At 72.4% G+C, this 57,671-nt stretch carries 40 protein-coding genes and 3 pseudogenes (2 of these 43 cut by a window edge); 17 read left to right on the forward strand and 26 right to left on the reverse strand.

What is annotated here, in order from left to right; genetic code table 11:
- Together ABZ840_RS23225 and ABZ840_RS23230 are read right to left on the reverse strand one after the other, a co-directional pair.
- Window positions 1–339, reverse strand: partial view of a kelch motif-containing protein gene (locus ABZ840_RS23225; RefSeq protein WP_361562015.1) — the 5' portion only. Its footprint begins 1,590 nt before the window's first position; 339 of the gene's 1,929 nt are visible here — the first part of the coding sequence; the start codon lies at window positions 337–339; its stop codon lies beyond the left edge, outside the window.
- Between the two features lie 760 nt (window positions 340–1,099).
- Window positions 1,100–2,863: pseudogene (locus tag ABZ840_RS23230) on the reverse strand (glycosyltransferase family 2 protein); the annotation flags it as partial.
- Window positions 2,864–3,161: 298 nt separating this feature from the next.
- On the opposite strand from ABZ840_RS23230, the gene ABZ840_RS23235 reads away from it, so the two are divergent.
- Window positions 3,162–3,455, forward strand: coding sequence for a chaplin (locus ABZ840_RS23235; protein WP_361562016.1), 294 nt, complete (start codon window positions 3,162–3,164; stop codon window positions 3,453–3,455).
- A 137-nt stretch (window positions 3,456–3,592) separates the two neighbouring features.
- Here the strand turns inward: ABZ840_RS23235 and ABZ840_RS23240 are convergent, their stop codons facing one another.
- Genes ABZ840_RS23240 through ABZ840_RS23260 form a run of 5 tightly spaced genes read right to left on the reverse strand, consistent with a single transcriptional unit; the run spans window position 3,593 to window position 9,649 of the window.
- Window positions 3,593–4,633: a 2-hydroxyacid dehydrogenase gene (locus tag ABZ840_RS23240; RefSeq protein ID WP_361562017.1), complete on the reverse strand. Its 1,041-nt coding sequence runs from the start codon at window positions 4,631–4,633 to the stop codon at window positions 3,593–3,595.
- A gap of 29 nt (window positions 4,634–4,662) precedes the next feature.
- On the reverse strand, window positions 4,663–5,289 hold the full coding sequence (locus ABZ840_RS23245; protein WP_361562018.1) for a histidine phosphatase family protein: 627 nt from the start codon (window positions 5,287–5,289) through the stop codon (window positions 4,663–4,665).
- Window positions 5,286–6,788 carry an FGGY family carbohydrate kinase gene (locus tag ABZ840_RS23250; protein ID WP_361562019.1) on the reverse strand — a complete coding sequence of 501 codons (1,503 nt, stop codon included), beginning with the start codon at window positions 6,786–6,788 and terminating at the stop codon, window positions 5,286–5,288. The genes ABZ840_RS23245 and ABZ840_RS23250 overlap by 4 nt, the downstream gene beginning before the upstream one ends.
- A complete protein-coding gene (locus ABZ840_RS23255) occupies window positions 6,788–8,314 on the reverse strand; it encodes an FGGY-family carbohydrate kinase (protein WP_361562020.1) in 1,527 nt (508 codons plus the stop codon). Before ABZ840_RS23255 ends, ABZ840_RS23250 begins: the two co-directional genes overlap by 1 nt.
- Window positions 8,315–8,317: 3 nt before the next feature.
- Window positions 8,318–9,649, reverse strand: a complete 1,332-nt coding sequence (locus ABZ840_RS23260; protein ID WP_361562021.1) for an MFS transporter — start codon at window positions 9,647–9,649, stop codon at window positions 8,318–8,320.
- A 303-nt stretch (window positions 9,650–9,952) separates the two neighbouring features.
- Here ABZ840_RS23260 and ABZ840_RS23265 point away from each other — a divergent pair.
- Window positions 9,953–10,633, forward strand: a pseudogene (locus ABZ840_RS23265) (DeoR/GlpR family DNA-binding transcription regulator); the annotation flags it as partial.
- Between the two features lie 14 nt (window positions 10,634–10,647).
- Here ABZ840_RS23265 and ABZ840_RS23270 read toward each other — a convergent pair.
- Window positions 10,648–11,679, reverse strand: a complete 1,032-nt coding sequence (locus tag ABZ840_RS23270) for a DMT family transporter (RefSeq protein ID WP_361562022.1) — start codon at window positions 11,677–11,679, stop codon at window positions 10,648–10,650.
- A 130-nt stretch (window positions 11,680–11,809) separates the two neighbouring features.
- Between ABZ840_RS23270 and ABZ840_RS23275 the strand changes: the two genes are divergently transcribed.
- On the forward strand, window positions 11,810–12,424 hold the full coding sequence (locus ABZ840_RS23275) for a TetR/AcrR family transcriptional regulator (protein ID WP_361562181.1): 615 nt from the start codon (window positions 11,810–11,812) through the stop codon (window positions 12,422–12,424).
- A 23-nt stretch (window positions 12,425–12,447) separates the two neighbouring features.
- Here ABZ840_RS23275 and ABZ840_RS23280 read toward each other — a convergent pair whose 3' ends face one another.
- Window positions 12,448–13,326 (reverse strand): GvpL/GvpF family gas vesicle protein, encoded by an 879-nt coding sequence (locus tag ABZ840_RS23280; protein WP_361562023.1) that lies wholly within the window; start codon window positions 13,324–13,326, stop codon window positions 12,448–12,450.
- Between the two features lie 300 nt (window positions 13,327–13,626).
- Here ABZ840_RS23280 and ABZ840_RS23285 point away from each other — a divergent pair, with 300 nt between their 5' ends.
- On the forward strand, window positions 13,627–14,214 hold the full coding sequence (locus ABZ840_RS23285) for a hypothetical protein (RefSeq protein WP_361562024.1): 588 nt from the start codon (window positions 13,627–13,629) through the stop codon (window positions 14,212–14,214).
- A gap of 36 nt (window positions 14,215–14,250) precedes the next feature.
- Here ABZ840_RS23285 and ABZ840_RS23290 read toward each other — a convergent pair whose 3' ends face one another.
- Complete coding sequence (locus ABZ840_RS23290; RefSeq protein ID WP_361562025.1) at window positions 14,251–14,688, reverse strand: GNAT family N-acetyltransferase; 438 nt, start codon at window positions 14,686–14,688, stop codon at window positions 14,251–14,253.
- Window positions 14,689–15,111: 423 nt separating this feature from the next.
- On the opposite strand from ABZ840_RS23290, the gene ABZ840_RS23295 reads away from it, so the two are divergent.
- Window positions 15,112–17,052 (forward strand): maleylacetate reductase and hydroxyquinol 1,2-dioxygenase domain-containing protein, encoded by a 1,941-nt coding sequence (locus ABZ840_RS23295; RefSeq protein WP_361562026.1) that lies wholly within the window; start codon window positions 15,112–15,114, stop codon window positions 17,050–17,052.
- Between the two features lie 4 nt (window positions 17,053–17,056).
- The gene (locus tag ABZ840_RS23300) at window positions 17,057–18,832 is read left to right on the forward strand and encodes an FAD-dependent monooxygenase (RefSeq protein ID WP_361562027.1); all 1,776 of its coding nucleotides are present in this window, start codon (window positions 17,057–17,059) and stop codon (window positions 18,830–18,832) included.
- Window positions 18,833–18,881: 49 nt separating this feature from the next.
- On the opposite strand, the gene ABZ840_RS23305 is transcribed toward ABZ840_RS23300, so the two are convergent.
- The 5 genes from ABZ840_RS23305 to ABZ840_RS23325 form a co-directional block, all read right to left on the reverse strand.
- On the reverse strand, window positions 18,882–19,331 hold the full coding sequence (locus tag ABZ840_RS23305) for a hypothetical protein (RefSeq protein WP_361562028.1): 450 nt from the start codon (window positions 19,329–19,331) through the stop codon (window positions 18,882–18,884).
- A 146-nt stretch (window positions 19,332–19,477) separates the two neighbouring features.
- Window positions 19,478–20,698, reverse strand: a complete 1,221-nt coding sequence (locus ABZ840_RS23310) for a type III PLP-dependent enzyme (RefSeq protein WP_361562029.1) — start codon at window positions 20,696–20,698, stop codon at window positions 19,478–19,480.
- Window positions 20,695–22,470, reverse strand: coding sequence for an IucA/IucC family protein (locus ABZ840_RS23315; protein WP_361562030.1), 1,776 nt, complete (start codon window positions 22,468–22,470; stop codon window positions 20,695–20,697). The genes ABZ840_RS23310 and ABZ840_RS23315 overlap by 4 nt, the downstream gene beginning before the upstream one ends.
- 107 nt (window positions 22,471–22,577) lie before the next feature.
- Complete coding sequence (locus ABZ840_RS23320; RefSeq protein ID WP_361562031.1) at window positions 22,578–24,356, reverse strand: IucA/IucC family protein; 1,779 nt, start codon at window positions 24,354–24,356, stop codon at window positions 22,578–22,580.
- On the reverse strand, window positions 24,353–25,540 hold the full coding sequence (locus tag ABZ840_RS23325) for an ATP-grasp domain-containing protein (RefSeq protein WP_361562032.1): 1,188 nt from the start codon (window positions 25,538–25,540) through the stop codon (window positions 24,353–24,355). Before ABZ840_RS23325 ends, ABZ840_RS23320 begins: the two co-directional genes overlap by 4 nt.
- 278 nt (window positions 25,541–25,818) lie before the next feature.
- Here ABZ840_RS23325 and ABZ840_RS23330 point away from each other — a divergent pair, with 278 nt between their 5' ends.
- Window positions 25,819–26,595 carry a GNAT family N-acetyltransferase gene (locus ABZ840_RS23330; protein ID WP_361562033.1) on the forward strand — a complete coding sequence of 259 codons (777 nt, stop codon included), beginning with the start codon at window positions 25,819–25,821 and terminating at the stop codon, window positions 26,593–26,595.
- 1 nt (window position 26,596) lies between these two features.
- Here the strand turns inward: ABZ840_RS23330 and ABZ840_RS23335 are convergent, their stop codons facing one another.
- From ABZ840_RS23335 to ABZ840_RS23355, 5 genes are read right to left on the reverse strand one after another with little or no spacing between them, the layout of a single operon-like run.
- Window positions 26,597–29,632: a glycoside hydrolase family 38 C-terminal domain-containing protein gene (locus ABZ840_RS23335; protein ID WP_361562034.1), complete on the reverse strand. Its 3,036-nt coding sequence runs from the start codon at window positions 29,630–29,632 to the stop codon at window positions 26,597–26,599.
- Window positions 29,633–29,672: 40 nt separating this feature from the next.
- Window positions 29,673–30,893, reverse strand: a complete 1,221-nt coding sequence (locus ABZ840_RS23340) for a glycosyl hydrolase (protein ID WP_361562035.1) — start codon at window positions 30,891–30,893, stop codon at window positions 29,673–29,675.
- Window positions 30,894–30,923: 30 nt separating this feature from the next.
- Window positions 30,924–31,709, reverse strand: a complete 786-nt coding sequence (locus tag ABZ840_RS23345) for a carbohydrate ABC transporter permease (RefSeq protein WP_361562182.1) — start codon at window positions 31,707–31,709, stop codon at window positions 30,924–30,926.
- 41 nt (window positions 31,710–31,750) lie between these two features.
- Window positions 31,751–32,629, reverse strand: coding sequence for a sugar ABC transporter permease (locus ABZ840_RS23350; RefSeq protein WP_361562036.1), 879 nt, complete (start codon window positions 32,627–32,629; stop codon window positions 31,751–31,753).
- Window positions 32,630–32,632: 3 nt separating this feature from the next.
- Window positions 32,633–33,943 carry a sugar ABC transporter substrate-binding protein gene (locus ABZ840_RS23355; RefSeq protein ID WP_361562037.1) on the reverse strand — a complete coding sequence of 437 codons (1,311 nt, stop codon included), beginning with the start codon at window positions 33,941–33,943 and terminating at the stop codon, window positions 32,633–32,635.
- A gap of 209 nt (window positions 33,944–34,152) precedes the next feature.
- Here ABZ840_RS23355 and ABZ840_RS23360 point away from each other — a divergent pair, with 209 nt between their 5' ends.
- Window positions 34,153–35,244: a LacI family DNA-binding transcriptional regulator gene (locus ABZ840_RS23360; RefSeq protein WP_361562038.1), complete on the forward strand. Its 1,092-nt coding sequence runs from the start codon at window positions 34,153–34,155 to the stop codon at window positions 35,242–35,244.
- Between the two features lie 141 nt (window positions 35,245–35,385).
- Window positions 35,386–36,717 carry a formimidoylglutamate deiminase gene (locus ABZ840_RS23365; RefSeq protein ID WP_361562039.1) on the forward strand — a complete coding sequence of 444 codons (1,332 nt, stop codon included), beginning with the start codon at window positions 35,386–35,388 and terminating at the stop codon, window positions 36,715–36,717.
- Window positions 36,718–36,744: 27 nt separating this feature from the next.
- Here the strand turns inward: ABZ840_RS23365 and ABZ840_RS23370 are convergent.
- The 5 genes and pseudogenes from ABZ840_RS23370 to ABZ840_RS23390 form a co-directional block, all read right to left on the reverse strand.
- Window positions 36,745–38,193 (reverse strand): annotated as a pseudogene (locus tag ABZ840_RS23370) (glycoside hydrolase family 30 beta sandwich domain-containing protein); the annotation flags it as partial.
- Between the two features lie 123 nt (window positions 38,194–38,316).
- A complete protein-coding gene (locus ABZ840_RS23375; RefSeq protein ID WP_361562040.1) occupies window positions 38,317–39,678 on the reverse strand; it encodes a GH1 family beta-glucosidase in 1,362 nt (453 codons plus the stop codon).
- A 20-nt stretch (window positions 39,679–39,698) separates the two neighbouring features.
- Window positions 39,699–40,562: a carbohydrate ABC transporter permease gene (locus ABZ840_RS23380; protein ID WP_361562041.1), complete on the reverse strand. Its 864-nt coding sequence runs from the start codon at window positions 40,560–40,562 to the stop codon at window positions 39,699–39,701.
- Entirely contained in the window at window positions 40,555–41,571 is a 1,017-nt protein-coding gene (locus ABZ840_RS23385) for a sugar ABC transporter permease (protein WP_361562042.1), read from the reverse strand. The genes ABZ840_RS23380 and ABZ840_RS23385 overlap by 8 nt, the downstream gene beginning before the upstream one ends.
- Before the next feature lie 11 nt (window positions 41,572–41,582).
- Entirely contained in the window at window positions 41,583–42,899 is a 1,317-nt protein-coding gene (locus ABZ840_RS23390) for a sugar ABC transporter substrate-binding protein (protein ID WP_361562043.1), read from the reverse strand.
- A 141-nt stretch (window positions 42,900–43,040) separates the two neighbouring features.
- Between ABZ840_RS23390 and ABZ840_RS23395 the strand changes: the two genes are divergently transcribed.
- The 4 genes from ABZ840_RS23395 to folP all read left to right on the forward strand — a co-directional run bounded on the left by ABZ840_RS23395 (window position 43,041) and on the right by folP (window position 48,794).
- Window positions 43,041–44,327 carry an ROK family protein gene (locus ABZ840_RS23395; RefSeq protein WP_361562044.1) on the forward strand — a complete coding sequence of 429 codons (1,287 nt, stop codon included), beginning with the start codon at window positions 43,041–43,043 and terminating at the stop codon, window positions 44,325–44,327.
- 132 nt (window positions 44,328–44,459) lie between these two features.
- A complete protein-coding gene (locus tag ABZ840_RS23400) occupies window positions 44,460–46,445 on the forward strand; it encodes a hypothetical protein (RefSeq protein ID WP_361562045.1) in 1,986 nt (661 codons plus the stop codon).
- 226 nt (window positions 46,446–46,671) lie between these two features.
- Window positions 46,672–47,916, forward strand: coding sequence for an FAD-dependent oxidoreductase (locus tag ABZ840_RS23405; protein ID WP_361562046.1), 1,245 nt, complete (start codon window positions 46,672–46,674; stop codon window positions 47,914–47,916).
- On the forward strand, window positions 47,913–48,794 hold the full coding sequence (gene folP, locus ABZ840_RS23410) for a dihydropteroate synthase (protein WP_361562047.1): 882 nt from the start codon (window positions 47,913–47,915) through the stop codon (window positions 48,792–48,794). Before ABZ840_RS23405 ends, folP begins: the two co-directional genes overlap by 4 nt.
- Before the next feature lie 109 nt (window positions 48,795–48,903).
- On the opposite strand, the gene purU is transcribed toward folP, so the two are convergent.
- The gene (gene purU, locus ABZ840_RS23415) at window positions 48,904–49,776 is read right to left on the reverse strand and encodes a formyltetrahydrofolate deformylase (RefSeq protein ID WP_361562048.1); all 873 of its coding nucleotides are present in this window, start codon (window positions 49,774–49,776) and stop codon (window positions 48,904–48,906) included.
- Window positions 49,777–50,040: 264 nt separating this feature from the next.
- Here purU and ABZ840_RS23420 point away from each other — a divergent pair, with 264 nt between their 5' ends.
- From ABZ840_RS23420 to ABZ840_RS23435, 4 genes are all read left to right on the forward strand, one after another.
- Entirely contained in the window at window positions 50,041–52,542 is a 2,502-nt protein-coding gene (locus tag ABZ840_RS23420) for an FAD-dependent oxidoreductase (RefSeq protein ID WP_361562049.1), read from the forward strand.
- Complete coding sequence (locus ABZ840_RS23425) at window positions 52,523–53,377, forward strand: bifunctional methylenetetrahydrofolate dehydrogenase/methenyltetrahydrofolate cyclohydrolase (protein WP_361562050.1); 855 nt, start codon at window positions 52,523–52,525, stop codon at window positions 53,375–53,377. The genes ABZ840_RS23420 and ABZ840_RS23425 overlap by 20 nt, the downstream gene beginning before the upstream one ends.
- 82 nt (window positions 53,378–53,459) lie before the next feature.
- Complete coding sequence (locus tag ABZ840_RS23430) at window positions 53,460–54,584, forward strand: aromatic ring-hydroxylating dioxygenase subunit alpha (RefSeq protein WP_361562051.1); 1,125 nt, start codon at window positions 53,460–53,462, stop codon at window positions 54,582–54,584.
- A gap of 729 nt (window positions 54,585–55,313) precedes the next feature.
- Window positions 55,314–57,671: the beginning of an amino acid adenylation domain-containing protein gene (locus tag ABZ840_RS23435; protein ID WP_361562052.1), read on the forward strand. The gene runs 4,305 nt beyond the window's last position; 2,358 of the gene's 6,663 nt are visible here — the first part of the coding sequence; it begins with the start codon at window positions 55,314–55,316; its stop codon lies off the right edge, out of view.

Here is a 57,671-nt window from a genome sequence, read left to right on the forward strand (position 1 = left end):
GTGGATCTCCTTGAAGGTGTTCTTCACGGGGTCCCACAGGACGCTCTGGAACGTGCCGGCGTCGAAGTTCTGCTCGTCGTTGCCGGAACCGGCGATCATCAGCACCTTGCCGGTGTGCAGCAGCGCGGCGTGGATGGAGTTGATCCGGAAGCGCTCCGGGACGTCCGCCAGGTCCCAGTGGCCGTACCGCGCCTTGTAGGAGGGCTGGTTGATCTTGTAGTCGTGGTACTTGTGCGAGGCGAAGCCGATGACCGCGGGCGCGTTCATCGCGCCGACCGCACTCAGCGCGACGGCGCCGACCGCCACCTTGCGGGTGCGGGGGCTGGGCCTGAATCTCACGTGGGGGCCTCCTGAGGGTGAGGCGGTCCCGGAGGACCAGAGAGAAGGGACGGGAGCCGCCCGGGTGTCAGGACGGCGCGGGCGCGTCGGCCCCGTCGAGGACGGGCGGACCGCCTCCGGTGTCCGGACTGCGCAGGAACTCCTCCACCGCCCACCGGCTCGACGCGACCTTCACCAGGTCCGTCAGCCGCGCGGCCGACGGCCCGTAGCAGACGTAGTAGGCGATCCCCTGCGGGTCGCCACCGTTCCGCCGGGCCAGCACCCAGCGTCCGAACCCGTCCTGCGGTGCCGGGCGGATCGTGACCCGCGCCCAGGCGTACTCGCGCGCCTCCCGCGGGTCGATCCGGCCCCGTACGTACTTCCACGCCTGCACGGGGAGCGTCGTGACCAGTGCGTCCACGCGCGCGTCGGCGCCGTCCGCGGTGTGCACCGTGTCGTCGGCCCCGAGCGCCAGGACGTACGGGACGCGGGACTCCTCCAGCCAGTCGCGCAGCGGCCGGTCCCGCCCGTACGCCACGTCGGCGGTGACCCAGGAGAACGGCGCTTCGGAGTCGAGGGCGTGCCGCACCAGCTCCCGGAACCGCTCCGCTTCGTCGTCAGGGGCCTCGCTGGTCTCGCCGGCCTCGGTTTCGGGCCCCTCGGCGGCATCGGCGGCTTCGGCGGCTTCGGCGGGGCCGGGCGTGAGCTCCCCGGCGGCGGCCGGGATCGGGGCCGGGGCGGGGGTCGGGGACTGCTCGGCGCGGCGACGTTCGAGGACCGGGGAGAGGCGCCAGACCGCCAGCGGGGCGACGGCGATCACCAGCGCGATCGCGGCCCAGGTCCGCATGGCCACGTGGGTGTGGCCGAGGAAGACCGAGGCGATCAGCGTCATGGAGAAGACTCCGGCCCACGCCAGGTGGGTGGTGAACGTGCGCAGCCGGTCCGGGTTGGCGGTGTCACCCTTCGAGGTGACGACGAAGCCGGCCTTACGCCGCAGCACCGCCCCCGTCAGCGAGCGCGCGTACAGCGGTGCCGACATCGCGGACATCGCCATCCCCGCGATGCCCGAGGACCCCTGCGGCTCGTGCGGGCTGACGTTGTGTCGCCGGTTCCACATGTACAGCCCGATCTGCAGGGCCGCGGCGTCGCTGTACAGCATCATCCACATCTGCGACTCGACATGGACGCCGGAGGCGCCCAGACAGAGGAACAGTGCGCAGGACAGGCCGCCGATGGCCCAGTTGATGCCGGCGATCGGGTAGTAGGTCACCATCAGCCCGTAGTTGAGCGCCTGGCCGGGGGAGAGGCGGACGACCGCCCGCCAGAACTGCCGGATGATCGACTCGTAGGTGCCGCGGCTCCACCGCAGCTGCTGGTTGAAGAAGTCGGTCCAGGTGGCAGGGCCCTCGCCCACCGCCAGCACGTCGGGGGTGTAGACCGAGCGCCAGGGGCGGCCGGTCGTGGGATTCTCCCGGCGGTGGATCTCCAGCCCGGTGGCCATGTCCTCGGTGATGGAGTCGTAGAAACCGCCGGCCTGTTTCAGGGCGCTGATCCGTACGCAGTTGTTGGTGCCGACGAACATCGGTGAGCCGTACGCGTTACCGGCGCGCTGGATCAGCGCGTGGAAGAGGAATTGCTGGCTCTCGGAGGCCTTCGCGACCGTGCTGTCGTAGTTCCCGTAGACCTGCGGGCCGACGACGAACGCCACGTCCGGATCCCGGAAAAAGCCCAGCATGCGTTCCAGGTAAGCGGGCAACGGCACATGGTCCGTGTCCACCCCGGCCATGAATTCATAACCGTCGCCGTGCGCTGCCAGCCAGGCATTGTAATTGCCGTGCTTGGTCTTCGCGCGGTACGGGCCGGTCGGCTGGTTCCATTTCTCCACGCCTTTGCGGGAGAAGTGCCGGACGCCCAGCTCCTCGCACAGCTCCCGCACTTCGGGAACATTTCCCTCGTCCAGCAGCCACACGTCCAGCGGTCCGTCGTGCCGCAGCGCGGCGGCCCCCGTCAGCGTCGCCCGGACCATCTCCAGGGGCTCCTTGCCGGGGACGAAGGTGGTCAGGAACGCCACCCGGGTGCCGGGTGCCGCTCGGACCGGTACCGGGTCCCGGGCGACGAGCGTGGCGTGGGCGATGGAGACGACGTTCAGGACGCGGAAGGCCTCCAGCAGCCCGATGGAGACGAGCATGACGGTGTCGGCGAAGATCTCCCAGCCCGCCGCGTACTCCCGGTGCACCCAGTGCTGCGGCTGCATCAGCCAGATGAGCAGCGCCAGTGAGGCCAGCGGCGCGCACGCCAGCAGCAGGGCCGTCAGCAGCCGGTGCGAACTGCTGCTCGACAGCGAGCGGTACTGCACCCGGTAGGGCCCGGCGTCGGTGTCCGGCACGGTCAGTGGCCCGGCCAGCCGGCTGAATTTCTCGTAGTCGTAACGAGGAACGGACGGTGTTTCGGCGGCCGGGCAGCGCACTTCGGTTTCCGCGCCGTCCTCCGTTTGCGCTGAACGGCTGCTGACCGCGACCGACGAGTGGCCACCGCGCTGATCCATGGCAGTTTTCCGGGAGAACGGCACGCTACCCCTCGTTACGTATGTCGCTCATAGGTCGAACGGGTCACTAAAACGCTAAGCTAACAAACCTTCTGTATGGCGGTCGGCTGCCAGCGCCGCGGGCACGCCCGAATGGCGGGGAAGCGGCCGGAAGGAAAGCGGCGCGGGGCAATCCGTGCGGCCGAACAGGTGAAAAACGGTTGGCCCCGCAACTTTGGACGCGGCTGACCCGATCAAGAGGGAGAAGGTAAGCGGCAGTACGGCCGCCTCTCACTCTTTTGCAGAAAGGCCAGTTGTCATGTCACGAATGGCGAAGTTCACCGCTCTTACGGCTCTTGCGACCACCGCGCTCTTCGGCGGGGCGACGGTCGCCTCCGCGCACGGCACCGGCAGCGGGGGCGCGTCGGCCTCCGCCGCTGCCGCGGGCTCCCCGGGCGTGCTGTCGGGCAATGTGGTCCAGGTTCCGGTCAGCGTCCCGATCAACGCCTGCGGCAACACCGTGGACGTCATCGGCATCCTGAACCCGGCCTTCGGCAACAGCTGCGCGACCAACGCCCCGCACCAGAAGAACCACCACCACAAGAAGCACTGAATCAGCGGTGGTGTGAAGCCCCTCCCCTCCGGTGCTCCCAGCCCGGCAACGGACGGGAAAAGCCGCCCCCGGCCGGATACCGGCCGGGGGCGGCGCTGCCTTCCGCTCCCGGCGTTCGGAAGCGGCGGGCCAGGTGGTCAGCGGTGCTCCAGCACCTCCGGGTTGGCGCAGTGGGCCAGGGCCTCGCCGCGGACGAAGCGGCCCACCTCGGCCCCCACGATCCGGGCGGCCTTGTGGGCGACGCCCTGGCTGCCGCCCGCGATGTGCGGGGTGAGCACGACACCCGGCGCGGTGAGCAGCGGCGACCCGGCGGGGACCGGCTCCTCGGGGAAGACGTCGAAGCCGGCGGCGGACAGCCGGCCGGTGGCGAGCGCGTCGCACGCCGCGTCGTAGTCGAGCAGCGCGCCGCGGGCGCAGTTGACCAGTACCGCCCCCTCGGGCATCAGGTCCAGCTGCTTGCGGCCGATCATCCCGGTGGTCTCCTCCGTGACCCGGGCGTGCAGGGAGACGATGCGCGAGCGGCTCAGCAGCTCCTCCAGCGACACCTGCTCGGCGACGCCCGCCAGCCGCTCCGGATCGGCGTACGGGTCGTGCACCAGGACCGTCGCGCCGAGCGCGAGCAGCACCGTGGCGACCCGGCTGCCCACCGCGCCGAAGCCGACCAGGCCGACGGTGGCGCCCTCGATCTCGATCCCGCAGTTGCCGTAGTCGAAGTAGTCGCCGCGCCAGACGCCGCGCCGCAGATCGGTGTGGACGTCACCGAGGCCGCGGGCCGCGGCGAGGATCAGCGCGAGGGTGTGCTCCGCGGTGGCCACGGCGTTGCGGCCGGGGGCGTAGCAGACGGCGACGCCGTGCCGGGTGGCCGCTTCGAGGTTGGCGTTGACCGGGCCGCCCCGGCTGGCACAGAACAGCTCCAGGTCCGGGCAGTTGTCGAGGATGCGCTCGGTGAGCGGGGCCAGTTGGGTGACGCAGGCGCGGACGCCCTGGAGCGCCTCGATCATCTCGTCCTCGGTCCCGGAGGCCTCCTGGACCTCGGCGACCGGGCCGAAGGGGGTGTGCGGCCAGGGCAGCAGCAGCTCGCGGACCTCGGCGGCGCCGCCGGTCGCGGCGGTGACCTGCTCGGTGAACAGGCGGGGCAGGACGAAGTGGTCGCCGGCGGCGAGGACGGTGGTGGACATGCGTGGTCTCTCCGTGGGTGCGGTGCGGGTCAGTGGGTGCCGGCGGGGGACACGGCACAGGGGGCGTTCAGACGCAGCAACGACGCCTGACCGCGGCGGAGGCGCAGCTCGGTGAGCGCGCCGTTCTCCAGGGCCGGGAAGACCCTGCGGTAAGTGCCGAGGGGAATGCCCAGCTCGCGGCAGAGCAGCAGGCGGACGAGGGTGGAGTGGGCGACGACGAGGACGCGGCCGTCCGGCAGCTCCTCGGCGAGACCGGTGAGGCAGGCCGCGGCCCGCGCCGCGGCCGCCGCCGGGTCCTCGCCGCCGGGCAGATGGTGGGCGACGGGGTCGGCGAGGAACGCCTCCAGCCGTTCCGGGAACACCTCCCGCATCTCGGTCCGGGTCAGCCCGTCACCGCGCCCGAAGTCGACCTCCACCAGGCGCTCGTCGGTCCGCAGCGGCAGGCCGAGGGCGCGCGCGGCCGGGTCGGCGGTGAGCCGCGCCCGGGACAGCGGGGACGAGATCACCGCGTCGATCCGCGCCCCGGCCGCCCACGCGGCCAGCTCGGCGGCCTGCGCGTGGCCCCGCTCGGTGAGGGCGACGTCGGTGCGCCCGGCGTAGCGGTTCTCCGCGTGCCAGACGGTCTCGCCGTGGCGTACGAGAAGGAAGTCGGTCACTGCTGGGCCTTTCTGACGGCGTAATCGGCCAGGTCGGGGCCGATTCGGCCGCGGTCGTTCAGGGCCGCCACGAACGCCAGGTAGGCGGGGCGGAAGCGGGCGGTGCGCTCGGGGTCGGGACGGTGTTCGGCGCGTACGCGGACCATCGCGGCGGCGGCGTCGGTCAGCGGGGTGCCGTCGGCGGTGGCGGCGAGCACGGCCATGCCGAGGGCGCCCTCGGCGTGCTCCGGCAGGGTGACGGTCCGGCCGAGCACGTCGGCGCGCAGCTGGTTCCAGTACGCGTTGCGGGTGCCGCCGCCGGTCAGGGTCAGCGGGCCGTCGACCGGGGCGCCGAGGCGGTCGAGGTAGTCGAAGCAGAGCCGTTCGAGGCAGGCGACGCCGAGCAGCCGGGCGTGGAAGCGCTCCGCCTCGTCCGCGGGGTCGCCCAGGACGAACGGCTCCGCGTCGGGCGCCCGGAAGGGGAACCGCTCGCCGCCGGTACCGGCCAGCGGATACGCGACCGGGTCGTGACCCGCCGGGGCCGGCCTGCCGCGTACGGCCCGCTCGGTGAGGTCCGCCAGGTCCGCGCCCGGGAACTCGCGGGTCAGCGCGCCCGCGCCACTGCTGGACGCGGCGCCGGGCAGCCAGGTGTCACCGGGACCGCGGTGGCAGTACACGAGCCCGCCGGGGTCGCGGACCAGGCGCGGGCTGACCCCCTTGAGGACGAGCGTCGTGCCGAGGACGGAGTTCCATGCGCCGGGGGCCAGCGCACCGGCCCCGATCTGCGCGGCGCAGCCGTCCGTCATGCCCGCGACGATCTCCACGCCCTCGGGGACGCCGGTGGCGCGCGCCGCCGCGGCGCACACCGTACCGAGCACGGTCCCGGGCCGTACCACCTCCGGCAGCAGGGAGTCCGGTACGCCGAGCGCGGCCAACTCCTTCTGCGGCCAGCGCTCCGCGAGGAGGTGGTAGCCGGTCTTCAGCGCGTGGCTGGCGTCGCTCGCCACCTGATGCCCCGCCAGCCGCCAGGTGACCAGATCCACCTGGTGCAGCAGCCGGGTGCCCGGCGCCGTGGCGGCCGCCGAGTGCTCCAGCAGCCACACCAGCTTCGGCAGCGCCCACGAGGGCTGCATGGTGCGGTACCCCAGCTCCTCCCAGACCGCCGCGCCCGCCTCGTTGACCCGTACGGCCTGCGCTGCGGCGCGCCCGTCGTCGTACATCAGGCCCGGGGTGAGCGGCGTGCCGCCCGCGTCCGCCAGCAGGATCGTGCCGGACGTGCCGTCCAGGGCGAGGGCCGTCACACGCGCCGGGTCGATGTCGGCGAGGGCTTCGCGGCAGGCCGCGGCGAGCGCGTGCCACCACTCCTCGGGGTCCTGCTCGTGGCGCTCGCCGGCCCGGCTGCTGTGCAATGGGCGGGAGGCCGCGGCCAGCACCCGGCCGTCGGCGTCCACCGCGACGGCGCGGGCGCTCTGGGTGCCCAGGTCGAGGCCGAGCCGGACGGGATCGGCGGGGCGGGGCATCAGATCTCCTCCTTCGGTGCGTGCGGTCGCGCGGCCTTCGGCGCGTGCGGCTGCCACCCGGCCTCGCGGGCCAGCGCGCGCCAGGACAGAAACGCCGCGTACCGCTCGGTGTAGAGCGCGGCGCGCTCGGGGTCGGGCTCCCAGGCGGGGCCCATGTGGACGTACTTGTCGGCGGCCCGGTGCATGCTGGACTCGGCGCCGGTGAGGACGAGACCGGTGAGGAAGGCGCCCTTCGCGCCCAGCTCGGTGTCGGTGGAGCGGGTGGTCGGCACGCCCGTGACGTCCGCGATCAGGCCGCACCACGCGTCGCTCCGCGCGCCGCCGCCGCACAGCCGCAGCTCGCTGACCTCCGTACGGGAGGCGGTGAGCGCGTCGCGCAGGGTGAGCGAGAGCCCTTCGAGGACACCGCGGGCGATGTCGGCCCGGGAGTGCTCCAGGCTCAGCCCCCAGAAGGTGCCGCGGGCCCGCGGATCCAGGAAGGGCGCGCGTTCCCCGGCGGGGGAGAGGTACGGCAGGAAGGCCAGGCCGTGGGCGCCGGGCGCGGAACGGAACGCCTCGGCGCACAGCTCCTCCGCTCCGGACAGGCCGAGCACCCCGGCGGTCCAGTTCAGGACCTCGGTGCCGGAGAGGGTGGGGAAGGCACGCAGGACGCGTTCCCGGCCGCGGTAGGCGATGTTGATGCCGCTCGGCTCGCCCGTGGTGTCCACGGCCGTACGCACCACCTCGGCGCAGAGCGTGGTGCCGAGGATGGCGCACGCCTGGCCTGGATTGACCACGCCGATGCCGCGCGCCGTGGCGGCGATGTCGTACGGGGCCATGACGACCGGCAGCCCGGCGGGCACGCCGAGTTCGGCGGCGGCCGCCGTGGTGATCTCGGCGATGCGCCGCTCGTCGCCGACCACCTCGGGCAGCAGCCCCGCGTGCCGGCGGAGCCCGAACAGGTCGATGACCTCCTGGTCGTACGCGCCGGTGGCGTGGTCGAGGAAGGGCGCCGAGGCGTCCGACTCGTCCATCACCCGTTCGCCGGTGAGCCGCAGGAAGAGCCAGCCGGCGGCGGTCAGGGCGGTCGCGGAACGGGCCAGGCGCGCGGGGTCGTGCGCGGCGAACCAGGTGAGGATCGCGTTCGGCAGGCCCGCGAAGGTGAGCGACCCGTTGCGGCGGAAGGCGTCCGCCAGCACCCCGGCACGCTGCCATGCGGTGACCGTGTCAGCGGCCCGGCCGTCGGACCACAGGACGGCGGGGCCGGTGGGCCGCCCGGCCTCGTCCACCAGCCAGCAGCCGTCGCCCTGAGCGGTGAAGGTCACCAGCCACACCGGCTCCGCGCCCCGGTCCCGCACCGCGGCCAGCGCCTCGCGCACGGTGTGCACCACCGCGCCCCACACGGCGTCCATGTCCTGCTCGGCCCACCCCGGGTGCGGGCGGTCGACCTCGGTGGCCCGCCGGGCGACGGCCACCTCGTGGCCCCCGGCGTCATAGACCACGGACTTGATCAGCGAGGTGCCGACGTCGATGGAGAGTACGGACACGGGTCACACTCCTTCGGAGGCGCCGACGGCGGCCGGAGCGGCCGGGACGGGAGGCGGTACGTCGCGTTCGGCGGGCGTCCGCAGCCACAGGGCCAGCACCCCGCTCAGCGCGTACAGACCGGCGAAGATCCAGATCACGCCCTGCACGCCGAACGGCCCGAGGAACACCGCGACCAGGGCCGGGCCGACGAAGGTGCTGGCACCGGCGCCGAGGTTGAGCGCCGCCATCGCCTGGCCCTTGTGCGCCGGGGCCAGCGACGGCATCAGCGCGGAGAGCGGCACGTACCCGGCCAGCGTCGCGCCGAACAGCCCGGCCACCAGCAGGCACAGCGCGTACTGCCCGCCGAGCGCGGTCGGCACGTAGTACAGCAGCAGCGAGGTGACCGTACAGCCGAAACCGCCGCACCAGGCGACCGTGCGCCGCCAGCCGAACCGGTCCCCGAGCGCACCGAACAGCAGGTTGAAGACGATGTTGACCGCGAACATCACGGACAGCAGGCGCAGCCACTGCGCCAGGCTCAGCCCGATGGTCTGCGTGAAGAAGGCCGGAAGGCAGACCAGGAAGCCGAACTCCGGCACCGTATTGATCATGCGGACCACGGCCCCGGCACCGATACGCGGATTGCGCCCGAGCAGCGCCAGGCTGCCGAACAGCGTCGCCATCGGGCGCTCACCGGCCGGCGCCAGCCGCGCGAAGCCGGTCCGCTCGCGCACGAGGAACAGGGCGATCAGGCCACCGAGGACGACCAGTCCGAGCGAGAACCACAGGGTGCGGTAGGCGCCGATCTGCGGGACGAGGAAGCTCGCGGTCAGTGAACCGAGCGTCGGCAGCCCGCCGGTGAACGCGAACCAGAACCAGCCGACCGCCGTGCCCAGCCGCCGCTCCGGCGCCGTCGCCGCGATCCACACCAGGAAACCGAACGCGAAGAGGGGATAGCCGATGCCGCGCAGGCCGTAGCTGAGGAGCAGCAGCGGATAGTTCATCGAGGGCACCGCGATCGCCAGCATGAGCACCTGGAAGCCGATCCAGGCTCCGAACCCCGCCATCATCACCCGGCGCGGCCCCCACAGGTCCGACAGCGCGCCGGAGAGCCACGCGGCGACGGAGGCGGTGATGCCGTACACGGTGAACAGCATCGCCACCCGCTGCGCCGACAGGCCCTCCTGCGCAAGATACGGCGAGAGGTACCCGGACTCGACGCCGTCACCGATCATGAAGACGAGCACGCCGAGGAAGCCCCAGGCGAGCCCGCGCGGCATCCCGAGCCGTTCGGTCCAGGCGGGCCGCCGCTCCGCGTCCGGCGGCCCGGCAGATGTGGGAGCGTCACTGGCCACCACGGCACCTCTTCCCTCATACGGATCTTCCAGCGGCACGGACCGTTCCGCGCTCCTGACCGGCGTGGCCGGGCCCGTGCGGCACTGATGCAACGCGGGCCCCGCCGAGCCGGTCAACGCCCGCCGGCCGACCTCTCGTGAGGCGGCCCGGCCGCCGGGTGAAATCCGCCGGCGGCGGGCCTGAGTACCGCGGGCTTAACATGGCGGCAATGCGGCGTGAGCTCGGCATTTCCATGCTGACCTGGGACGCGGGCACAGCTCCGCCGTGTGACATCCGCGTGAAGTTAACGAGAGGTTCCCGCAGTGACCGAGGAGCACGGCAGCACGCCCGGCGGCGCCGCGCGGCGGGAGGACATCCAGCACGACCGGCAGCGGCGGATCCGCGAACGGGTCGCCGCCGAGGGCTTCGTACGCACCGCCGACCTCGCGCGCGAGTACGCGGTCAGCATCATGACCATCCACCGCGACCTGGACGTCCTCCAGGCACAGGGCTGGCTGCGCAAGGTCAGGGGCGGCGCCTCCTCCCTGCCCTCGCTGCTCTTCCACGGCGACCTCAGCGAGCGCATGGCCGCCATGAACACCACCAAGCACCGGCTCGCGCGCGCCGCGCTGCGGCTGCTCGCCCCCGGCCAGACCGTCATGATCGACGAGTCGACGACCTGCCTCGCGCTGGCCCAGCACCTCACCGAACGCCGCCCGCTCACCGTCATCAGCAACTTCCTGCCGGTCATCAAGCTGCTCGCGGGCGAGCCCGGCATCAGCCTGCTCGCGCTGGGCGGCGCCTACTACCCGGCGTACGACGCGTTCCTCGGCCCGCACACGGCGGAGGCGGTCCGCTCCTTCCGCGCGGACGTGCTGTTCATGTCCACCACGGCCGTCACCGGCGACACCTGCTACCACCAGTCGCAGGAGACGGTGCAGGTCAAGCGGGCGCTGATGGACCGGGCCTCGCGCCGGGTGCTGCTGGTGGACCACACCAAGTTCACCCGCCAGGGCATCTACGCGCTGGCCCCGCTCACCGACTTCGACACCGTCCTCGTCGACGACGCCCTGCCGGTCGCCGAAATCCGCCGCATGCGGGACCTCGGCGTGCCGGTGACGACGGTCCGCGGCGGATCCTGACGCGGCCCACCGCCCCGGCCCGCCCCACCGGAGCCGCGGTGGACCACGGCGACCGCGACGAGCCCGAGGGCGAGGCCGGCCGCCGTCCGGAGCGAGAAGGGCTCGCCGAACATCAGGGCGCCCCACACCGCGGTGACCGGGGCCATCAAGAACATCAGCGTGTTGACGGCGGTGACGCCGCGGCGGCGCAGCACCAGCCAGTACAGGCCGTAGCCGCCGAACGTCGCGAACACCACCAGCCAGCCCACCGCGAGCCAGAACGACGCCTCGGGCGGCGGGGCCGCCGCCCCCGTGCACAGGGCCAGGACGCTGAACACGACCGCGCTGGCGGTGCAGTGGACGGTCAGCGGGACGGCCGGTTCGAAGCGTGTGCGCGAGCGGCTCTCCAGGAAAGTGGCGGCGACCAGCGCCAGCATGCCGAGGAACGGCACGGCGTACGCCCACCACGGCACGCCCCCGGCCGGGCCGCCCGGCGACCCGCCGGATGCCGCGTCGGCCAGGGTGACCACGGCGACGCCCGCCGCGCCGAGCCCCAGCCCGAGCCACTGCCGCCGCGAGACGTACTGGTGCAGCAGCGGCCCGGCCAGCGCCCCCGCGACCAGCGGCTGCACGCCGTCGATCAGTGCCGTGGTGCCGCTGGACACGCCCAGCTGGATGGCCGCGTAGACGCTGAGCAGATAGCCGCTCTGGGAGAGCACGCCGATCACCGACTGCCGCGCCAGGTCGCGGGCGGTCACCCCGCGCCAGGCGGCCCGCCGAACGACGGCGACCGCCAGCAGCACCACGGCGAGCGGCAGGAAGCGCCACATCAGGATCGTGAGCGCGCCCGCGCTGCCCGCGCCGAGTTTGGCGCCGATGAAGCCGGAGCTCCAGGTGAGGACGAAGGCGGCCGACAGGAGGAGGTTCATACAGGCTCCCGGTGAGTAAACAGATCGGTATACTTCGCTGATTCGACCGTACTATACAGATCGGTATAGTGAAGGGGTGAGCGCGAACGAGAGCACGACGGACACGACGGCGGCGGTCGAGCGCATCCCCATGACGCCCGGCGCGCGCCGGGTACGGGACGCCGCGGCACGGCTGTTCTACGAGCGCGGCATCCACGCGGTCGGCGTGGACCTCATCGCCGCCGAGGCCGGAGTCACCAAGAAGACGCTCTACGACCGCTTCGGCTCCAAGGACCGGATCGTCGTGGAATACCTCGCCGACCGCGACGAACGCTGGCGGGCCTTCCTGGACGACCGCCTCGCGGCCGCGCCGCCGGACCCCGCGACGCAGATCCTGACGGTCTTCGACGCGTCACGGGAATGGGCGGGCGAGCACAGCGGGCGCGGCTGCAGCATGGTCAACGCGCACGCCGAGATCAGCGACCCGGCCCACCCCGCGTACGCCGTGATCACCGGCCAGAAGGCCTGGATGCTGACGCTGTTCACGCGGCTCGCCCGGGAGATCGACCCCGGCCGGGGCGAGGACCTGGGGCGCATGCTGATGCTGCTGCACGAGGGCGCCCTCGTCACGCACGGGATGGAGGTCTTCCCCGACGCCCTGGGCCAGGCCCGCCGCCAGGCGGAGACACTGCTGGCGGGCAGTGCGCCCGGGGGTGCGGCCTCGTCCGCACGTGCGGACCAGGACCCGCAGAACGAAGGGCGGTAGTCAGGAACGAGGCGGGACGGCGCTCAGTCCCACAGGTCGGGCAGCTCGTCAGGGTCGGCGAACGAGTACGGCGCCCAGGGACCGGTCAGCTCGATGTGCAGTTCGGGACAGCGCGCGACCAGCCCGCCCACCGTCTCCGCGAAGACCCCCGCCGCCTCCCGGTGCACCAGATACGCGCTGTCCAGCAGATTCCGCCCGTGCGGATACGGCGCCCCGGAAATGGGCGAGGTCCAGTACGCGGAAGTGGCACAGGAAGCCGCCGCGCCGGGCAGCACGCCGTGCGGACAGGCGTCCCACCGATGGTGCACCCGACTGCACTCGGCGACGTCCGCCAGCGCGTGGTGCGCCGCCCGCGCCAGCTTGTCCACGGGCTCGCCGGCGCCGTCCGCCAGGGCCGCCCCGTCACCGTCGCCCGCCGCCCAGGCGCCCGCCGCGTCGTCCGCGTACGCCTTCACACCCCACTCCAGCCGCCCGTCCAGCCGCGTCAGCAGCCGCTCGTACAGGTCGGCCCGTTCGGTGAGCACCCGGCGTACCTGCGCCTCGCCGTGGTGGACGGTACCGATGCGCAGCGGCAGTACGCAGACCGTGGCGGCCGCCTCGTCGACGACCCTGCGATGGGCGTCGGCGGCGTCCTGCGCCGCCTCGGCGGGCGACATGCCGGCCGCACCGGACGCCCGAGGGAAACCGTCGCCACCCCACACTCCACCAGGACCGCGCGGCACCGACACCAGCGCGGCCAGCGGCCCTTCCGGCACCACGATCACGGTCCCGCCATCGGCCCCGGCCAGCCCCGGCCGGGGCCGGAACCCTCTTCGCACGATGGCGTGCGCGTACAGCGGACCATCGACCGGGGCATGAGGAGGCTCTGCATGCGGAGGGTCCGCGTTCGGGCGCGCGGTCATCGGCACAGTCCTCTCCGAGCGTTCTCGCGTTCGAATTCCTGGCGGTACGAGTACCGGCCCCCGGTCACCGCAAACCACCGCCCGAACCCGGCCGGCGCGCGGAGGCGCGCCCGGCCCGGAGACGGGCTAGCCTGCTGACAGGGCCACTCGGCGGCCGAAACGTGAGCAACAACGCACTCATATGCGCATTCCCCGGCTCTCATCCGGCACCTTCCGCGGAAATGGGGGTAGCCGGACTACAGAGCGACACGGGGGAGCGGAGAGAAGAGGGAGCGCAGCGAGCCGAGGGAGGCGGCAGCCATGCAGCACATCGGCGGGCGATGGCGGTGGCGGCGGTGCCCGCTGCGCCGCCGGTGGGACGTGATGGACGCCTGGCTGGGCCTGCTGACGGCCCTCGCCCTGCTTCTCGGGGTACCGGCCGTCGGCCTCTCCGCCGGCCTCGCCACCTACGGAGCCCAGCGCGTCGAGCGCGCGGAACAGCTCGCCGAACGCCGCACGTTGACCGGCCGCCTCCTGGAACCCGTACCGGCCGACCCCTCGGCCACCGGCTTCACCGCCGGCATCGACCGCATACCCGCCAAGGTCCGCTGGACCGGACCCGACGGCCAACGCCACACCGGCACCATCGATGTCGAGACCGGCACCCGCAAAGGCGCCGCCGTCACCGTATGGACGTACCGCGACGGACGCCTCGCCGACCCGCCCATGACCACCGCCCAAGCGGCCGACGACGGCGTCGCCGCCGGCCTCGGCACCGGCATGGCGCTCGTCCTCGCCCTCCTCGCCGTCCGCTGGGGCGGCCGCCGCTACCTGGACCGCGTACGCCTCGCCGAATGGGAGCGCGAATGGGCCCGCGTCGGGCCCCGATGGGGACGCAGCCCCATCTGAAGTCATGAAGTCCTTGTCTGAAGTCGTTGCCTGAAGTCACTGCCGGCTCCGCGCCCGGCGGCCCGTCATGTGCCGGCAGCGTGCGCCGCGCGCGAGGAACGGGGCCGGGAAGGCGACCGCGGTCTCCTCGGCCATCGCCGCGAAGAACCGGCGGCCGTCCGCCGTCTGCCGGGAGGTGTACCAGCGGTACGCCCCCGCCGGGGCGAGCGCGCGGTGCAGCGCCTCGCGGGCCAGACCGTGGCCCCGCCAGTGCTCGGCCACGGCGATGTTGCGGATCCAGCCGCGCCGGCACTCGTGGCACAGCTGGTAGTCCAGCCGGCCCACGGCCCGCCCCGCCGCGTCCCACATCCCGATCTCCCGGCGCCCGCCCGGCACCGCGGGCCCGGTCTGCCGATAGCTGACGGAGGCGGCATCCGGAACCGGCCCGCCGCGAGCCGACGGCACCCGCCACGGGGGCACTCGGTGTGACGCCATCGCGTACCTCCGCCGTCTCGGCCGCACCGCCATGATCTACAGGCTTGTAGAGTACGCGCGTCGTGGGAGGGGGCGGGGCGGGACGGGGGAGAAAGCGGGGGCGGGAGCGGTGGGGGCGGGGCGATGTCAGTACCCCCAAGTACTGTGTTGAGAAGGGGACCTCGTCACCCCCGTGGGGGAGAAGGCGGGCGGAAACGGTCCGCCGCCCCCGCCACCCCCACGGCCCGCCGCCCCGCCCCGCCCTCCGCAACTCCCCCTCCCCACCCCCTCGCCCCGCCCCCCCCGCGTTTCCCCCCACCGCGGCAGGGCATGATCATTCCGGCGTCGGGGCGGTGGTGCGGTCGATCCGCGATGCTCCACCGTCACTGCCACTACTGCCGTTACGCGGCGTCCCGTTCACCCGTCGGAGTCGGAGCGAGTCCTATGCGCGCATTCACCTACGCCGGCCACCCCACCCGGGTGGTCTTCGGTGCCGGGACGATCGGCCGCCTGCCCGAGGAGCTGAGCCGCCTCGGCGCCACGCGTGCCCTGGTCCTCAGCACGCCGGGCCGGGCGGATCTCGCCCAACGGGTCCGGGAGCTCCTGGGCCCGGCAGCCGCCGGGGAGTTCACCGGTGCCGCCATGCACACCCCCGTCGAGGTCACCGAACATGCCCTGGCCGTCGTGCGGGAGTCGGCCGCGGACTGTCTGGTGGCGGTCGGCGGCGGGTCGACCACCGGGCTGGCCAAGGCGCTGTCCGTACGGACCGGGTTGCCGCAGGTCGTCGTGCCCACCACGTACGCCGGTTCCGAGGCCACGGCGGTGCTCGGCGAGACGGAGAACGGCGTGAAGACCACCCGCTCGGCCCCGGAGATCCGGCCGGGCACGGTGCTGTACGACGTCGACCTGACCCTCGGCCTGCCGGTGCCGGTCTCCGTCACCAGCGGCATCAACGCCATGGCGCACGCGGTCGAGGCGCTGTACGCGCCGGAGACGGACCCGGTGACGGATCAGCTCGCGCTGCGGGCCATCGAGTTGCTCGCGGAGGCGCTGCCCCGGATCGCCGACGGGCCCGGCGACCGGGCGGCGCGTGCCAACGCGTTGGAAGCCGCCTGGCTGGCCGGGACCTGTCTCGGCAGCGTCGGCATGGGCCTGCACCACAAGCTGTGCCACACCCTCGGCGGCTCCTTCGGACTGCCGCACGCCCCCACGCACACTGTCGTCCTCCCGTACGCCATGGCCCACAACGCGCCCGCGGCGCCTGACGCCATGAGCCGCATCGCCCGCGCGCTCGGTGCCCCGGACGCGCCCACCGCCGTCCACGACCTGATCCGCCGCCTCGGCGCCCCGACGAACCTCGCCGACCTCGGCCTGGCGGCATCCAAGCTGCCGCGTGCCGCCGAACTCGCCACCGCCACGCCCTGTCCCAACCCCCGCGAGGTCACCCGGGAGGGGATCGCGCAGCTCCTCGCCGACGCCTTCGAGGGCCGCCGCCCGGCCCCCGCCGAGCCCCTCGCGGACTCCCTGCACACCCTCCTCGGACAGGTCACCGCGAGTCTCGCCGGTGCGCCCGACGCCCGGGTGCGGCAGTTGCTCACCGACCTCACCCGCCGGCTGCACGGCTTCGTCGCCGACAACGACCTCAGCGACGACGAATGGCGGTACGCCATCGACTTCCTGACCCGCACCGGGCAGCAGTGCTCGGACACCCGGCAGGAGTTCATCCTGCTCTCCGACACCCTCGGCATCTCCAGCGCCGTCGATCTGCTCACCAACTCCCGTACGGCGGAGAGCACCCCGTCGGCCGTCCTCGGACCGTTCTACGTCGAGGGGCCGCCGCCGCTGCCGGACGGCGCGGACCTCGCCGAGGGGCTGACCGGTACGCCGATGTACGCCTCCGTGCGCGTCACGGACCTGGACGGGAAGCCGCTGGCGGGTGCGGTGGCCGATGTCTGGCAGTCCAACGAGGACGGTTACTACGACGTCCAGCTGCCCGACATCGACGGGCCTCAGCTGCGGGCCCGCTTCCGGGCCGACGACGAGGGCCGCATCCGCTTCCGCTCCATCCTGCCCTCGGAGTACCCGATCCCCGAGGACGGTCCGGTGGGGCGGATGCTGGCCGCGGTCGGGCGGCATCCGTACCGCGCCCCGCACGTCCACTTCATGATCAGCGCGCCGGGACGGCACACCCTCGTCACCCAGCTGTTCGTCGCCGGCGGCGCCCACATCGACGACGACACCGTCTTCGGCGTCAAGGACGCGCTGGTCGTCGACTTCCCCGAGCATCACGGCCCCACCCCCGACGGCCGTCCGGCCGACGGTCCGTGGCGTTCCCTCGACTACACCTTCCGCCTCGCCCCCGCACCCACCCCCGGAGACCGGTAAGAACATGACCGACCGCACCACTCCCGACTCCGCCTACGACACGGACGTCCTCGTCGTCGGCAGCGGACCCGCCGGGAGCAGCGCCGCCCTGCTGCTCGCCACGTACGGCATACGCACCACCCTGGTCAGCAAGTACGGCTGGACGGCCGACACGCCGCGTGCCCACATCACCAATCAGCGCACCCTGGAGGTGCTGCGCGACCTCGGCATCGAGGAGCAGGCGCTGGCCGCGGGCACCCCGCAGCACCTGATGGGTGACACCGTGCTGTGCACCGCGCTCACCGGCGACGAGATCGGCCGCATCCGCACCTGGGGCACCGGTGACGACCGGCTCAGCGAGTACGCCGCCGCCAGCCCCTGCCCGATGACCGACCTGCCGCAGCACCTTCTGGAGCCGATCCTGGTGGGCAACGCCGCGGCGCGCGGCGCCAAGGTCCGCTTCGACACCGAGTTCGTCCGCCTGGAGCAGGACGGGGACGGTGTCACCGCGTACCTGCGCGACCGGCTGCGGGGCGATGAGTTCACGATTCGGGCGCGCTACCTGGTCGGTGCGGACGGTGCCCGCAGCCGGGTCGCCGAGCAGGCGGGCCTGCCCATCGCCGGGCAGGAGGGCAAGGCCGGCAGCATGAACATCGTCTTCCGCGCCGACCTGAGCGCCCATGTCGCCCACCGCCCCAGCGTCCTGTACTGGGTGATGCGTCCCGGCGCGGAGACCGGCGGTATCGGCATGGGGCTGGTACGGATGGTCCGCCCCTGGAACGAGTGGCTGCTGACCTGGGGGTACGACATCGACGAGGCGCCCCCGGAGATCGACGGCGCCGAGGCCCGGCGGATCGTCCACGACCTGATCGGTGACGACTCGATCGATGTCGAGATCACCTCGACCTCGTTGTGGACCGTCAACCACACCTACGCCACCCGCTACTCCACCGGCCGGGTCTTCTGTGCGGGCGACGCCGTGCACCGCCATCCGCCGTCCAACGGCCTCGGCTCCAACACCTCCGTGCAGGACGCCCACAACCTGGCCTGGAAGCTGGCGATGGTGGTGCGCGGCCAGGCGGGCGAGGGGCTGCTCGACACCTACACCGCCGAGCGCGCGCCGGTCGGCCGGCAGATCGTCGACCGCGCCAACCTCAGCCGCGATCAGTTCGGCCCGATCTTCCAGGCGCTGGGCATCGGCGGCGGCGCCGACCAGGAGGGCATCGCGGGCGCGCTGGCCGCCTGCCGCGCGCCGGACGCCGAGGGCGCGCGGCGGCGGCGCGAGCTGGACGCGGCGATCGAGTTGAAGAACTACGAGTTCAACGCGCACGGTGTGGAGCTGAACCAGCGGTACGTCTCGGCCGCCGTCCTCGACGACGGCGGTCCGGCGGAGGAGTGGCCGCGCGACCGGGAGCTGTACCACCAGCCCAGCACCCGGCCCGGCGCGAAGCTGCCGCACGTCTGGCTGACGGACGCCGGCGGTCACCGCGTCTCGACCCTCGACCTCGTCGGGAAGGGCGGGTTCACGCTGGTCACCGGCGTCTCTGGGGCCGTGTGGGAGGCCGCGGCGGAGGCCTGTGCGGCCGGGCTCGGCATTCCGCTCCGTACGGTGCGGATCGGCTCGGACGCCGCCCGGGACGCGTACGGGGACTGGCGGCGGATGTGCGGCACCGACGAGTCCGGCTGTCTCCTGGTCCGTCCCGACGGCTGTATCGCCTGGCGTCAGGAGAGTGCGCCCGGTACGGAGGACGAGACGCGGGCCGAGCTGGGCAAGGCGCTGGCGTTGGTGCTGCAGCGCTGACGGTGCATCATGGTGCCGGCGGTCCGACGGGCCGCCGGCACCGCCGCTGTCAAGGGATGTAGCGGGTGCGGTCCGTGCACAGCGACCAGATGACGAAAACGCCGAGCGCGATGCCGACCGTGGCCCAGATGGGCTGGTACGGCAGCCACATGAAGTGCGCGATCACGTACAGGCCCGCCAGCACGATGCCGGACGTGCGGGCCCAGCGGGCGCCCTTGAGCAGGCCGAAGCCGGTGATGGCCACGACGATGCCGAGGACCAGGTGGATCCAGCCCCACACGGTGGTGTCGAACTCGTAGACGTAAGTGCCGGTCAGCTCGTTGCTCAGCAGGTACACCTGGTTCTTGGCGATGCCGGCGATGCCCTCCAGGACGCCCAGGACCCCGGAGACCAGCATCAGGACCCCGGCGAAGAGCGTGCCGCTGGCGGCCCAGACGTTCTCCGGGCCGTGCGCCCGGGGCTGCTTGGGGCCCGCTGCGTGGGGTGCTGCCTGCGACATGGTGGCTCCCCTCCGTGACATACGGGTGCGAATGTCGTCGGTCCAGCGTCGTCCCGCCGCGCCCCGGTGTCCACCGGATACGTCGCCGACCGCACGAACCCGGTCCCGGACGGGCACGCCCCACTGGACACCGGGACCGGACGGCCTCAGCCTCCTTCGGGCGTGCCCAGGAAGTGGAAGCCGGGCCGCGGGTGCATGAGGAAGTCGTGGTGCGAGATGTTCCAGGCGTAGGCCCCGGCCATCCCGAACGCCACCCGGTCACCCGCCCGGAGCCCGGCTGCCGGTACGTGCCGCGCGAGCAGGTCCTTGGGCGTGCACAGCTGGCCGGTGAGCGTGACCCGGTCGCCGTTGGCCGCCGGGCGGGGCCAGGGATGCGGCCAGGGCGTGCCGGTGGGCAGTACCGTGCAGGGCTGGTCGTGGCCCTTGGTGGCGGGGGTGCGCAGGTGGTGGGTGCCGCCCCGCACGACGGCGAACTCCTCGCCGTGGCTGCGCTTCACGTCGAGTACCTCGGTGACGTACCAGCCGCAGTACGCCGTGAGGGCGCGGCCCGGCTCGATGCGCAGGGTCAGGCCGGGGTGGGCGGCGGTGAGCCGGGCCAGGCCCGCGCCGTACGCAGTCCAGTCGAAGCGGGCCGCCGGGTCGGTGTAGTCGACGGCCATGCCGCCGCCGACGACCACCTCGGGGAGCGGAACGCCGTGGCGGGCGGCGAGTGCGGTGGCCCAGGTGATGACCGCCCCGGCGACCGTGAGCAGTTCCGACGCCGCCAGTCCGCTGGCCAAGTGGGCGTGCACGCCACGGAGTTCGAGCTGCGGGTAGGTGTCGTCGGCCAGCAGGCGCACGGCCTCGTCGGCGTCGGCGGGGTCGAGGCCGAAGGGGGCGGGGCGGCCGCCCATCGCGAGCGGGACGCCGTCCAGGGAGCCGTCGTCGACGGGCAGGTTGACGCGCGGCAGAACGGCCACGCGGTGGCCCGGGGCGTGCCGTGCGGCGAGGTGGCCGAGCAGGTGCAGCTCGTGCAGGCTCTCCACGTGGAAGCGCTCGACGCCGGCGGTCAGCGCTCCGGCCAGCTCGGCCGGGGTCTTGCCGGGGCCGCCGAAGGCCAGGGGGAGGCCGGGCACGGCCTTGCGTACGTGCGTCAGCTCGCCGCCGGAGGAGACCTCGTAGCCGTGCACGTACGGGCGCAGCGCGGCCAGGATCTCCGGTTCCGGGTTGGCCTTGGCGGCGTAGTACAGCTCGACGCGGTCGGGGAGGGCGGCCCGCACGTGGGCGGCGTGGTCGCGGAGCGCCGCCAGGTCGTAGCAGTACGCGGGGAGGTCCTCGGGGCGCAGGGTGCCGACGTGTGCGCGGACCGCGGGGGTGGGTTCGGTCATCGGGCGGTCCCCGTGGTGGCGGAGAGGACGGATTCGGCGAGCGGGGAGGGCAGTGCGACGTAGCGGGCCGCGCGGTCGGGCTTGCGCGCCCAGCGGGTGAGCAGGTTGGCCTTGGCGGGCAGGGGTACGCCGGCGAGCAGTGCGGCCAGCCGGGGTGGGCAGCCGTGGCGGTCCGCGTGGCGCCGGAGGGTGCGGCGTACCTCGCGCCACAGTTCGGCCTCCATGTCCGGGTGGAGGTCGGCGAGCGTGGCGACCAGTTCGGCGACGTGGTTGACCAGCAGGCAGTACACGACGCGGTCCCAGCCGCGCTGTGCGTCGTAGGTCAGCGGCCCGGCGACCTCGACGGGCAGTGCGGCGAGGGTGTCCGTGTGCCGGTCGTCGACGAGTTTGGTGCCCTCCAGGTCGCGGAGCAGTACCTGTGCGGGCATGCCGTCGCCGTCGACGCAGATCAGCACGTTCTGCAGGTGCGGTTCGAAGACCAGGCCGTGGTCGAAGTAGGCGGCCAGTACCGGCGGGATCAGCAGGTCGAGGTAGGCGGCCCACCACTTCAGTGCGGTGGGCTGGTCGGTGCCGGCCGGCAGCCGGGAGAGGTGCGCGGGGCCTGCCGGGTACTCGTCGGCGACGGCGGCGGCGAGCAGGGGTGTGGTGCCGGGCAGCAGCCGCCGGGACAGCCCCTCGCGGACGATGACGCCGAACCCTTCGAGGAGCGCGGTGTCGGTGGAGCCGTCGGGGCCGGGGAGGTCGAGGCTGCGGTAGGCGGGTTCGCGGAGCACGGCACAGCCGGGGAAGCGGGCGGTCAGGTCGTCCAGGACGGGCGCCAGCAGCCGGGTGAGCGCGACGGCGCCGGACAGTTCGTAACGGGCGTTCTTGCGCAGGCAGTTGGTGATCCGGACGTTCAGGCTGAACTTCAGGAAGGTGTCGGGAGTGTAGAGGGTGCGGACCGAGGCGGTCGCGGCGTAGGGCACGTCCCCGGTGCCCAGGACGCGGATGTCGTCGCGGGCCAGCGCGGCCCGGAGCCCCGGGTGGTCGCGCAGCAGCTCGTACTGCCAGGGGTGTGCGGGCAGCAGCCGGTACCCGTCGGGGACCGGCGCGGCGGCCGCGTCCAGCGGGCCGGCGGCGTCCGGCGCCGCGGTCTCCTCCGCGATGAGGTGGTCGCGTACGGCGAGGAGCAGCAGCGGGAAGGTGCCGCCGGTCTCGGGCGCGTACTCCTGCCAGGCCTCCGGGTCGCCGGTGCGGGCCTTGGGGGTGGGGTGGAAGCGGTGGCCGAGGACGAGGGACTGCTCGGAGGCCACGTAGGTGTCGCACCAGTCGCCGGTGCCGTGGCGGGCGTCGTCGGCGTCGTCGGGGGTGCGGGCATCCCGGGCGGCGAGGGCCGCCGTGGTCGCCCGGTGGCCGGCGGCGACCTGGGTCAGGAACTCGTCGTTGGTGACGCCGGTCCGCAGGGTCAGCTCCGCGTGCACGTACTCGGCCAGCCGGCGCCAGCCGATCTCGGTCCAGCCCTCGCGGTCGCGTTCGGCCACCGGGCCGGTGAAGCGGTGCGCGCCGGTCAGCGAGGTGCGGCGCAGCGCGACGCGCAGCCGGACGCCGCGGCGGGGGAGTCGCAGCAGCAGGTGGCCCCGGTCGACGGCGGTCTGGTGCTCCGGGCCCGAGACCTCGCGGAGCAGGCAGTTGAGCAGGGTGTGGGCCACGGCGTCGTCGGCGGTCGGCAGTCCGGTGGGGGCGGCGGTGGGCGCTTCGGTCCGTCCGGTGGCGTGATTGGTCAGCGGGGGCATCAGGGGCTCCTGCGAGTAGCGGGAAGACGGGGGAAGGGGGCGGGGAGCCACGGCGGACGGGCGGGTGCGCCGGCGGGCACCGGGGCCGCTGTGCGGTGCGGCGGCGCTCACCGGACGCCCGCCGTCGGCAGCAGGTAGTTGGGGCCCGTGGTGTAGTGCTTGTTGATGTCGGCCGCGCCCGAGCGCTCCTTCGTCAGCAGCGTGCCGGCGCTCACCATGGCCTTGACCGGCAGGCTCGGGGCGGCCAGCAGCCGGGCGCGCAGGACGGCGCCGGGCTCTCCGGGGCCGGTGCCAAGTCGCTCGACGGCCTCGGCGAGCCGGTCGCGGACGAGCGCCAGCAGCCGGTCCAGCGGGGCCCGCCCGTGCCGTGCCAGCCCGAAGGCGTAGGAGCCGGCGCACAGGTGGACGGTGATGGTGGTGAACACCTGGCACACCGGCCCGTCGCTGTCGCCGCAGATCCGCGGGTCGGCGAAGTCCGCGGGGCCCGGCGCGTCCCGGCCCAGCCGGTCCCGCAGCCGTACGGTGTTGATCCGCGGCCCGTCGTTGTCCTTGAACAGCAGCCGCAGCCGGGTCCCGCGCGGCCCCGTCCGGTCCAGCACCAGCGACACGTTCTGCTGGTGGGACTCCAGGCCGATGCCGTAGCCGAAGAGCGTGGTCTGCCAGTCGAACAGCAGGGTCAGGAAGGCGTCGAGCAGGGCGAGCGGGTCGCCGCCGTAGAACCGGTCGGCGAGGTGGTCGATGATCAGCCGGCCGCCGGGGGCCGGGGCGAGCAGCGCGGCCAGCGGGACGACGGTGCTCCCCGCCGGCCCGGCGGGGTAGCGGCGGCACAGTACGGCGAGCAGCTCGTGCCCGGCGTGCGCGTACACCGTCTCGTCGGCCTGGAGCACCGACTCCCGGAACCGCGGCTCGCGCGCCAGGATCGTCTCCAGCAGCCGCTGGCCCGTCGCCCCGTCGAGGAGGGTGCCGGGTTTGATGGTGCGCCGGTTACGCAGCCCGAGCGTCGCGGTGGCCAGCGGCAGCTTGAGGTGCAGCAGCGGGTCCGCCGCCAGCGCCACCGTGCGCATCGACAGGGTCGGTACGGCGAGCGGCCCCGGGCGCGGGGACAGCACCGCCTCTCCGGCCAGCCCCGCCTCGCGCAGCGCGGCATCCAGCGGCGCCCCGACCGTCAACGGGTGCACGGGTAACGCGAAGTGAGTGGCACTCTGCTCGGCGGCGTCCGGGGCGTCGACGAGTGGCCAGTGTCCGTCCGCGCCGCCCGCCACGGTGACCGCGGTACGCGGCAGCAGCAGCCGGCGCAGCCGGAACCGCGGGTGGAACTCCGGTGCGTACGCCCGCAGCCCTGCCTCGTCCAGGCCGGCGCGCCCGCGCGAGGCCGGGTACACCGGGTGGTCGAGGCGGGCGGCGAGCGCGTCGTGCGCGAGCCCTTCGGCCGGGCCGGTCCAGTGGGCGGGATCGGGGCCGTACCGGTCCGCCAACGCGGTGGTGAGTTCGTCGTGCGTGGCGGTGTGCAGGCGCAGTGCCGCCAGGGCCTCCCGGCACTCCGCCGCGAACGCGTCGAAGCCGTCCCGGTCGAGCGGGTCGGCGAGCGCCCGCAGCGCGGCGAGGACCTCGTCGGTTCCGGTCAGCCGGGCGCCGTCGGACTCGCGGACGAGCAGCGGCAGCCGCGCCGCGTACTCGGCCTGGTAGCCGTCGGGCGCCAGCGGCAGGAGCAGTGCCTCGCCGGTGCCTGCGGGCAGCCGCAGCCACGGTCCGTCCGGGCGGTCCAGGACGGTGCCACGGGTCCGCAGGCCGACCACGTCCTCCCGCAGCAGCGCGCTCAGCACCCGCACCAGCAGCGCGCGCTCCTCCGGCGCCCGGTCCGTCCCGGGCCCGGCCGGGGCGGTCACCGGGTGATCTCCCAGCGCTCGGTGGCGAAGAACGCCTCGACCGCCCGGTCGACGGCCCGCTGGTCGCTGCCGATGGCCCGCAGCGCGCCGAGGTAGTCGCGGTTGGTGCGGTGGTGCGGCTGCTCGGTGCCGATCGCGCGCAGCGGCCGGTACGACAGGCGCACCCCGTCGGCCGTACGGTCCTGCGCGGCGGGTGCGGCGGTGAGGGTGCCGGCGCGGTCGGCGAGGGCGTACCACACGCCCGCGGCACCGTCGGTCCGCGCCCCGAGGCCGGCGGGCAGCGGCTCGCCCAGGTGGGTGCGGAGGATGTGCGCGAAGAGCGGTACGTCGAGCACCTCGGCCAGCAGCAGGTCGCACTGGTCGCCGATGGCGCGGTAGTTGACCTCGATGAGCCGGGCCCGGCCCTCGTGGACCACGAACTCGGTGTGACAGGCGCCGAACCCGACACCCAGCGCTTCCAGTTGGGCCAGTACCTGCGCCGTGACCGGCTCGGGGTGGGCGGCGACGAACGCGAGGCGCTCCTCGATGAAGGTCGGGGGAGCGGAGACCGCGGTGTGGAAGCCGCCGAGGACGTGCAGGGACCGGCTGTCACCCAGGGTCTCCAGGGTGTACAGCTCGCCGGGCAGGTACTCCTCGGCGACGAGCGTCGCCTCCGGGCGCCGGGCACGTATCTCCTTGACCCGCTCCACCAGTTCGCCGGGCCCTTCCGCCAGTACGACGTCCTCGCTGGCCACCCCTTCGCGGGGCTTGACGACACAGGGGTACGACAGGCCGGCGGCCAGTGTCTCCGCGTCCTCGCCGGGCGCGAGCTGCGCGGACCGTACGGTGTCGAGGCCGGTGGCGGCGAGGTGGCGGCGCATCTCGGCCTTGTCCTTGGCGCGCAGCGCCGCACGCCAGTCCTTGCCGGGCAGCCCGAAATACTCGGCGGCCAGCGCGGCCTGGGTCTGCAGGTGGTCGCTGTTGGTGAAGATTGCGTCGCCGGGGCCGAGCGCGGCGATCCGCCCGATGACCGCGCGGACGTCGTGGACATCGCACTCGACGAGCTCGGCGTCCGGATACCTTCCGCGGTGCGCTGCGGGCCGGTCCGTCAGCACGGTGACGTCGAGGCCGAGCCGGGCGGCGGCGGGCAGGAAGCCGTCGGTGACCGAGTCGGTGGGGTTGAGTGCGAGCACATGCATCCGCATGAGAGGGCCCCTTCTGGTCCGGGGTGGTGCGGGACGGCGATGGGAGCCGGCCAACGGGGCTTCGGTGGCTGGTGGTTCGTTCATCACCACGCGTCGTTACGTTAGGTTAGGCAAACCTAAACCTGCAACCGAGGTGGTGCGAATCGGCGAACCAGCCGCTTCCGCACCTGCAGCGAGGAGCGAACCGCAGACTGCCTACCCGCCCGCACCCCCGCAACCACACGTTGCGGGGCGCAAATTCGGTTGTCCGGAAGCATGCTCCTTGCTGAAGTGTGCGGATGAATCACGAATCGGTGCTTGCGGAGTACGACCGGCGCATGCGGCGGGACGCTCGGCCGGACGGCCCTGGTGCCCGGGTCGAGCGGGTGGACGGCGTCGTCCGGCAGACCGCCGGCAGCGCGGACGGCTGGAACGGTGTGCTCTGGTCGGACCTCACCACCGCCACCGTGGACGCCGCGATCACCACCCAGATCGCGCACTTCACCGCGCTCGGCCGCGCCTTCGAGTGGAAGCTGCACGCCCACGACCGCCCGGCCTGCCTCGCCGAGCGGCTGCGCGCCGCGGGCTTCGTGCCCGAGGACGAGGAGACCCTGATGGTCGCCGAGACCGCGGCCCTGCCCACCGCCGTCGACCTCCCGGACGGCATCCGGCTGGAAGAGGTCACCGGTCCCGCAGGTGTGGACCTCATGGTTGCCGTCCACGAACAGGTCTTCGGGCCCGGCGCCCGCTTCGCCACCCAGCTCCTCGACCGGCTCGCCGAGGCGCCGGAGACGGTGGCGGCGGTGGTCGCGATGGCCGGCGACACCCCGGTGAGCGCGGCCCGCGCGGAACTGCCGCCCGACGTACCCTTCGCCTCGCTCTGGGGCGGCGGCACCCTCCCGGAGTGGCGCGGCCGCGGCCTCTACCGCGCTCTGATCGCCCACCGCGTCCGCATCGCCGCAGCCCGCGGCCACCGCTACCTCCAGGTCGACGCCTCCGACCAGAGCCGCCCCATCCTCCAGCGGCTCGGCTTCGCCGCCCTGACGACCACCACGCCCTACGTCTACGGCGACTGAGTCACCCCGTGGAGCGGGCCAGTCGCAGGGTGACGATCTCGAAGGGGTGGAGTGCCAGGTCCAGTACGCCGTCCCCGCACTCCTCCCCGCCGTCCCCGGCCGGCCGCTCCAGCAGATCGCACCGCACGGCGGACGCCACGGGGAACCCGCAGCTCAGCCGGGTACGGACGCGTCCGCCGCGGGCCTCGTGCAGGCGTACCACCACATCCCCGCTGCCGTCGTCCGCGAGCTTGACCGCCGTGACGGTGACGGCGTCGTCGGCCACCGACACCAGCGGCTCCACCGCCGCCGCGCCCGTCACCCGACGCTCCGGCAGGTTCAGCGCCCAGCCCTCCCGCACCGCGTCGCCGAGGCCGGCGCCCGGCACCAGCGCGCAACGGAAGCGGTGCACGCCCTGGTCGGTGCGCGGATCGGGGAAGCGCGGCGCCCGCAGCAGGGACAGCCGTACGGTCGTGATGGTGCCGCGGCCCGTCTCCCGAGCGGCGCGTGAGGCGTCGTACCCGTATGTCGAGTCCGTCACCAGCGCGACGCCCCAGCCCGGCTCCTCGACATGCACGAACCGGTGCGCGCACGCCTCGAACTTCGCCGCGTCCCAGCTGGTGTTGGTGTGCGTCGGCCGGTAGAGGTGCCCGAACTGGGTCTCCGCCGCGACCCGGTCGGCGTGCACATCGAGGGGGAAGGCCGCCTTGAGGAACTTCTCCGTCTCGTGCCAGTCCACCTCCGTCGCGATCTCCAGCCGCGCCGCGCCCGGCGGCAGCGTCAGCACCTGCGTGACGGACGAGGCGCCGAACGTACGCCGGACCCGCACGGCACCGGCCGTACCGCCGTCCACCGCCACCACCTCGTCCGCCTCGACGAGGTCCGTCACCGTGTTGCGGTAGAACTCGTCCACGTCCCAGGCGTCCCACATCGCCGGGAAGTCCTGGTGCAGCTGGAGCAGGTTGGCCGCCTTGCCCGGGGCGAGGGTCTCCCGCCCGGCCCGCAGGTCGTACAGCGAGACCAGCAGGCCCCGGCCGTCGACCTCCGCCCGCAGCAGCCCGTTGTCCAGCACGTAGCCGCCGCCCGCGCGTGGCACGCAGCCGGTGCCGTTCTGCGCCGCCGGCTCGGGCAGCGCACCCCGCGCCGGTACACCCTCCCGGCCGTGCGGGGCCGCGTTGAACACCAGCGTGGTGCCCGCCGCCGGATCGCCCGCCAGCGCCCGCTGTGCGGCGCCGATCAGCTTCTCCAGCTCGGCCGCGACGCGCGCGTACCGCTCGGCCGCCTCCCGGTGCACCCACGCGATGGACGTACCCGGCAGGATGTCGTGGAACTGGTGCAGAAGCACCTCCTTCCACAGCCGGTCCAGCTCCTCGTACGGGTACGGGTGGCCGGCCCGCACCGCCGCCGTCGCCGACCACAGCTCCGCCTCGTACAGCAGATGCTCGCTGCGCCGGTTGCCCTGCTTCGTACGGACCTGGCTGGTCAGCGTCGCGCGGTGCAGCTCCAGGTACAGCTCACCGGTCCACACCGGCGCGTCCGGATACTCCGCGTGCGCCTTCTCGAAGAACTCGGCGGGCTTCTCGAACGTGACCCGTGCCGAGCCCTCCAGGTCCGCCAGCCGCCGCGCCCGCGCCAGCATGTCGCGGGTCGTGCCGCCGCCCCCGTCGCCCCAGCCGGTCGGCGCCAGCGAGCGGGACGCCGCGCCCTTCTCGCGGAAGTTGCGGGCCGCGTGCGCCACCTCCTTGCCCGACAGCTGCGCGTTGTAGGTGTCCATCGGTGGGAAGTGCGTGAACACACGGGTGCCGTCCAGGCCCTCCCACCAGAACGTGTGGTGCGGGAAGGAGTTGGTCCGGGACCAGGAGATCTTCTGTGTCAGGAACCACTTCGCACCGGCCTGCCGCACCAGCTGGGGGAGTGCCGCCGAGTACCCGAAGGTGTCCGGCAGCCACACCTCCTCCGTCTCGACGCCGAACTCCTCCAGGAAGAACCGCTTGCCGTGCACGAACTGCCTGGCCAGCGCCTCGGACCCGGGCATGTTGGTGTCCGACTCCACCCACATGCCGCCCACCGGCACGAACCGGCCGTCCGCCACCGCCTTCTTCACCCGTGCGTACACCTCGGGCCGGTGCTCCTTGAGCCATGCGTACTGCTGTGCCTGGGACATCGCGTACACGAAGTCCGGGTCGTCCTCCAGCAGTGCCGTCATGTTGGACGCCGTACGCGCCACCTTCCGCACCGTCTCGCGCAGCGGCCACAGCCACGCCGAGTCGATGTGCGCGTGCCCCACGGCGCTGATCCGGTGCGCCGAGGCATGCGCGGGCGCGGCGAGCACCCCGGTCAGCGCCTCGCGGGCGCGGGCCGCCGTCCCGCCGATGTCCTGGAGGTCCACCGCGTCCAGCGCCCGTTCCACCGCGCGCAGGATCTCCCACCGGCGCGCCGTGTCCTCGCCCAGCTCGGCCATCAGCTGGCCCAGCACTTCGAGGTCGTGCACCAGCTCCCACACGGTGGTGTCGAAGACGGCCAGGTCCATCCGGGCGAGCTCGTACTGCGGCACATCACCGGCCGTCTCCCGGTCGCCCAGCTCGGTGGGGAGGAAGGGGTGGTAGTCCAGGATGACGGGGTTGGCGGAGGCCTCGACGTGCAGGTGCACCTCCTCGCCGCCGCGCACGGGCGCGCCGATCCGCACCCACTGGTTCCGCGGGTTCAGCCCCTTCACCGGCGAGCCGTCCGGCCGGTACACCAGGCCCTCGCACTGGAAGCCCGGCATGTTCTCGTCGAAGCCCAGGTCGAGCAGGGCCTCCACGGTCCGGCCCGCCCACTCCTCGGGCACGGTGCCGCGCACCGTGAACCAGCTGGTGCCCCACGGCGGGCCCCAGGGCGCGCCGGCCTCGATGGGGGTACGCGGTGCGGCGATGCCCTCGGCGACCGGGACCGGCTCGCCGGGCGCGTGCCACACGCCGACGGTCAGCGGCACCGACTCCGGGTACACGGCGGGCCACAGTCGCTCTTCCAGGACCCGCTTGAGCCGGGCTTCGGTGGTGGTGCGATGGTCGTGCATGACGGGAGGCTCCTCGGTACGGGGGCGGTACGGGGTGGGGTCAGACCTCGTCGGGGGTGAGCACGTCGGTGATGCCGCGGCTCTTCAAATGCGCGTCGGATGCGGCGAGTTCACGCTGTACGCAGGCCGGTCGCAGGCCGCGTTCCGCGAGCCGCATCCACGCCTCGAAGACGGGACCGCCGGGCGCGCACGGCGTACCGCTCTCCACGGCCAGTGCGAGGGTGCGCGGCTCCGGGGCATGCGGCGCGGCCCGCTCCTCCCGCACGGCCTCGGCGAACGCCCGGCCGGCGGGCTTGACCTCGCGGTCGTTGGTCAGCAGCCCGAGGCTGTACTCCAGCTCGGGGAAGTCGGCCAGCGCCCGGTCCACGTCGTGCGAGCACCACCACGTGATGCCCCACAGGTCCGGGCAGTCCAGCGCGGCGCGCACGGTGTCCCGGAGGAAGGTGGGCGCGTGCTCGGCGGGGATGTGCGGCGCGGGCGCGCCGACCTCCTGGAGCCACACCGGCCGGGCCGGGTCCTCCGCCCACGCCTTGGACAGCTCGATGAGGTACGCGGCGTGCTGCCCGGTGGCGGTGGACTCCCGCCCGTACCGCTGGGCCGTCCCGTTGAACACCCACGCGTGCACGGCGGTCAGCGCGCCGAGCGTGGCGGAGTGGGCCGGGGTGAACGGGTGCCCGTCGAGGTACCAGGCCGCGTCGTAGGAGGCGTGCAGGTGGAGGCGGTCCGGTGCGCCGCGTTCACAGGCCGCCAGCATCCGCTCCAGCCAGGCGGTGGCCTGCGCGGGGGTGATGCGGTCGGGGTCGGGGTGCGGGTCGCCGGAGAACTGGTTGGTCTCGTTGCCGAGCGTCATGCCGAGGAAGTTCCGCCGGTCGGCGAGGGCCGCGGCCAGCGTCTCCAGGTACGTGGCCTGGCCGTCCAGCACGTCGGGGTCGGTGAAGAGGTTGCGGCGGTGCCAGGTGGTGGTCCAGGCGGGCACGAAGTCGAAGCTGGAGAGGTGGCCCTGGAGGCCGTCGACGGCGACGTCCAGTCCGCGTTCGGCCGCCGCGTCGGCGAGCGCGACCAGCTGGTCCACCGCGCGCGGCCGGATCAGGGTGCGGTTGGGCTGGAAGAGCGGCCAGAGCGGGAAGACGCGTACGTGGTCCAGCCCGAGCGCGGCGACGGAGTCCAGGTCGGCGCGTACCTCGTCCAGGTCGAAGTCGAGCCAGTGGTGGAACCAGCCGCGGGTGGGTGTGTAGTTCACGCCGAAGCGCAAGGGGTGCATTCGCAGGGGTCCTGTCCCTTCGGTGGTGAGTCAGCCCTTGACCGCGCCCTCGCCGACGCCGCGGAAGAAGTACCGCTGGAGGCACGCGAACATCACGATCAGCGGGGCGACCGCGATGATCGTGCCGGCCGCGACCACGCGGGGCTTGTCGGCGAAGGTGCCGTGCAGGAAGTTCAGGCCGACGGTGAGGGTGAAGTGGTCGGGGTCGGAGAGGACGATCAGCGGCCAGAGGAAGTCGTCCCAGGCGCCCATGAACGCGAAGATCGCGACGACCGCGAGGGTGCCCCTGACCGACGGCAGCGCGATGCGCCAGAAGCGCTGCCAGACGTTGGCACCGTCCACGACGGCCGCCTCCTCGATCTCGTACGGGATCGCGCGGAAGGCGTTGCGCATCAGGAGCACGTTGAGCGCCCCGACGCTGCCGGGCAGGACCACGGCCACCAGTGTGTTGTTCAGGCCCAGGTCACGCATGGTGGTGAACTGCGCGATGATGATCGACTCCAGCGGTACGAGCAGCGCGGCGACGAAGACCAGACCGGCCGCCGTCCGGCCGCGGAACCGCAGCCGGGCCAGCGCGTAGCCGGCGAGCGAGGCGCCGAAGCAGTTGGTGAGGACGTTGGCGGCCGCGACCTTCAGCGAGTTCAGCGCGTAGTCCCACACCGGGATGATGCGGGCCACCTCGCCGTAGTTGGCGAGCGTCGGATCGTGCGGGACGAACGAGGGCGGCGAGGGATAGATGTTCTCGCTCGGGCCCTTGAGCGAGGTGGACAGCTGCCACAGGAAGGGGCCGACGGAGATCGCCAGCACGGCGAGCATCAGCACGTAGCGCACGATCCGCTCCGTGCGGCCGACGCGGGTCACGCGGTCTTCTCCTTACGGTCGGCACGCAGCACCAGCAGCATCAGCAGCAGGGCGATGCAGAAGATGACGAGGGACAGGGCGGAGGCGTAGCCGACCCGCCCGGACAGTCCGGTGCCGGAGCGCTGGACGAGCATCACCAGCGTGCTGTCCTCGCCGGCCGGGCCGCCGGTCGGCCCGGCCAGCAGGTACACCTCGGAGAACACCTTGAAGGCGGCGACCGAGGAGAGCGCGCCGACCAGCACCATCGTGGAGCGCACCGCGGGCACGGTGACGGTGACGAAGCGGCGCAGCGGCCCCGCGCCGTCCACGGCCGCGGCCTCGTGCAGCTCCTTGGGCACCTGCGCCAGCGCCGCCAGGTAAATGATCATGTAGTAGCCGAGGCCCTTCCACACCGTCAGGGCCATCGCGCACAGCAGCACCAGCCAGGCGTCCCCGAGGAAGGACACCGGGCCCGCGCCCACCACCTCCAGCATGCTGTTGAGCAGCCCGCGGTCGTCCAGCATCCACACCCAGATCAGCGCGACGACGACCACGGACGCGACCACCGGCGTGTAGAAGGCGGCCCGGAAGAACACCACGCCCTTCAGCGGCTTCTCCACCAGCAGGGCCACCAGCAGCGGCAGCAGCACCGTGCAGGGCACCACGACCACCACGTACAGCAGGCTGTTGCGCAGCGCGGTCCAGAACTGCGGGTCGTGCAGCATCTCCTGGAAGTTGCGCAGCCCCACCCACACACCGGGAGTGAGCGTGCGCGCGTCGGTGAAGGCGTGCTGCACCGTGCTGAGGAACGGGTGGAGGACGAAGACCGCGACCACCGCCAGGCCGGGCAGCAGGAAGAGCCAGGGGCTGGCCGCGCGATGGGTACGTGCGCTCATCGCTCAGCCCTGCTGGAGCAGCCGGTTGCTCTGCCCGACCGCGTCGTCCAGCGCCTGCTTCGGCGACTTGTCGCCCTGGAGTGCCTTGGCGACCTCGTTCTGCAGGACGGTCTTCATCTCCTCGGTCATCACCACGGGCGTGTAGTTGACCGCGCCGTCCAGCATCTTCGCCGAGGCCACCCGCACCCGGCCCTCGTCGGTGCCGTCGTCCTTCGTCCAGTACGGCTTGTCCAGCGAGCCCTTGGTACTGGGGAAGACCGCGACCTGGTGCGCGAAGGACTCCTGGTTGCGCTGGTTGGTGACGAACCGCGCGAAGGCGATGGCCGTCGCCTTGTGCTCGCTGCGGTCGTTGATGCCGAGGCCCATCACGTACATGTTGGGCTTGCCGGTGTTGGCGGGCGCGTCGGTGATGCCGAGGTTCTTGTACAGATCCGGCGCGTTCTCCTTGAAGTTGGCCAGATCGTGCGCGCTGCCCGGGTTCATCGCCACCCGCTGCTGGAGGAACTTCCGGCCCGCGCTCTCCGGAGTGGCGCTCAGCGCCTGCGAGTCCAGCCCGCCGCTCTCGAACAGCTTCTTGTACGCGGTGAGCAGCTCCACGCCGCGCTTTTCGTTGTACGTGAAGCGCGTCGCGTCGGCGTTCATCAGCCGCACGCCGTACCGCCCGAAGTCCTCGATCGCGGGCACCCCGGCCAGCGTGGCGACCTTCCCGCCGGAGGACTTCGCCATCCTCCCGGCGTCGGCGAAGAGCGCGTCGTACGTCGTCGGCGGCTTCTCCGGGTCCAGCCCGGCCTTCTTGAAGAGTGCCTTGTTGTAGAACAGCGGGCCGGTGTTGAGGTACCAGGGGAAGGCGTACGCGCCGTCCAGGCCCGGGAGTTCGTTGCCCTTCCAGGCCTCCGGTGTGTAGTCCCGCTTGGCCTTGGCGGTGACCGGCTCCTTGTCGAGGTTCATCAGCAGCCCGGCCTTGGCCAGCGGGTAGGACAGGTCGGGGGAGACGTTCACCACGTCGGGCAGGGTGCCGCCGCCGGCGTCCGCGCTGAGCTTCTCGGGGTAGTTCTCCGCCGGCTGGTCGATCCACTTCACCTTCGTGCCGGGGTGCGCCTCCTCGAACTCGTCGATGAGGCCGTTGAAGTAGTCCTTGTACTGCGCCCGCAGGTTCCAGGTCTGGAAGGTGATGTGGCCGCCGACCTTGCCGTCGGCGGCGCTGCCGCCGCTGTCGGCACCGCCCCCGCAGGCGCCCAGCAGCAGCGCACCCGCCAGCAGCGGTACGGCGGTACGGGCGGGTCTCGGCACACGGGTACCCCGGAAAGTGCGCATGGCCGCGCGGCTCCTTCGGTCGGTCCTGGGTGGGCGTCCCAAAAGGTGCCCGCAGCCGCCGAGTTACGTCAACACTCTTTGCGGGAATTTCTTTTCGTCGCCTCGAAGTCGCTGGTCAGAGCGGTAAGTTCGGGGCTCTTGCGCGAATCGCTAATGCGCTTTAGTCTTTCCGCACTCAAGCGCATTAGTAGGGAAGCGGAAGAGGGAGCATGCGCCGTACGCCGGCCCGGCGGCCGACCATGAAGGACATCGCCCTGCGTGCCGGGGTGTCCGAGAGTGCGGTCTCCTTCGCGCTCAACGACCGCCCCGGCGTCTCGCCCGTGACCCGGGAGCGCATCCGCCGGGTCGCCGAACAGCTCGGCTGGCAGCCCCGCGCCGCCGCCCGTGCGCTGTCCGGCGAGGGCTCGGCCACCGTAGGGCTCGTCCTGGCCCGCCCGGCCCGCACCCTCGGCGTCGAGTCCTTCTTCCTCCAGCTGGTCTCCGGCATCCAGGAGGAGCTCTCCCAGCGCGGGCTGGGGCTGCTCTTCCAGGTGGTCGAGGGGCTGGACGCGGAGTGCGCGACCTACCGCCGCTGGTGGGCCGAGCACCGCGTGGACGGCGTCCTGGTCGTCGACCCGCGCCAGGACGACCCGCGCCCCGACCTGCTCGGCGGGCTGGGACTGCCCGCCGTGATGATCGGCGCCGCCGACCGGGGCGCGGAGGACGGCGAGCCGCCGGCGGTCTCCACCCTCGGCGCCGACGACGCCGGCATCATGGCGGCGATCGTCGGCCATCTCCACGCGCTCGGCCACCGCCGTATCACGCACATCGCCGGGCTGCCCGAATTCGCCCACACCCAGCGCCGGATCGCCTCCCTGCGCGCCGAGGCCGCCCGCCTCGGGCTCTCCGAGGCCGCCTCGGTGACCACCGACTACTCCGACAGCGAGGGCGCGGCGGCCACCCGCCGGGTGCTGGACCAGCCGCAGCCGCCCACCGCCCTGATCTACGACAACGACGTACTCGCCGTCGCCGGGCTGGCCGTCGCCACCGGGCGCGGCATCCGCGTCCCCGACCGGCTCTCCCTGGTCGCGTGGGACGATTCGGTGCTGTGCCGCAGCGTGCACCCGGCGCTGACCGCGCCGCTGCGCGACACCGCCGCCTTCGGCCGGCACGCGGCCCAGGCCCTCACTGCCCTGCTGGACGGTGCCCCCGCAGGCCACACCCAGGAACCGCTGCCCCGGATCCAGCCCAGGGGCAGCACGGGACCCGCACCGGCCGCGATGGCGCAAGAGGACCCTTCCGGACCGTCCCGGACATCCTGAACTCGCCCCCGTCACCGCCCCCTTGAGGCCACCTCCGTCAGAGGCGTTCCCAGTCGTACGGAGATCAACTACCGTTGACGGAGAGCTTCGTGGTCGCCGCGGTGCGTGACCGGCCGGGCGGCCCGTCGTCAGGGAGGCCGGATGACGTTTCATTGCGAATACGCCTGGCTCGGCGGCACCGGCGTCGCCGAGCAAGTCCTCATAGAAGTGGCCGACGGCCGGATCACCCGCGTCACCGACAACACCCCGGCACCGCCCGGTGCCGTCCGACTGCCCGGACTCACCGTCCCGGGCCTGGCCAACACCCACTCCCACGTCTTCCACCGTGCCATCCGCGGCCGCAGCCAGAGCGGCGTCACCGACTTCTGGCGCTGGCGCGACGTCATGTACGACGCAGCGGAACACCTCGACCCCGACCGGATGTACGCCCTGGCCCGCGCCACGTACGCCGAGATGGCGCTGTCCGGCATCACCGCCGTGGGCGAGTTCCACTACGTCCACCACAACCCCGACGGCACCCCGTACGACGACCCCAACGCCATGGGCCGCGCGCTCGCCGGCGCAGCGGCCGACGCCGGCATCCGGCTCACCCTCCTCGACACCTGCTATCTGATGGCCGACATCGACGGCAGACGGCTGGAGGGCGTGCAGCGGCGCTTCAGCGACGGCAGCGCGGAGGACTGGGCCCTGCGTACCCGAGACCTGCGGGACGGCGAGCGGCTGCGGATCGGCGCGGCCGTGCACAGCGTGCGCGCCGTGCCGCGCGAGGCGATGACGTTCGTGGCGGAGGACGCCCGGCGCCGTGGCGTACCGCTCCACGTCCACCTCTCCGAGCAGCCCGCCGAGAACGCCGCCTGCCGCCAGCGGTACGGCCGTACGCCCGCCCGCCTGCTGCACGAGAAGGGCGTGCTGGGCGAGGGCGCGACGGCGGTGCACGCCACGCACCTGGACTCCGCCGACATCGCGCTGCTCGGCGGCTCCGGCACCGGCGTATGCCTCTGCCCGACCACCGAACGCGACCTCGCCGACGGCATCGGCCCCGCCGGCCGGCTGGCGGCGGCCGGCACACCGCTGAGCCTCGGCAGCGACGCGCACATGATGATCGACCTGTGGGAGGAGGCCCGCGCCATCGAACTGGACGAGCGGCTGATCAGCGGCCGCCGCGGCCACTGGACCGCCGGTGAACTCCTCACCGCGGCGACCTCGGCGGGCACGGCCGCGCTCGGCTGGCCCGCCGGCCGGATAGCCCCGGGCAGGCTCGCCGATCTCACCACCGTACGGCTGGACTCGCCCCGTACGGCGGGGGCGCGGGCCGGCGATCCGCTGGCCCACGCCGTCTTCGCCGGCACCGCCGCCGACGTCAGTCATGTCGTCGTCGACGGCGAGCCGATCGTCGAGGACGGGCGCCACCTGCACATCGAGGATGTCGGCGGCGCCCTGGACAAGGCCATCACGGCCCTGCTGGCCGACTGAGGCGCGTACCGATCAGCCGGTGGGGGCGCCGGGCCACCTGAACGTGGCCACGGCGCCCGCCGGCAGCTCGTACCGGAGCGACCTGCCGCTCTCGGTGACGGAGAAGGTCCGCGCCGAGCCGGTGGCGTTGACCACCACGGAGACCCGCGAGCCGTCCGGGTTCTCGAAGGTCACGTTCTGCACCCCGCCGGAGCCCTGGCTGGTGGAGGCGATGCGGTGCGCGCCGCGGTCCACGAACTTGGCGACGTGGCCGAGGGTGTAGAACTCGGCGTTCTTGGTGACGGTGGACCCGTCGATCTGTACGACGCCGTTGCAGCGGGTGCCGCAGTTGCCGTAGTGCGGTCCGCCGTTCTTGTCGAGGGCGACGTTCCACAGCACCACGGTCTCCGCGCCGGAGCGCATGCTGCGGATGACCAGGTTCTCGGTCTGCCACTTCAGCGAGTCCGCGAAGGTGCGCGACGGGTCGTCGCTGTCGGTGCCGGAGCACTCGGTGAAGAAGACCCGCTTGCCCGCGTTCCGCACCTGCTGCTGGGCCTCGGGGTTGCCGCCGTAGCAGTGGAAGGCCGCGCCCTGGACGCGGGCGATGTCCTTCGTGCGGTCCAGGACGGTGAGCGGGAAGTCCGGGCGGTCCCAGTTGTGGTCGTAGGCGAAGAGCTGGGTGGGCAGCCCCGCGGCGGTCAGCCGGCCGTCCAGGATCCGCAGGAAGTCGGCCTGTTCCTCGGCCGACATACCCATCGAGGGATAGGTCGTCTGGAACAGCGGCTCGTTCTGCACGGTGAGGTCGTCGACGGTCACGCCGGCCTTGCCGTACGCCTGGACCGCCTTGACCAGGTAGTCGGCGTAGTCCCCGTAGTGCTCGCGGGTGAGCTTGCCGCCCGCCAGCTTTCCGCTGTCCTTCATCCACGCGGGCGCCGACCAGGGCGTGCCCATCACGCGGATGCCGGGGTTGATGCCCTTGGCCTGCTTCAGCAGCGGCAGGATCTCCTCGCCGTCCCGGCCGATGGAGAAGGACCCCTTGGTGTCCTCGTACGTGTAGTACGGCAGCCGGGCGACGAAGTCCGTGCCGCCGAAGGGCTGGCGCAGGTAGTCCAGCCCGATGCCCGCCCCGTCCCGGGAGAAGAGGTCCTTCATCAGGGTGGTGCGCTGTCCTTCGGGCAGCCCGGCCACCAGGTGTGCCGAGGCCTCGGTGAAGGAGGCGCCCGCACCGGTGAACTCCTGGCTCTTCTCGCGGGAGTCCACGCTGATGTCGATCTGCTGCTTGCCGCCGTCGAAGGACACGTCGCCGGCTTTGCTGAGCTTCTTCGCGCCGTCCGCCGTGGTGACCCACACCTGCGCGGTGGTCGCGGCGGTCCGGCCGGGGGCGGCGTAGGCGTAGCCGGCGGCGGTCACGACGAGCGCGGCTGAGACGGCCATCACCCTCCTCCACCGTGTCCCGGTCGATCTTTTTTGGGCATGCTGATGGTGCCTGTGTTCCATGATGCGGCTCCTCCGACAGATGTGGGCCGTTTTGTGTACAGGCGTTGCAGAACCGCCCGGGCGCGTCGTGGCAGGGTTTGGCGATCCGATGTGACGACGCGCCCGCGCGGGGCTTGTGGGGGGTTATGCCGCGCGGCGCTCCCGGTTCCGGTGGGCGCGGACGATCTCGGCGTACCGGCGCCCGCTGTCCTTGACGGTGCGCCGCTGGGTCTCGTAGTCGACGTGGACGAGGCCGAAGCGCTTGTCGTAGCCGTAGGCCCACTCGAAGTTGTCCAGCAGCGACCAGGCGAAATACCCGGCGAGCGGCACGCCTTGCGCCACCGCGTCGGCGCACGCGGACAGGTGCTCCTCCAGGTAGCGGACCCGCTCCGGGTCGTGCACCTGCCCGTCGGGGCCGACGGTGTCGGGGTAGGCCGAGCCGTTCTCGGTGACGTAGAGGCGGCGGGCGCCGTAGTCCTCCGTCATCCGCAGCAGCGTCTTCGTCAGCCCGGCCGGGTGCACCTCCCAGTCCATGCCGGTGTGGCGGGAGGCCGGCAGCTCGATCTGCCGGGCGTACGGCAGCGAACCCGCGGGATCGTCCGCGACGACGTTGCGGAAGTAGTAGTTCAGTCCGAGCCAGTCCAGGGGAGCGGCGATGGTCTCCAGGTCGCCCGCGCGGGCCGGCGGCTCGGTGCCGTACAGCTCCACCATGTCCTGCGGGTAGCCGCGGCCGTGCAGCGGGTCCATCCACCAGCGGTTGGTGTGCCCGTCGGAGCGGCGCGCCGCCGCGTGGTCGGCGTCGCTGTCGCTCGCCGGTTCGCAGTGCGTGAGGTTGTTGACGATGCCGACCTGCGCGCCGGGCACCGCGGCGCGGATCGCCTGTACCGCGAGGCCGTGCCCGAGGTGCAGGTGGAAGGAGGCGCGGACCGCGGCGGTGACGTCGGTCAGCCCCGGCGCCATCCGCCCTTCCAGGTGACCGATCCACGCGGAGCACAATGGTTCGTTCAGGGTGCCCCACTGCGTGACGCGGTCGCCGAGCCGCTCGGCGACGACCGCGGCGTACGCGGCGAAGTGCTCGGCGGTCTCCCGCTCCGGCCAGCCGCCCCGGTCCTGGAGCGCCTGCGGCAGGTCCCAGTGGTAGAGCGTGACGTACGGCGTGATGCCGGCTTCCAGGAGGCCGTCGGTGAGCCGGTCGTAGAAGTCCAGGCCCGCCTTGTTGACCGGCCCGTCGCCGCCCGGCACGACCCGGGGCCAGGCCACCGAGAAGCGGTAGGCGTCGGCGCCGAGCTGCCCCATGAGATCGATGTCCGCGCGCCAGCGGTGGTAGTGGTCGCAGGCCACGTCGCCGGTGTCGCCCTTGTGGACCTTGCCGGGGGTGTGGCTGAAGGTGTCCCAGATGGACGGCGCGCGGCCGTCCTCGGCCGCCGCGCCTTCGATCTGGTACGCGGCGGTGGCCGTTCCCCACACGAAGTCGGCGGGGAGCGAGTCGAGGTACGAGTCGGACACGGAGTTCCTTTCCGCGGTGGTCACTTGACGGCGCCGGCCGTGAGTCCGGCGACGAGGTAGCGCTGGAGCAGCAGAAAGCCCGCGACGACGGGGACGCTGACGACGAGCGAGGCAGCCATGATCTGGTTCCAGTACACCTCGGTCTGGGTGGCGTAGCCCTGCAGGCCGATCGCGAGCGTGCGGGTGACGTCATTGGTCATGACCGAGGCGAAGAGCACCTCGCCCCAGGCGGTCATGAACGAGTAGATGGCCACCGCGACGATGCCGGGCACGGCGGCCGGCACGACGACCCGTACGAGGGCGCCGAGCGGCCCGCAGCCGTCGACCTGCGCCGCCTCGTCCAGGTCGCGCGGGATGGAGTCGAAGTAGCCCACCAGCATCCAGATGGAAAGCGGCAGGGTGAACGTCATGTACGTGAGGATCAGGCCGCCGCGCGAGCCGTAGAGCGCGACGCCGGTGGCGTTCCCGATGTTCACGAAGATCAGGAAGAGCGGGAGGAGGAAGAGGATGCCGGGGAACATCTGCGTGGACAGCACGGTGACGGTGAACAGCCGCTTCCCCCGGAAGCGGTAGCGGCTGACCGCGTACGCCGCGAACACCGCGATCACCACCGAGCAGGCGGTCGCCGCACCCGCGACGATCAGGGAGTTCACGAAGTACCGGCCCAGCGGCACGGTCTCCCAGATGTCCAGGTACGGCTGGAACGTCACCCGGCTGGGGAACCACCGGAAGGCGCCGGTCACGTCCTGCAGCGGCTTGAGCGAACTGCTGAGCATCACGTACAGCGGGGTGGCCGTGAAGAGCGTCAGCAGGGTGAGCAGCACTCGCCGGGTCCAGAGGAAGGACCGGGGCGGCGCGGTGGGCGACTTGACGGCCTCAGCCATGCTCGCCCCTCCTTCCACGGCCGGTGACCAGCAGGTACGCGGCCGTCACCACGAGCAGGAAGAGCAGCAGCAGGACGGACATGGCCGACCCCGAGCCGAAGTTCCAGGTCTCGAAGGACGCCTGGTAGATGTGGATCGAGATCAGGTCGGCGGCCTCCGGCGCCGACTTGCCGAAGAGCACGAACGGCACGTTGAAGTCGTTGAAGGTCCACAGGAAGAGGACCAGGACCAGAACCTGGTTGACGGGGCGGAGGGCCGGCAGGGTGATGTGCCGGATCTGCTTCCAGATCCCGGCGCCGTCCAGCTGCGCCGCCTCGTAGGACTCCTGCGGAATGTTCTGCAGCGCCGCCGTCAGCATCAGGAACGCGAACGGCCAGGTGCGCCATACCGACGTCACCACGAGCGCCGTGAAGCTGTTGTCGCCGACCAGCCAGAACGTGGCCGTCCCGGTGAGGCCCAGCTGGTCGTGGAGCACGTGGTTGACCAGCCCGTTGTCCCGCTGGAGCAGGAAGGACCAGGTGATGACGGCGGTGTAGACCGGCAGCGCGTACGGGGTGAGGAACAGGGCCCGCAGCAGGCCGCGGCCGCGGAACCGGTCCTGCATGAGGATCGCCGCCGTCACGCCGAGCAGCCAGGCCAGCCCCACGGCGAGCACGGTGAAGGCGCAGGTGACCGCGAAGGAGTGGAGCAGCGCCCGGCCCACCGGGGCGTCGAAGTCGACCGCGACGCGGAAGTTGTCCAGGCCGGCCCAGGGCGCCGCGCCCCAGTTGCGGATGTACTCGTGGGTGAGCTGCTTGAAGCTCATCGCGATGCCGATGACCATCGGCACGATGTGGATCAGCAGTTCGAGCGCGAGAGCGGGGAGCAGCAGGAGGTAGGGGAGGCCGCCGCGTCTGATCCGGTCGGGGAGGAAGGAACGGCGCGGCGGCCTGCTCGGGGGTGGCGCGCCGGACGGCGACGTGCTGGGGGCCGCCGTCCCGGCCGCTTCGTGCTGTGCGGTGGTGGTCATGGCAGCGGATCTCACTTCTGCATCTGCTGCTGGGCCTCGGTCAGCTTCGCCCGCACGTCGGCGGTGGTCAGCTTCTTGCCCGCCGCCGCGTCGGCCAGCAGTTCCTTCATCGCGCCGCCGACCAGCGTCTCGAACTGCGACTCGTCGGGGACCTGCGGCAGCGGCGCCGCGCTCTTGGCGAGCACCTCGCGCTGCACGGCCTCGTCCGGGTCACGCGGCTTGCTCTTCTGCGCGTCCAGCACGGGGGAGAGCGCCCCGAACTTGGCGGTGAGGATCTGCTGTTCCTCGGTGGAGGTCATGAACTTCACGAACTTCAGCGCGCCGTCGATGTTGTCGGTGTTGTCGAAGACGGCCATGTTGATGCCGCCGACCATGGAGTTGACGTTGCGCCGGCCGCCCGAGTCGCCGGACTGGAACGGCACGGGCGCCACCCCGTACTCGTCCGCCTTCATGCCGTGCGCGAGCAGCGAGGTGCGCGCGGCCTGCCACAGCAGCATCCCGGCCTTGCCGGTGGCGAAGTCCCGTACGGACTGGTTCTGCGCGTACTCGGCGTTGCCGGGCGCGGCGATCTTGTCCTTCGCGAGGAAGTCGATGTACTGCTTGACGGCCTCGACGTTCGCGGGCTTGTCGAAGGTGGGCTTCCCGGCGGCGTCGAAGAAGTCGGCGCCGTGCTGCTTGCCGAAGACGAAGGCGTGGTGGGAGTTCTCCGCCACGTTGCCGCCCTCGACGGCCAGCCCGTACTTGCCGTCCTTGGTGAGCTTCTTCCCGTCGGCCACCAGCTCGTCCCAGGTGGTGGGCGGGCGGGAGATGCCCGCCTCCTTGAACATCTGCTTGTTGTAGTACAGCGCGTACGTCAGCGAGTACAGCGGCACCGCCGCCGGGTCCTTCTTCGCCTCACCGGTGGCGGCCATCGGGGCCGGCGCGAACCGTTCCTTGCCGCCGATCTTCTTGAAGGTCTTGTCGTCGAACGCCAGCAGCGCGCCGCTCTTCTGCAGCGACGAGGACCAGGTGTTGCCGATGTTGAGCACGTCCGGGCCCTGCCCGGAGGAGGTCGCGGCGAGGATCCGGTCGAGGATGGTGGCCCAGGGGATGACCTCCAGCTTGACCTTGATTCCGGTCTGCTGTTCGAACTTCTTCAGCTCCGGACCGAGCACCTTCTTGTCCGCCTCCAGGCTGGACCCCTGGTTGGTCGCCCAGTAGGTCAGCTCCTTCGGGCTGTCGTTGTTGGCGCCGCCTCCGAGGGCGGTCCCGCCGCCACAGCCGGTGGCCAGGGCGGCGGTCAGTGCGGTGGTGAGCGCGGCGACTGCCGCCATACGGGTTCTACGCATGGTCGTTGTGGCCCCTCCGGGAGGCGAGCATCAAAGCTCTGAACGCGGCTCCGTATTAACTTAAGGCGTGAGTTAAGTAGTGAAAGAAGGGGTCGTCAAGACACTCGGCACCGGTAAGTTGCCGGGAGAGGAAGGAGCCACATGCCCGAACGCCACCGCCGGACGGTCCGTGATCTGCGCCGCGGCAACCGTGCGCGACTGCTGCGCCGCCTGTATTTGGAGGGTCCGCTGAGCCGCCAGGAACTCGCCGCGCGGACCGGCCTGAGCTCGGCGTCCATCAGTAACGTCACGTCCGAACTGCTCGCCGACGGCCTGCTGGAGGAGGCCGGCTCGGTCGACTCCGACGGCGGGCGCCCGCGCATCCTGCTGCGGGTCGCGCCGGGCGCCGGGTCACTCATCGGGGTGGATGTCGGCGAGACACGAATACGCGTTGAACTCTTCGACCTGTCGATGGCCGAGCTGGCCCGCTGCGAACATCCCTTGAAGGACGACGGTCACAACGTCACCCACGTCGTACGCCTGATAGCCGACGGCCTGAAGGCGGTGAGCCGTACCGGCGTCCCGCACGGACCGCTGCTCGGCATCGGCGTCGGCGTGCCCGGCATCGTCGAGGACGACCCGGCACGCGGCGGCGCGGTGGTGCACGGCCAGACCGTCGACTGGGACGCCGTCCCCCTGGAGGAGCTGCTTCGCGAAGCGGCCCAACTGGGCGACGCAGCACCGCTGTTCGTGTCCAACGGCGCCAAGACGCTCGGTCAGGCGGAGATGTGGTTCGGTGCCGGCCGGGGCGCGCGCGACGCCGTCATCGCCCTCATCGGCTCCGGCGTCGGCGCCAGCGTGATCACCGACGGCAGCGCGTACGGCGGCGCCGCACACGGCGCGGGGGAGTGGGGGCACACCACCATGCAGCTGCGCGGCCGCCGCTGCCGGTGCGGCGCCCGCGGCTGCCTGGAGGCGTACGTCGGCGCCGAAGCGGTCCTGGAACGGTGGCGGGAAGCGGGCGGCGCGGCCCCCTCCGGTGCCGACGAGGAGAGCGCGCTGGCCGCCCTGCTCGCTGCCGACGACCCGGCCACCGCCGAGGTGCTGGCCGAGACCGCCGAGTACCTCGGTGCGGGCATCGCCGACCTGGTGAACCTCTTCAACCCCGAACGCATCGTGCTGGCCGGCTGGGCCGGCCTCCTCCTCGGCACCCGCCTGCTGCCCGCCGTACGCGAGGCCACCGCGGCCTACGCGCTGCGCTATCCGGCGGCCCGCGCCACCATCGAACTCGGCCGCCTCGGCGCGGACGCGGTCACCGTCGGCGCCGCCACCCTGCCCCTGAGCCGCTTCCTCGACACGGGAGGGACCGCACCCGCACACGTCCCGCGAACCGCACCCGCGCCACGCCGCGGCCCGGCAGCGCAGCCCACCGCGGGCCTCGGTACCTGACGGGCCCCTCCCGCGCGTGCCGGGCGCTGTCGTGACGTGCGCGAACCGGACAGAGCGTCAGCGTGACCGTCGTACGTGTCACTCGTTTGCCTGGTGCGGAATTCGTCGTATCCGCCGGAGGGGGCGATCGGCATGTGGGGGCGAGGACGGCGGCAGGCCAAAGGGGCTGCCGCACGGATCAACGCGGAGCGGGCCGAGGCCGCGCTCATGGAGGCGTATCCACAGCTCGTGCGGATCGCCTTCGTGGCGCTGCCGCCGGCGCTGGGCCGCCATCGGCGGGTGCTCGTGGCCCACGGGCTGGTGCAGCGGGCGCTGCCCGGACCGCTCGGCGCCGCGCTGCCCGGCGGCGACGGCCCGCCCGGCGATACGGCGGGCCCCGGGCCGAAGCCCGAGTACGCCTGGGTGCGCGAGCGCGTCCTGACCGCGTGCCTGGCGTACGGCGCCCGGCCACGGCGCTGGCCCCGCCGGCTGCCGTGGCCACGGGCCCTGCGGCCCGCGCTGCCGGCCGTCTGGGGACTGCGGCTCTTCCCGCGCGCGGGCAGCGGGGACACCACTTCGCTCGACCGCGCGCTGGCCGCGGCGTCCGCCCCGGCACGCGCGCTGTTCGCGCTGTGCTCGCTGGAGGACATGCCGAAGGAGGCGGCCCGCGAGCTGCTCACCCGGCTCGGCACACCGCCCGACGCGGCGGCGCGCCGCGACGCCGAACAGTTGCTGTACCTGAGCGCGCGGGCGGCGGCGGACCTGGGGAACGCCTCCGAGTTCGACCCCTGCTCCGTGCAGACCCGGCCGACGGACCTGCTGCGCCGCAGACGGCGGCGGCGGCTCGCCGGCCTCACCGCCGCACTGCTGGCCCTGGTGACGATATCCGTGCTGCCCGCCACGTCGGGCGACGGTTTCGGAGGGACCCCGAGCGCCGGCGACGCCATATCCGCGGACCTCGCCCCCGTCATGGACACCGGCCGCCTGGTCCGGGCCCCCGGCGACCGGTGGGCCGACACCTCGCGCGTCGACTTCACCGCCTGGGCCCCGCGCGGCGCCCGCGTGGACGACACGGAGCTGCTGCACCGCGCGCTCGCCGCCTGGGCCCACCCGGCGCCCGGCACCGAGGTCACGTCGGCAGCCGCGACCACCGAAGAACTTCCCGCCACCCCGCCCGCGTTGCTGTACGCGGGCGACATCGACGGCCGCGCCGTCGTCGTCCTCCACGACGAGCGCCGCATCGTCCGCTACACCGAGCCGAGCGACGGCGACGGCACGGCCGCGCTGGACTTCGCGCGGGCCGACGACGCCGATGTGACCACCGCGGCGGCCGTGGTCGTCAGCCGCACCGCGCGGCAGGTGCGCTTCCTCACCGCCCCCTGGATCGCCACCGCCGAACGGCGGGACCTCCGGCGCCCCGACACCCCGGCCCGGTCCGTACGCGTAGCGCGCGACGGCGTCACGGAGCCGGTGGCGCGGCCGAAGTACGGCGACTGCAACGCCCGTCCCGCGCTGCAGCTCAAGTCCTCCGCACGCATCGTGGAGCACCACACCTTCGTCGTCGCCGACCTCGGCGACCTGCTCCCGGCCCACCTCACCTACATGCCGCTGCCGGACCGCGAGCGCCCGCGTCCCCCGCGCGAGGCCACGAGTACGGAGGCGCTGCGCGCCTGGGCCGCCTCGGCGTGCGGGATGAGCGGGCTGCGGGGCGGCGGAGTGCGGAGCGTCAGCGTGTGGGACTTCGCCCGCCAGCGGCTGCCGGAGGACGGCGGCCACGCGGTGTGGTCCTGCCGCCGCGCTGACACCTGGCGCGGCCCGGGCGACATCGAAGTGGGACTGCGGCGCCCCGAGGCCGCGCCCGACGCCGATGCCACGGTGGTCGCCCGCGACCGGGACACCGCCGCGTGCAGCCGCTTCGGCCAGCACGTCGTGGCGAGCACGCGGTGGCGCAGCCCCTCGAAGAAGTGGTACCTCCTCGCCGCCGGCAGCCGCGCGGTCACCGGGCTGGAGGTGACCGGCGACGTACGGGCCACCACCGAGGAGCCGACCCTCGCCCGGCGAGCCCCGAAGGACGCCCGTACGCAGGTGACCGCCGACTTCCCGGAAGGGGAGCAACTCCGGTCTCCGGGCAGCGAGTAGAGCACATCTCCCGCCGAGGGCCGGGTGCCTGACCGACAGGCACCCGGCCCTCAGTGCTGACGATTCCTTGACACCGGTTCTGGCCGCCCGCAGACTCGTTGCGCCAAGCGCACTATGTTTCTTCATACGCAACGAGGTGCATGATGCTTCCCACGCGTCGTCCCGCGGGTGCCGCGCCGTACCTGCCGCCCTCCCGTGCCGCCGAACACCCCGCCGGAGGTGCGGCATGAAGTCCGTGGCCGTCGTCGGCGCCTCGCTCGCCGGACTCTCCGCCGCCCGCTCGCTGCGCAATCAGGGCTATGACGGACGCCTCGTCCTCATCGGCGAGGAAACCCACCGCCCGTACGACAGACCGCCGTTGTCGAAGGAGTTCCTCACCGGGAAGGTCGACGAGGCCGAACTCGCCCTGGAAATGGACGACGAGGACCTCGGAGCCGAGTGGATACTCGGGGCCCGGGCCACCGGCCTGGACACGCGGGAGCGCGCGATACGCCTCGCCGACGGCAGGGACGTACGCGCGGACGGCGTCGTGATCGCCACGGGGGCCGCCGCGCGGACCCTGCCCGGCAGCGAAGGGCTGGCCGGCGTGCACGTGCTGCGCACCCTCGACGACGCCCGGGGCCTCCGCGACGACCTCGTACGCGGCGGTCGGCTGGTCGTGATCGGCGGCGGTTTCGTCGGCGCCGAAGTGGCCTCGACCGCCGCCGTCATGGGGCTGGACGTCACCTTCGTCGTGGCCGGGCCGGCACCGCTCGCCGGTCCGCTCGGGCCGGAGATGGCAACGGCCGTCGCCGCGCTCCACACCGACCACGGGGTGCGCCTGCTGTGCGGCACCGAGGTGCGCGGAGTGACCGGCGCCGCGCCGGCCCCGGCGGTGGTGCCCCTGGGCCTGCGGGACCGGGAGGCGCCCGCCGGAGAGGGCCGCCGGGCGCGGGTGACGGCGGTGCTGCTCGACGACGGCCGCAGCATCCCCGCCGACATCGTCGTCGCGGGCATCGGCGCGACACCGTGCACCGACTGGCTCGCCGGGTCCGGTGTCGCGCTCGACAACGGGGTGCGCTGCGGCGCCGACGGCATCACCAGTGTGCCGGGCGTCGTCGCGGCCGGTGACTGCGCGGCCTGGTACGACCCGTCCCTCGCGGCCCACCGCCGGATCGAGCACTGGACCGGCGCCAAGGAGCGCCCCGCGGTGGCCGCGGCCGCGCTGCTGTCCGGCGGCACCGCCCCGCTCGGTCCGCTCCGCCCGCCCTACTTCTGGTCCGATCAGTACGGCGTGCGGATCCAGTTCGCCGGGCACGCCGCGTCGGCCGACAGCGTCACCGTCGAGGACGGCAGCCCGGCCGACCGCGGCTTCCTCGCGGTCTACCGGCGCGCCGGGGAGCCGGTCGCCGTCCTGGGCGTGGACCGCACCAAGCTGTTCACCCGCCGGCGCCGGCAGCTCGCCACCGCGGCGCGGGGCGGCACCGCATGAGCACCGCGACCCGGCCGGGCCCCGGAGCCCCCGCGCTGTACCCGGACGGGCTGCCCCGGCCCGGCCGGGCCCTGGTCATGGGCATCGTGAACGTCACGCCCGACTCGTTCTCCGACGGCGGGCGGTGGTACGCACCGGAGCGGGCCGTCGCCCACGGCCTCGCGCTGCTGGCGGAGGGCGCGGACATCCTCGACGTGGGCGGCGAGTCGACCCGGCCCGGCGCCGCGCGTCCGCCGGCCGAGGAGGAGCTGCGGCGGGTACTGCCGGTGGTCCGCGAACTGGCCGCCGCCGGGGCGACGGTCAGTGTCGACACCATGCGGGCCGAGGTCGCCGCTCGTGCCGTCGAGGCCGGCGCACGGCTGGTCAACGACGTTTCGGGCGGTCTCGCCGACCCCGCGATGCTGCCGCTGGTGGCGCGCGCCGGGGTGCCGTACGTGGCGATGCACTGGCGCGGGCATTCCGACGGCATGCAGGCCCACGCGGGCTACGACGATGTCGCCGCCGATGTGGCCGACGAGTTGCGGCTGCGCGTCGAAGCGGCCCTGCGCGCCGGGATCGCGCCGGACCGCCTCGTCCTCGACCCGGGGCTGGGGTTCGCCAAGACCCCCGAGCACAACTGGCAGTTGCTGGGCCGCCTCCGGGAAGTGGTCGCGCTCGGGTATCCGGTCCTGGTGGGCGCGGCCCGCAAGTCCTTCCTGGGGGAGCTGCTGGCGGATCCGGCGACGGGCCTGCCCCGGCCGCCGCACCAGCGGGACGCGGCCACCTCCGCGGTGACCGTCCTGGCCGCCACGCAGGGCGCCTGGTGCGTGCGCGTGCACGACGTGGCCTCGACGGCCGACGCGGTACGCGTGGCCGCCCGCTGGGGGCTCGAAGCGTAGGGCGCGACGGTACTGCCGGAATCACCTGCGCGGAATCACCTGGGCTCCGGCCGGCGCGAGCGCGCCGGCCGGAGCCGCTGTGCGGGCTTCCCCGGGGCGGGGCGGCCGGTCAGCGCAGGACGACCGTGCGGCTGCCGTTGACCATGATCCGGCTCTCGGTGTGCCACTTCACCGCGCGCGCGAGGACCTGCGCCTCGACGTCGCGGCCGAGGGTGACCAGGTTGTCGGGGCCCTGCGAGTGGTCCACGCGGACGACGTCCTGCTCGATGATGGGCCCCTCGTCGAGGTCCGGGGTGACGTAGTGCGCCGTGGCACCGACGAGCTTGACGCCGCGCTCGTGCGCCTGGGCGTACGGCCGCGCACCCTTGAAGCTCGGCAAGAACGAGTGATGGATGTTGATCGCCCGGCCTTCGAGCTGCTTGCACAGGTCGTTGGAGAGGATCTGCATGTAGCGGGCGAGGACCACCAGATCGACGTCGAGTTCGTCGACGAGCTCCAGCAGCCGCGCCTCCGCCTCGGGCTTCGTATCCCGCGTCACGGGGATGTGGTGGAACGGAATCCCGTGGCTCTCCGCGAGGGGCTCGAAGTCGCGGTGGTTGGAGACGATCGCCGGTACTTCGATGTTGAGCGCGCCGGTGGTGCGCCGGAACAGCAGGTCGTTCAGGCAGTGCCCGAACTTGGACACCATGATCAGCGTACGGGTCGGGGTCGACGCCTCGTAGAGGTTCCAGGAGATCCGGTACGCCTCGGCCACGGGGGCGAAGCCGGAGCGCAGATCGTCCAGCGACGTGCCCGGATCCGGGATGTCGAAGCGCATGCGCAGGAAGAAGCGGTCCTGGAGCCGGTCGTCGAACTGCTGGCTTTCCTGGATGTTCCCGGAGTGCTGGACGACGAAGCCGGTGACGGCGTGGACGAGGCCGGAGCGGTCGGGGCACGAGACGGTGAGGACGTACTCGCGCTCGGGCTGCGGTCGAGGGGACATCGGGCCTCCAAGTAGAAGCGCAATACGCAACAGCGTGTTTGATACGCAACATGGTCCGGGCGTGGCCGCCTGCGGTCAAGCCCCCGTTCCGACCTTGCCCACCTGGGAGTTGGGGTGCCGCTCCAGCCGCCGACGGCCGCTTCAACTCGCTTGCGGAGTACCGGGGATCACCTCTTGACAGCGCTCCGGACGGACTGCACTGTGTGTTGCGCAACCCGATGCGCGTTGCGTATAAAGCAACTTCTTGAGGGGAGGGTGGTGGCGATGGCGGGACCGCGCGTGGTCATCGTCGGTGCGGGTGTCGTGGGGGCGGCACTGGCCGATGAGCTGTCCGTCCGGGGCTGGACCGAGGTGACGGTGGTCGACCAGGGGCCTCTGCCGGCCACCGGCGGGTCCTCGTCGCACGCTCCGGGCCTGGTCTTCCAGACGAATGCCTCGAAGGCGCTGACCGAGATGGCCCGCTACACCGTGGAGAAGTTCTCCGCGCTGGAGGTGGCAGGGGAGTCGTGCTTCCTTCAGGTCGGCGGCCTTGAGGTAGCCACGTCCCCCGAGCGCCTCGGCGAACTGCAGCGCCGGCACGGCTGGCTCGCCTCCTGGGGCATCGAATCCCGGCTGGTGGACCCCGACGAGTGCGTCGAGCTGCACCCACTGGTGGCCCGCGAGCGGGTCCTGGGCGGGCTGCTGATCCCGACCGACGGCCTGGCGAAGGCGGTACCGGCGGTCGAGGCGCAGCTCAAGGCGGCCGAGGACCGCGGAGTGCGGCTCCTGGGCGGGCACGAGGTCCTGGACATCCGGACCGAGGACGACGGCGCCGGTGGCGACCGGGTGACCGCGGTGGTCACCGACCACGGCGAGATCGCCGCGGACATCGTGGTGTGCTGCGCCGGCATCTGGGGTCCGAAGGTCGCCCGCATGGTGGGCATGGACCTCCCCCTGACCCCGCTCGCCCACCAGCTCGCCTGGACGGGCCCCGTACCGGCCCTGGCGGGCCAGGACGAGGAGGCCGTACGCCCGATCCTGCGCCACCAGGACGCCGACCTCTATTACCGGGACCGCTTCGACCGGCTGGGCATCGGCTACTACGGTCACCGCGCGATGCCGGTCTCGGCCGACGACATCCTCCCGGTGGACGAGGCCGAGGAAATGCCCTCCGTCCTGCGCTTCACCCCCGACGACTTCGCCCCTGCCTGGGCCGAGACGCAGTCACTGCTCCCGGCGACGCGGGAGGCCAAGGTCGAGGAGGGCATCAACGGACTCTTCTCCTTCACCACCGACGGGATGCCGCTGCTGGGCGAGTCGCCGCGGGTGAAGGGCTTCTGGGTGGCGGAAGCGGTGTGGGTGACCCACTCCGCGGGCGTGGGCCGGGCCGTCGCCGAGTGGCTGGTGGACGGGTACTGCTCGTCGTTCGATCTGCACGAGTGCGACGTCAACCGTTTTGAACCCCACCAGCTGGCCCCGGAGTACGTCCTGGCGCGGGACTGCCGGAACTTCGACGAGGTCTACGACATCCTCCACCCCCTCCAGCCGGCTGGTGCGCCACGACCCCTGCGCACCAGCCCCTTCCACCCCCGCCAGCAGGAGCTCGGCGCGTACTTCCTCGAAGCGACGGGCTATGAGCGGCCCCAGTGGTACGCGGCCAACGAGCACCTGCTGGCGGGGCGGGAGATCCCCACACCCAACGACTGGGCAGCCCGCCACTGGTCGCCGATCGTGGGCGCCGAGGCCCAGGCGACCCGCGAGAGCGTCGCCCTGTACGACATGACCGCACTGAAGCGACTGGAGGTCACCGGGCGCGGCGCCGCGGCGTTCCTCCAGGGCCTGACGACGGGGAACGTCGACAAGTCGGTGGGCTCGGTCACGTACACCCTGCTGCTCGACGTGGACGGCGGCATCCGCAGCGACGTGACGGTCGCGCGGCTGGGCCGGGACCGCTTCCAGATCGGCGCGAACGGCGCGCTGGACCAGGACTGGTTCACCCGGCACCTGCCTGCGGACGGATCGGTGGCGGTGCGCGACATCACCGCAGGCACCTGCTGCATCGGCCTGTGGGGGCCGAAGGCCCGGAACGTACTCCAGCCGCTGACCGACCAGGACTTCTCCAACGACGGTCTGCGCTTCTTCCGCGCGAAGGAGGCGTACATCGGCTCCGTCCCCGTCACCGCGATGCGGCTGTCCTACGTCGGCGAGCCGGGCTGGGAGCTGTACACCACCGCCGACATGGGCCTGAAGCTCTGGGACACGCTCTGGGAGGCGGCACGGCCGTACGGCGGCATCGCGGCCGGCCGGGGCGCCTTCAACAGCCTGCGGCTGGAGAAGGGTTACCGGTCCTTCGGCACCGACATGACCTACGAACACGACCCGTACGAGGCCGGCGTCGGCTTCGCGGTCCGCATGGACAAGGGCGACTTCCTCGGCCGCGAAGCCCTGGAGCGCCGCGCCGCCGCCGTCACCCGCCGCCTCACCTGCCTGACCATCGACGACCCCACCGCCGTGGTCATGGGCAAGGAACCGGTCCACGACGGCGACCGCCCGGTCGGCTACGTCACCAGCGCCGCGTACGGATACACGATCGGCAAGGGCATCGCCTACGCCTGGCTGCCCGCGGAATTGGCCACGCCAGGACGCACCCTGCACATCGGCTACTTCGACCGGGACATCCCGGCGGTCGTCGCCGAGGAGCCGCTGTTCGACCCGAAGATGCAGCGCCTTCGTGGCCAGGCCGTGTCCATCCAAGAAGGGGAGAAGAATGAGCGCCACCATCCTTGACGGGCGCCGCACCGCGGCCGCCCTCCGCACGGAACTCACCGGCCGCGTCGCGGCGTTGGCCGAGCGCGGCGTCGTCCCCGGCCTCGGGACGGTACTGGTCGGTGACGACCCCGGCAGCCACGCGTACGTCGGCGGCAAACACCGCGACTGCGCCCAGGTCGGGATCGCCTCGATCCGCCGCGAACTGCCGGCCGACGCGACGCAGGAGCAGGTGGAGCACGTCATCGACGAGCTCAACGCCGACCCGGCGTGCACCGGTTACATCGTCCAGCTGCCCCTGCCGCGCGGGCTCGACGCCAACGCCGTACTGGAGCGGATGGACCCGGCGAAGGACGCCGACGGACTGCACCCGGTCAGCCTGGGCAGACTGGTCCTCGGCGTCGACAGCCCGCTGCCCTGCACCCCGCGCGGCATCGTCGAACTGCTGCGCCGCCACGACGTCCCGCTCGCCGGTGCCCGGGTCTGCGTGATCGGCCGCGGTGTCACGGTCGGCCGGCCCATCGGCCTGCTGCTCACCCGCAGGTCGGAGAACGCCACGGTGACCCTCTGCCACACCGGCACCAAGGGCCTGCCCTGGCACGTCCGCGAGGCGGACATCGTCGTCGCGGCGGCCGGCTCGCCGAGCCTGATCACCCCGGACATGGTCCGGCCGGGCGCCGCCGTCCTCGACGTCGGCATCACCCGCACCGACGAGGGCCTGCTCGGCGACGTGCATCCGGACGTGGCCAAGGTCGCCGGATGGGTCGCCCCGATGCCCGGCGGCGTCGGCCCCATGACGCGGGCGATGCTGCTCGCCAATGTCGTCGAGGCAGCCGAACGCGCCGCCGGAATCTGACCGGACCGGCGCTCCGCCGCGTCCGTCGTCCCCGCTCCACCTCCCCCTTCCCTCTTCACGGCACTTCTCCTCGAGGTGAACCATGACTACGACCGGACTTCCGGAGAGCCTGATCGCGACTCTCCCCGGTGATGACTACACGGACCCGGAGATCTTCCGCCTGGAGCAGGAACACATCTTTGAGTCGATGTGGTTCTGCGCGGCCCGCTCCGCTGACCTGGCCAAGCCCGGTGCGTTCAAGACCGTCGACGTCGGGCGCGAGAGCGTCCTGCTGACCCGGTCCCGCGACCACTCCGTCCGCGCCTTCTTCAACGTGTGCCGGCACCGTGGCGCGAAGCTGTGCACGGAGGAGTCGGGCGAGGTGAAGCGGGCTTTCCAGTGCCCGTACCACGCCTGGACCTACGACCTGAACGGCAAGCTCGTCGCTGCCCCGAACCTGACGAAGATGCCGGACATCGGCCGCACCGAATTCGGTCTGGCGCCCATCGCGGTGCGCGAGTGGCTGGGCTACGTATGGGTGTGCCTGGCCGAGAACCCGCCCTCGTTCGAGGAGTCGGTGATCCAGGACGTGGTGGCGCGGCTGGGCGACGCCGAGTCGATCAGCGCGTACGACGTCGAGAACCTGGAACTCGGCAAGCGGATCGTCTACGACGTGCGGGCGAACTGGAAGCTCATCATCGAGAACTTCATGGAGTGCTACCACTGCGCGACGATCCACCCGGAACTGACCGAGGTGCTGCCGGAGTTCGCCGACGGCTTCGCCGCGCAGTACTACGTGGGCCACGGCGCGGAGTTCGGGGAGGACGTCCAGGGGTTCACCGTCGACGGCTCGGAGGGCCTGGACCGCATTCCGGGGGTCTCCGGGGACCAGGACCGCCGGTACTACGCGATCACGGTGCGGCCGCAGGTGTTCATCAACCTGGTCCCCGACCACGTGATCTTCCACCGGATGTATCCGATGGCGGCCGACCGTACGATCGTGGAGTGCGACTGGCTGTACCTGCCGCACGTCGTGGAGTCCGGCAAGGACGTCAGCCGCTCCGTCGAGCTCTTCGACCGGGTCAACCGGCAGGACTTCGACGCCTGCGAACGCTGCCAGCCGGCGATGAGCTCCCGCCTGTACGCCAAGGGCGGCGTCCTGGTGCCGAGCGAACACCACATCGGCGAATTCCACGCCTGGGTCCGCGGCCGCCTCGGCCTCGCCTGACCCGGAAGCTCCCGAACAGCACACCTCGCCCCGGTGCCGGGCGGCGAGCGGCGAGACATCCGCGAGCCGCCCGGCACCGGCGTGTGCGAGGACATCGACGAGGGCGTTGTGCCGAGGGGCGACTGCGCCCATCAGCTTCGTGGCGTGAGTTCGCCGCCCGGAGGGTGATGGCTGCCGCTGTTCTGTTGTAGCTGGTCACAGCGTGAGGACTGCAGCGGAGTGGGTGGTGTTCCCGGGGATACGTACTGCGCCTGGTGTGGTGCAGGGCATCCAGTGAAACTCATGTTCCCTGTACAGGTGTTGAGGGGTTGGGGTACAAGTAAACAAACTCCCGACTTGAATGAGGTCAGGCTGGTGGAAGCGCAGCGGGGCATTGCGTCAGGGACAGGACCCGTAACGGAACGGGAGCTCGCGGAGGCTCTGGGGCGGCGGTTGGCCGAGGCGCGATGCGGTGGGATCTGCGTGATTCAGCAGTCTCTCGGCGATGGGCCGACGGTGTTCGTCGAGTGCGCCCAAGAGCCGGCGAGCGTGCCCCCTGTCTCGGTGGCCGGCGTGCTGCGCACCGCACTGACCGAAGAGTTTCGGTCACCCCCTGAAGAGATCGTCTGTGTGGGGCTGTCGAGCTTGCCGCGTTCGCCGGACGGCGAGCCGGTGGCTCATGACGCTCTCCAGCTCTACCGACGCGGAGCGTTGGACGTACTGCACGTGGAACGCCGCACGGAGGATGTGGTGGCCCCGGAGGATGAGCCGGCGGGGGACCTCTTCGGCTCCTCCACGTTGTTCGAGTCCGCCGTTCTCTTCGAAGAGGGAGGACAGGCGGAGCAGGCTGTCGGGCTCGGCAACGGCGAGGACGGCGAGCCGCTTTCCATCGAGCTGATGCGTCAGGACATCGCGGAGATACTGGACGAGCCACTCGACAGGATCCCTGACGACGCCGACCTCACCGCACTCGGGCTCGACTCCATCATGATCATGACATTGGTCAACCGGTGGCAGGCGGACGGTGAGGGTGTCACGTTCGGCGAACTGTTCGCGCGCCCGGTTCTGAAGGACTGGTGGGCCGCGGTGGCCTCCGCGCGAGAAGCCGGGCAGGCCGGCGCGGAGCAGGGCCTGAGGGCGGAGGAGATATCCGTCCCGAGCGGGACGGAGCCGTTCGATCTGGCCCTGATGCAGCACGCGTACTGGATCGGCCGCGGTGACGAGCAGGTACTGGGTGGCGTCGCCGCACACTTCTACAATGAGTTCACCGGACGCGACGTGCGGCCCGACCGCCTGGAACAGGCTGTCCGTGCCCTCACGCAGCGCCATGCGATGCTGCGGGCGCACTTCACCGACGACGGCCGGCAATGGATCGCCGAGCAGAGCGCTTGGCCCGGCCTGACAATCCATGACCTGCGGGAACACGGCACGGAAGAGGCCGAGGAGCGATTGGCGCGGTTGCGCGCGGAGCTCTCGGGCCGACGCCTGGCGGTCGAACGCGGCGAGGTCTTCGACGTCCAGCTCTCGCTGCTCCCGGATGGTGCCACCCGGGTGCACGTCAGTGTCGACATGCTCGTGGCGGACGCGCTGAGCTTCCGCATCGTCCTGGCCGATCTCGCGTCGCTCTACGACACACCGCATGCATCGCTGCCTCCCATCGACTACAGCTACCCGCAATACCTGGCGCACCGCACGCGTCGCCGCGAGCGCGGCCGCCAGACTGACAGAACGTACTGGCAGGAGCGTCTGCCGGAGCTTCCCGGCGGCCCGGAACTCCCGCTGGCAGTGGACCCGGAGCGGCTCACACGGCGGTCACCGAGCCGTCGTCACCACTGGCTCAGCGGCCCCGAGCGGGATCGGCTCGCGGCGCGCGCCAGGTCGCACGGTGTGACGCTTTCCACGGTGTTCGCCACCGCCTTCGCCGAAGTGCTGGCGGCATGGAGCTCCCGCAAGCACTTCGTACTCAACCTGCCGCTCTTCGACAGGGAAGCGGTGCACCCGGATGTCTTCCGGCTCAGTGGGGACTTCACCAATCTTCTGCTGCTCGAAGTCGACCTCAGCGAGGCGGGCACCTTTCTGGACCGGGCGCGGCAGCTGCAGGGCCGGCTGCAGGCCGACATGGCGCACACCGAATACTCCGGCGTCGACGTACTGCGGGATCTGACCCGGGCCAACAACGGCGATCCGGTGTACGCGCCAGTGGTGTTCACCAGTGGGCTCAGCTTGGGGGAGCTGTTCAGCGAGGAGGTGCGCCGATGTTTCGGTGCACCTTCCTGGATGATCTCGCAAGGACCGCAAGTATGGCTGGATCACCAGGTCACCGAGCATGACGGTGGACTGCTGCTCAATTGGGACGCGGAACAGGAGTTGTTCGGCGAAGGTGTTCTGGACGCCATGTTCGGCGCCTACCGCCGGATCATCGAGTGGCTCGGCGGCCCCGATGACGACTGGGGCCGACAGCTGCCCGACCCGCTGCCGGACGACCAGCGTGCCGTACGCGCCGTCCGCAACGACACGCGCGCCCCGGGCAGTGGCTCGCTCCTGCACGAGGAGTTCTTCCACCAGGCCGCCGTGGCGCCCGGCCGTCCGGCGCTGCTGTGGGGAGACGACGAGCAGCAGACCTACGATGAACTGGCCGAGCGGGCGCTGCGGGTCGCGGGAGCACTGCGGGCGGGCGGTGTCGTACCGGGAGACACCGTGGCCGTCACCCTGCCCAAGGGGCCAGGACAGGTCGCCGCCGCCCTGGGCGTACTGGCCGCCGGTGCCGCGTACGTCCCGATCGGGACCGACCAGCCGTCGTCCCGCAGAGCAAAAATCTACCGACGGGCCGGCGTCCGGACCGTCCTGACCGACAAGGACGAGCGCGAGGAACCGACTTGGCCCGAGGGCCTCGAGCCACTCCTGCTCGACGAGGCACTGCGGGCCGGCCCGCTCGCGGAGCCGGTGACGGTGGACACGGACGCGGTGGCCTACATCATCTTCACGTCCGGTTCGACGGGCGAGCCCAAGGGGGTGATGGTAAGTCACTCGGCGGCCGTCAACACCGTGGAGGATCTCAACGGGCGCTTCGAGGTGGGACCGGAGGACCGGGTGCTGGCGGTGTCGGCG

Origin of the sequence: Streptomyces sp. NPDC047117 (genome assembly GCF_040643545.1) — a bacterium.
Lineage (GTDB): Bacteria > Actinomycetota > Actinomycetes > Streptomycetales > Streptomycetaceae > Streptomyces.

Coding starts and splice junctions, on each gene's coding strand:
- ABZ840_RS23270 (WP_361562022.1), bottom strand. CDS start 11,679: ATGAACCTCCTCCTGTCGGCCGCCTTCGTCCTCACCTGGAGCTCCGGC.
- ABZ840_RS23310 (WP_361562029.1), bottom strand. CDS start 20,698: ATGACCGAACCCACCCCCGCGGTCCGCGCACACGTCGGCACCCTGCGC.
- ABZ840_RS23405 (WP_361562046.1), top strand. CDS start 46,672: ATGAAGTCCGTGGCCGTCGTCGGCGCCTCGCTCGCCGGACTCTCCGCC.
- ABZ840_RS23235 (WP_361562016.1), top strand. CDS start 3,162: ATGTCACGAATGGCGAAGTTCACCGCTCTTACGGCTCTTGCGACCACC.
- ABZ840_RS23360 (WP_361562038.1), top strand. CDS start 34,153: ATGCGCCGTACGCCGGCCCGGCGGCCGACCATGAAGGACATCGCCCTG.
- ABZ840_RS23430 (WP_361562051.1), top strand. CDS start 53,460: ATGACTACGACCGGACTTCCGGAGAGCCTGATCGCGACTCTCCCCGGT.
- ABZ840_RS23395 (WP_361562044.1), top strand. CDS start 43,041: ATGCCCGAACGCCACCGCCGGACGGTCCGTGATCTGCGCCGCGGCAAC.
- ABZ840_RS23290 (WP_361562025.1), bottom strand. CDS start 14,688: ATGGCGTCACACCGAGTGCCCCCGTGGCGGGTGCCGTCGGCTCGCGGC.
- ABZ840_RS23305 (WP_361562028.1), bottom strand. CDS start 19,331: ATGTCGCAGGCAGCACCCCACGCAGCGGGCCCCAAGCAGCCCCGGGCG.
- ABZ840_RS23295 (WP_361562026.1), top strand. CDS start 15,112: ATGCGCGCATTCACCTACGCCGGCCACCCCACCCGGGTGGTCTTCGGT.
- ABZ840_RS23315 (WP_361562030.1), bottom strand. CDS start 22,470: ATGCCCCCGCTGACCAATCACGCCACCGGACGGACCGAAGCGCCCACC.
- ABZ840_RS23330 (WP_361562033.1), top strand. CDS start 25,819: ATGAATCACGAATCGGTGCTTGCGGAGTACGACCGGCGCATGCGGCGG.
- ABZ840_RS23400 (WP_361562045.1), top strand. CDS start 44,460: ATGTGGGGGCGAGGACGGCGGCAGGCCAAAGGGGCTGCCGCACGGATC.
- ABZ840_RS23365 (WP_361562039.1), top strand. CDS start 35,386: ATGACGTTTCATTGCGAATACGCCTGGCTCGGCGGCACCGGCGTCGCC.
- ABZ840_RS23355 (WP_361562037.1), bottom strand. CDS start 33,943: ATGCGCACTTTCCGGGGTACCCGTGTGCCGAGACCCGCCCGTACCGCC.
- ABZ840_RS23390 (WP_361562043.1), bottom strand. CDS start 42,899: ATGCGTAGAACCCGTATGGCGGCAGTCGCCGCGCTCACCACCGCACTG.
- ABZ840_RS23335 (WP_361562034.1), bottom strand. CDS start 29,632: ATGCACGACCATCGCACCACCACCGAAGCCCGGCTCAAGCGGGTCCTG.
- ABZ840_RS23280 (WP_361562023.1), bottom strand. CDS start 13,326: ATGACCGCGCGCCCGAACGCGGACCCTCCGCATGCAGAGCCTCCTCAT.
- purU (WP_361562048.1), bottom strand. CDS start 49,776: ATGTCCCCTCGACCGCAGCCCGAGCGCGAGTACGTCCTCACCGTCTCG.
- ABZ840_RS23240 (WP_361562017.1), bottom strand. CDS start 4,633: ATGTCCACCACCGTCCTCGCCGCCGGCGACCACTTCGTCCTGCCCCGC.
- ABZ840_RS23285 (WP_361562024.1), top strand. CDS start 13,627: ATGCAGCACATCGGCGGGCGATGGCGGTGGCGGCGGTGCCCGCTGCGC.
- ABZ840_RS23420 (WP_361562049.1), top strand. CDS start 50,041: ATGGCGGGACCGCGCGTGGTCATCGTCGGTGCGGGTGTCGTGGGGGCG.
- ABZ840_RS23350 (WP_361562036.1), bottom strand. CDS start 32,629: ATGAGCGCACGTACCCATCGCGCGGCCAGCCCCTGGCTCTTCCTGCTG.
- ABZ840_RS23300 (WP_361562027.1), top strand. CDS start 17,057: ATGACCGACCGCACCACTCCCGACTCCGCCTACGACACGGACGTCCTC.
- ABZ840_RS23380 (WP_361562041.1), bottom strand. CDS start 40,562: ATGGCTGAGGCCGTCAAGTCGCCCACCGCGCCGCCCCGGTCCTTCCTC.
- folP (WP_361562047.1), top strand. CDS start 47,913: ATGAGCACCGCGACCCGGCCGGGCCCCGGAGCCCCCGCGCTGTACCCG.
- ABZ840_RS23275 (WP_361562181.1), top strand. CDS start 11,810: ATGACGCCCGGCGCGCGCCGGGTACGGGACGCCGCGGCACGGCTGTTC.
- ABZ840_RS23250 (WP_361562019.1), bottom strand. CDS start 6,788: ATGCCCCGCCCCGCCGATCCCGTCCGGCTCGGCCTCGACCTGGGCACC.
- ABZ840_RS23425 (WP_361562050.1), top strand. CDS start 52,523: ATGAGCGCCACCATCCTTGACGGGCGCCGCACCGCGGCCGCCCTCCGC.
- ABZ840_RS23325 (WP_361562032.1), bottom strand. CDS start 25,540: ATGCGGATGCATGTGCTCGCACTCAACCCCACCGACTCGGTCACCGAC.
- ABZ840_RS23345 (WP_361562182.1), bottom strand. CDS start 31,709: ATGCTCGCCGTGCTGGCGATCTCCGTCGGCCCCTTCCTGTGGCAGCTG.
- ABZ840_RS23385 (WP_361562042.1), bottom strand. CDS start 41,571: ATGACCACCACCGCACAGCACGAAGCGGCCGGGACGGCGGCCCCCAGC.
- ABZ840_RS23340 (WP_361562035.1), bottom strand. CDS start 30,893: ATGCACCCCTTGCGCTTCGGCGTGAACTACACACCCACCCGCGGCTGG.